The organism is Collinsella sp. CLA-ER-H3 (assembly GCF_040092425.1).
Taxonomy (GTDB): domain Bacteria; phylum Actinomycetota; class Coriobacteriia; order Coriobacteriales; family Coriobacteriaceae; genus Collinsella.
This window is the reverse complement of sequence record NZ_JBBNLP010000003.1, coordinates 230686-288356: the sequence shown is the minus strand read 5'-3', so window position 1 is coordinate 288356 and position 57671 is coordinate 230686. Positions and strand designations below refer to the sequence as shown.

Annotated in this window: 44 protein-coding genes and 6 tRNA genes (1 of these 50 running past the window's edge); 32 read left to right on the top strand and 18 right to left on the bottom strand. The window is 58.7% G+C overall.

The features are described from left to right. Positions 1 to 173 precede the first annotated feature (173 nt). Positions 174 to 248 (bottom strand) — tRNA-Gly (locus AAAX32_RS04065). Positions 249 to 545: 297 nt separating this feature from the next. Here AAAX32_RS04065 and AAAX32_RS04060 point away from each other — a divergent pair. Further along, on the top strand, positions 546 to 3977 hold the full coding sequence (locus AAAX32_RS04060; protein WP_349100073.1) for a SpaA isopeptide-forming pilin-related protein: 3432 nt from the start codon (positions 546 to 548) through the stop codon (positions 3975 to 3977). Positions 3978 to 4043: 66 nt separating this feature from the next. Here the strand turns inward: AAAX32_RS04060 and AAAX32_RS04055 are convergent, their stop codons facing one another. Beyond that, positions 4044 to 4262: a hypothetical protein gene (locus AAAX32_RS04055; protein ID WP_022094153.1), complete on the bottom strand. Its 219-nt coding sequence runs from the start codon at positions 4260 to 4262 to the stop codon at positions 4044 to 4046. A gap of 21 nt (positions 4263 to 4283) precedes the next feature. Beyond that, entirely contained in the window at positions 4284 to 7457 is a 3174-nt protein-coding gene (locus AAAX32_RS04050; protein WP_349100072.1) for a hypothetical protein, read from the bottom strand. A gap of 198 nt (positions 7458 to 7655) precedes the next feature. Between AAAX32_RS04050 and AAAX32_RS04045 the strand changes: the two genes are divergently transcribed. Together AAAX32_RS04045 and AAAX32_RS04040 are read left to right on the top strand one after the other, a co-directional pair. After that, positions 7656 to 8678: a WYL domain-containing protein gene (locus AAAX32_RS04045; protein ID WP_349100071.1), complete on the top strand. Its 1023-nt coding sequence runs from the start codon at positions 7656 to 7658 to the stop codon at positions 8676 to 8678. After that, entirely contained in the window at positions 8665 to 9582 is a 918-nt protein-coding gene (locus AAAX32_RS04040) for a WYL domain-containing protein (RefSeq protein WP_349100070.1), read from the top strand. Before AAAX32_RS04045 ends, AAAX32_RS04040 begins: the two co-directional genes overlap by 14 nt. Here the strand turns inward: AAAX32_RS04040 and AAAX32_RS04035 are convergent. After that, positions 9579 to 12473, bottom strand: coding sequence for a helicase C-terminal domain-containing protein (locus AAAX32_RS04035; RefSeq protein ID WP_349100069.1), 2895 nt, complete (start codon positions 12471 to 12473; stop codon positions 9579 to 9581). The two genes, AAAX32_RS04040 and AAAX32_RS04035, sit on opposite strands and share 4 nt — an antisense overlap. Continuing rightward, entirely contained in the window at positions 12467 to 13432 is a 966-nt protein-coding gene (locus tag AAAX32_RS04030) for a D-alanine--D-alanine ligase (protein ID WP_349100067.1), read from the bottom strand. The genes AAAX32_RS04035 and AAAX32_RS04030 overlap by 7 nt, the downstream gene beginning before the upstream one ends. Before the next feature lie 85 nt (positions 13433 to 13517). On the opposite strand from AAAX32_RS04030, the gene rlmN reads away from it, so the two are divergent. Continuing rightward, a complete protein-coding gene (gene rlmN / locus AAAX32_RS04025; protein ID WP_349100066.1) occupies positions 13518 to 14570 on the top strand; it encodes a 23S rRNA (adenine(2503)-C(2))-methyltransferase RlmN in 1053 nt (350 codons plus the stop codon). A gap of 198 nt (positions 14571 to 14768) precedes the next feature. On the opposite strand, the gene AAAX32_RS04020 is transcribed toward rlmN, so the two are convergent. The 9 genes from AAAX32_RS04020 to rpmH form a co-directional block, all read right to left on the bottom strand. Then, complete coding sequence (locus AAAX32_RS04020) at positions 14769 to 15023, bottom strand: hypothetical protein (protein ID WP_349100065.1); 255 nt, start codon at positions 15021 to 15023, stop codon at positions 14769 to 14771. Continuing rightward, positions 15013 to 15918, bottom strand: a complete 906-nt coding sequence (locus AAAX32_RS04015; protein WP_250787716.1) for a ParB/RepB/Spo0J family partition protein — start codon at positions 15916 to 15918, stop codon at positions 15013 to 15015. The genes AAAX32_RS04020 and AAAX32_RS04015 overlap by 11 nt, the downstream gene beginning before the upstream one ends. Next, on the bottom strand, positions 15911 to 16711 hold the full coding sequence (locus tag AAAX32_RS04010) for an AAA family ATPase (RefSeq protein WP_117584022.1): 801 nt from the start codon (positions 16709 to 16711) through the stop codon (positions 15911 to 15913). The genes AAAX32_RS04015 and AAAX32_RS04010 overlap by 8 nt, the downstream gene beginning before the upstream one ends. 133 nt (positions 16712 to 16844) lie before the next feature. Further along, positions 16845 to 17582, bottom strand: a complete 738-nt coding sequence (gene rsmG / locus AAAX32_RS04005) for a 16S rRNA (guanine(527)-N(7))-methyltransferase RsmG (RefSeq protein ID WP_349100064.1) — start codon at positions 17580 to 17582, stop codon at positions 16845 to 16847. Positions 17583 to 17678: 96 nt separating this feature from the next. Further along, on the bottom strand, positions 17679 to 18248 hold the full coding sequence (locus AAAX32_RS04000; RefSeq protein ID WP_349100063.1) for a R3H domain-containing nucleic acid-binding protein: 570 nt from the start codon (positions 18246 to 18248) through the stop codon (positions 17679 to 17681). 45 nt (positions 18249 to 18293) lie between these two features. Continuing rightward, complete coding sequence (locus tag AAAX32_RS03995) at positions 18294 to 19064, bottom strand: YidC/Oxa1 family membrane protein insertase (protein WP_349100062.1); 771 nt, start codon at positions 19062 to 19064, stop codon at positions 18294 to 18296. 29 nt (positions 19065 to 19093) lie between these two features. Further along, positions 19094 to 19318 (bottom strand): membrane protein insertion efficiency factor YidD, encoded by a 225-nt coding sequence (gene yidD / locus AAAX32_RS03990; protein WP_349100061.1) that lies wholly within the window; start codon positions 19316 to 19318, stop codon positions 19094 to 19096. Continuing rightward, positions 19315 to 19653 (bottom strand): ribonuclease P protein component, encoded by a 339-nt coding sequence (rnpA, locus tag AAAX32_RS03985; RefSeq protein WP_006236191.1) that lies wholly within the window; start codon positions 19651 to 19653, stop codon positions 19315 to 19317. Before rnpA ends, yidD begins: the two co-directional genes overlap by 4 nt. A gap of 20 nt (positions 19654 to 19673) precedes the next feature. Beyond that, positions 19674 to 19808 (bottom strand): 50S ribosomal protein L34, encoded by a 135-nt coding sequence (rpmH, locus tag AAAX32_RS03980; RefSeq protein WP_019127408.1) that lies wholly within the window; start codon positions 19806 to 19808, stop codon positions 19674 to 19676. 345 nt (positions 19809 to 20153) lie between these two features. On the opposite strand from rpmH, the gene AAAX32_RS03975 reads away from it, so the two are divergent. The 16 genes from AAAX32_RS03975 to AAAX32_RS03900 all read left to right on the top strand — a co-directional run bounded on the left by AAAX32_RS03975 (position 20154) and on the right by AAAX32_RS03900 (position 41211). After that, entirely contained in the window at positions 20154 to 21506 is a 1353-nt protein-coding gene (locus AAAX32_RS03975; protein ID WP_349100060.1) for an ATP-binding protein, read from the top strand. Positions 21507 to 21521: 15 nt separating this feature from the next. Next, entirely contained in the window at positions 21522 to 23246 is a 1725-nt protein-coding gene (locus tag AAAX32_RS03970; RefSeq protein WP_349100059.1) for a DnaA/Hda family protein, read from the top strand. A 238-nt stretch (positions 23247 to 23484) separates the two neighbouring features. Continuing rightward, entirely contained in the window at positions 23485 to 24588 is a 1104-nt protein-coding gene (dnaN, locus tag AAAX32_RS03965) for a DNA polymerase III subunit beta (RefSeq protein ID WP_349100058.1), read from the top strand. 8 nt (positions 24589 to 24596) lie between these two features. Beyond that, positions 24597 to 25703 carry a DNA replication and repair protein RecF gene (gene recF, locus AAAX32_RS03960; protein ID WP_349100057.1) on the top strand — a complete coding sequence of 369 codons (1107 nt, stop codon included), beginning with the start codon at positions 24597 to 24599 and terminating at the stop codon, positions 25701 to 25703. Continuing rightward, positions 25690 to 26253 carry a DciA family protein gene (locus AAAX32_RS03955; protein ID WP_349100056.1) on the top strand — a complete coding sequence of 188 codons (564 nt, stop codon included), beginning with the start codon at positions 25690 to 25692 and terminating at the stop codon, positions 26251 to 26253. Before recF ends, AAAX32_RS03955 begins: the two co-directional genes overlap by 14 nt. A gap of 105 nt (positions 26254 to 26358) precedes the next feature. After that, complete coding sequence (gene gyrB / locus AAAX32_RS03950) at positions 26359 to 28389, top strand: DNA topoisomerase (ATP-hydrolyzing) subunit B (RefSeq protein WP_349100055.1); 2031 nt, start codon at positions 26359 to 26361, stop codon at positions 28387 to 28389. Positions 28390 to 28597: 208 nt separating this feature from the next. Then, positions 28598 to 31309, top strand: coding sequence for a DNA gyrase subunit A (gyrA, locus tag AAAX32_RS03945; protein WP_349100079.1), 2712 nt, complete (start codon positions 28598 to 28600; stop codon positions 31307 to 31309). A 295-nt stretch (positions 31310 to 31604) separates the two neighbouring features. Next, positions 31605 to 31681, top strand: a tRNA-Ile gene (locus tag AAAX32_RS03940). Positions 31682 to 31748: 67 nt separating this feature from the next. Beyond that, a tRNA-Ala gene (locus tag AAAX32_RS03935) sits at positions 31749 to 31824 on the top strand. Between the two features lie 4 nt (positions 31825 to 31828). After that, positions 31829 to 31905 (top strand) — tRNA-Ile (locus tag AAAX32_RS03930). A gap of 185 nt (positions 31906 to 32090) precedes the next feature. Further along, the gene (locus tag AAAX32_RS03925) at positions 32091 to 32591 is read left to right on the top strand and encodes a bifunctional nuclease family protein (RefSeq protein WP_117769724.1); all 501 of its coding nucleotides are present in this window, start codon (positions 32091 to 32093) and stop codon (positions 32589 to 32591) included. A 30-nt stretch (positions 32592 to 32621) separates the two neighbouring features. Next, on the top strand, positions 32622 to 32978 hold the full coding sequence (locus AAAX32_RS03920) for a hypothetical protein (protein ID WP_349100054.1): 357 nt from the start codon (positions 32622 to 32624) through the stop codon (positions 32976 to 32978). 30 nt (positions 32979 to 33008) lie between these two features. Then, positions 33009 to 33458: a hypothetical protein gene (locus tag AAAX32_RS03915; protein WP_089572580.1), complete on the top strand. Its 450-nt coding sequence runs from the start codon at positions 33009 to 33011 to the stop codon at positions 33456 to 33458. Between the two features lie 117 nt (positions 33459 to 33575). Beyond that, positions 33576 to 35414, top strand: a complete 1839-nt coding sequence (typA, locus tag AAAX32_RS03910) for a translational GTPase TypA (protein WP_055287536.1) — start codon at positions 33576 to 33578, stop codon at positions 35412 to 35414. A 423-nt stretch (positions 35415 to 35837) separates the two neighbouring features. Next, a complete protein-coding gene (locus tag AAAX32_RS03905) occupies positions 35838 to 39566 on the top strand; it encodes an FctA domain-containing protein (protein WP_349100053.1) in 3729 nt (1242 codons plus the stop codon). Continuing rightward, positions 39520 to 41211, top strand: a complete 1692-nt coding sequence (locus tag AAAX32_RS03900; protein ID WP_349100052.1) for a SpaA isopeptide-forming pilin-related protein — start codon at positions 39520 to 39522, stop codon at positions 41209 to 41211. Before AAAX32_RS03905 ends, AAAX32_RS03900 begins: the two co-directional genes overlap by 47 nt. A gap of 191 nt (positions 41212 to 41402) precedes the next feature. Here the strand turns inward: AAAX32_RS03900 and AAAX32_RS03895 are convergent, their stop codons facing one another. The 4 genes from AAAX32_RS03895 to AAAX32_RS03880 all read right to left on the bottom strand — a co-directional run bounded on the left by AAAX32_RS03895 (position 41403) and on the right by AAAX32_RS03880 (position 43943). Then, positions 41403 to 42548 carry a polymer-forming cytoskeletal protein gene (locus AAAX32_RS03895; RefSeq protein ID WP_349100051.1) on the bottom strand — a complete coding sequence of 382 codons (1146 nt, stop codon included), beginning with the start codon at positions 42546 to 42548 and terminating at the stop codon, positions 41403 to 41405. 106 nt (positions 42549 to 42654) lie between these two features. Continuing rightward, complete coding sequence (locus tag AAAX32_RS03890; protein WP_229065363.1) at positions 42655 to 43344, bottom strand: TRIC cation channel family protein; 690 nt, start codon at positions 43342 to 43344, stop codon at positions 42655 to 42657. A gap of 369 nt (positions 43345 to 43713) precedes the next feature. Further along, a tRNA-Ser gene (locus AAAX32_RS03885) sits at positions 43714 to 43804 on the bottom strand. Between the two features lie 48 nt (positions 43805 to 43852). Continuing rightward, positions 43853 to 43943 (bottom strand) — tRNA-Ser (locus AAAX32_RS03880). A 504-nt stretch (positions 43944 to 44447) separates the two neighbouring features. Between AAAX32_RS03880 and rpsF the strand changes: the two genes are divergently transcribed. From rpsF to carB, 12 genes are all read left to right on the top strand, one after another. After that, positions 44448 to 44741, top strand: a complete 294-nt coding sequence (rpsF, locus tag AAAX32_RS03875) for a 30S ribosomal protein S6 (protein WP_006235831.1) — start codon at positions 44448 to 44450, stop codon at positions 44739 to 44741. Positions 44742 to 44789: 48 nt separating this feature from the next. Then, the gene (gene ssb, locus AAAX32_RS03870; RefSeq protein WP_006235830.1) at positions 44790 to 45242 is read left to right on the top strand and encodes a single-stranded DNA-binding protein; all 453 of its coding nucleotides are present in this window, start codon (positions 44790 to 44792) and stop codon (positions 45240 to 45242) included. Between the two features lie 72 nt (positions 45243 to 45314). After that, the gene (gene rpsR, locus AAAX32_RS03865; protein ID WP_006235829.1) at positions 45315 to 45581 is read left to right on the top strand and encodes a 30S ribosomal protein S18; all 267 of its coding nucleotides are present in this window, start codon (positions 45315 to 45317) and stop codon (positions 45579 to 45581) included. Between the two features lie 15 nt (positions 45582 to 45596). Then, a complete protein-coding gene (gene rplI, locus AAAX32_RS03860) occupies positions 45597 to 46136 on the top strand; it encodes a 50S ribosomal protein L9 (RefSeq protein ID WP_022094073.1) in 540 nt (179 codons plus the stop codon). 218 nt (positions 46137 to 46354) lie between these two features. Further along, positions 46355 to 47752, top strand: a complete 1398-nt coding sequence (gene dnaB / locus AAAX32_RS03855; RefSeq protein ID WP_349100050.1) for a replicative DNA helicase — start codon at positions 46355 to 46357, stop codon at positions 47750 to 47752. A gap of 93 nt (positions 47753 to 47845) precedes the next feature. Continuing rightward, positions 47846 to 49132: an adenylosuccinate synthase gene (locus AAAX32_RS03850; RefSeq protein WP_349100049.1), complete on the top strand. Its 1287-nt coding sequence runs from the start codon at positions 47846 to 47848 to the stop codon at positions 49130 to 49132. Positions 49133 to 49250: 118 nt separating this feature from the next. Further along, the gene (gene purD, locus AAAX32_RS03845; RefSeq protein ID WP_055251354.1) at positions 49251 to 50555 is read left to right on the top strand and encodes a phosphoribosylamine--glycine ligase; all 1305 of its coding nucleotides are present in this window, start codon (positions 49251 to 49253) and stop codon (positions 50553 to 50555) included. Positions 50556 to 50576: 21 nt separating this feature from the next. After that, complete coding sequence (locus AAAX32_RS03840; RefSeq protein ID WP_227790603.1) at positions 50577 to 51272, top strand: NUDIX hydrolase; 696 nt, start codon at positions 50577 to 50579, stop codon at positions 51270 to 51272. Positions 51273 to 51354: 82 nt separating this feature from the next. Further along, on the top strand, positions 51355 to 53127 hold the full coding sequence (locus AAAX32_RS03835; protein WP_349100048.1) for an ABC transporter ATP-binding protein: 1773 nt from the start codon (positions 51355 to 51357) through the stop codon (positions 53125 to 53127). A gap of 19 nt (positions 53128 to 53146) precedes the next feature. Next, positions 53147 to 54112, top strand: a complete 966-nt coding sequence (locus tag AAAX32_RS03830; protein WP_349100047.1) for a hypothetical protein — start codon at positions 53147 to 53149, stop codon at positions 54110 to 54112. 206 nt (positions 54113 to 54318) lie between these two features. Continuing rightward, on the top strand, positions 54319 to 55758 hold the full coding sequence (gene carA / locus AAAX32_RS03825; RefSeq protein WP_349100046.1) for a glutamine-hydrolyzing carbamoyl-phosphate synthase small subunit: 1440 nt from the start codon (positions 54319 to 54321) through the stop codon (positions 55756 to 55758). 1 nt (position 55759) lies between these two features. Beyond that, positions 55760 to 57671, top strand: partial view of a carbamoyl-phosphate synthase large subunit gene (gene carB, locus AAAX32_RS03820; protein ID WP_349100045.1) — the 5' portion only. Its footprint extends 1403 nt past the window's final position; 1912 of the gene's 3315 nt are visible here — the first part of the coding sequence; the start codon lies at positions 55760 to 55762; its stop codon lies beyond the right edge, outside the window.

Sequence of the window (57671 nt, the reverse complement as noted above, 5' to 3'; positions counted from 1 at the left end):
GTCCGCGTATTTGCTTCGCAAATCCGCACCGGCTGCGGTCGCCTATCGGCGACCTTGCCTGCTCGCTATAAACGCTTCGCGTTTATTTAACGCTCGCACCCTGTCGGGTTCGAGTCCCGGCACTTTATTGAAAAAGGCACGGTAACGAAACGTTACCGTGCCTGAAATTCGAATGGAGCGGGCAACGGGACTCGAACCCGCGAGTGTCAGCTTGGGAAGCTGATGCCTTACCACTTGGCGATGCCCGCATATGTGGGGGATAGTATAACGCGGTTGTCTTGTTCGATACAAGGGTGGCGATGCTTGTTTTAGCTGTGGAGATTCGTTTGAAAATCGCGTCAATTGTGGAGATGAGGACCTTTGGCCTCCTGTTCTCCCAATCTTCTACCTGCGCTTTTGCTTGATTGTTGTATTTGAGCTCAATTTGTCAGGAAATGGGCAAGCTTTTGGTCAGGCTCCGGTACTTACCCGCATGAACCTCGGGGGTAGCCTCATCCTACGCGTCGCAGCCTCCCCGTGCGGCGCACGAGGGATAAGGAGCAGCCATGTCCAACGCACCCACGCACTCTGTCCACAGCGCAATCGCAGCAGGATCGCTGCTCCTAGTCCTCTTTTTACTGATCGGCTGCCTGGCACCGGGAACTGCATTTGCCGTCGACGGCTACGATCAGCTCGGCTTCCGCACTATTAGCGATGATTGTGGGCCCTTCTTCATCGGCAAGTATGAAGCTCAAGACGCCTCGATTGCCTACTGCATGAACCAGGAGCGTCCCGGCCCCACCAAGCCGGGCGGCCCATGGCTCAACTTTGATCAAGGCTGGATGTGGCTCGACGACGAGTTCGCGGCAATCGTTTGTCACGGATATCCTACCGCCACGTCGTTTGGCGGTTACCATCTTTCACCCGATCGCGCCCGCGCCGCCACCCAGCTTGCCGTATGGATGCTCAACGGCACTACCCATGTCGACGGCACTTACTCCTACACGACCGCTCAGGGCAAAACCAAGAGTGGGCACTTTACCGCCGACAATGAAGTCGTGGCGGCTGCGCGGTGGCTCCACGACAGCGCAAAATCAGGAAGCATCAAAGCCGCTCCGCACCGCGCGCGGCGCTATCTAGGAACCGTATCGGGCGGCAGCAAACGTCAAGACATGCTCTATGTACTGCCGGCGGTCTCTGTTTCCTTCCAAAAGCAGTCTGCTAACACCGTTATTACCAGCGGAAACAATACCTATCAGTTTACCGGGGCAACATTCGATATTTTTGAGAGCGCCAGCGGCGCGCGTGTCGGCACCATCAAGATGGACAGCAACGGTCGGGCGCAAGCAACACTTCTGCCCAACACGGCATACTACCTAGTTGAAACGAAGGCGCCGGCCGGCTATGTCCCCCGTCGTGATCGCATCGCCTTTACCACGGGGAATGACGGTGGACAGGTCGCCATTGATGAACAGCCCGGCACCATCAACCTGCGTATCGTAAAACTCGATGCCGCGACGAATGCCGGCCCCCAGGTGGGATCTTCACTCGCAGGAGCAGAGTTCACGTGTGTGTCACAATCAACCCCAGGATGGGCGCAAATCCTCACGACCGACGAAAGCGGTCGGGCCACCCTCGCCGATGTCCCCTTAGGAACCTTTACCATCTACGAATCAAAAGCCCCCGAGGGCTACCTGCCATCCAACGACAGCTGGACCTATACCGTCGGAGCCGACCAGCTCGGCGATTCAGGCGTGGTCGAGATCGAATCTCGCATTTCCGATATCCCCATTGCGTTTGACCTTGAGATTTCCAAATTCAAGGATTACGGCAATAGCGACCAATCCGGCCTGGAGCAGCCGGCGGGTGGTGTTGTCTTTGAGGTTGTCAGCAACAGCTCTCAGCAGGTTGTTGGCACACTGACCACAAACATCTATGGCTTTGCCTCCACCAAAGACCAGCCCGAAGCATGGTTCGGCACAGGCAAGCGACCCGCCGGTGTCCACGGAGCCGTCCCATACGACCGTGCCGGCTACACGATTCGCGAGGTTCCGGAAACCGTCCCCGAGGGTTTTAAACGTGCAGGGGAATGGACCGTCGGGGCCAATCAGATTTCCAACGGCGCCGAGCTTCAATATATCGTGGACAACCACGCTCTGTCGACGCATCTCCAGATTGTAAAACGCGATGCCCAAACAGGCGCTTCTGTTCCCCTAGCCGGATTCACCTTCCAACTCCTCGACATCAATCACGAACCTGTCTCACAAACTTGCTGGTATCCAGCACATAACGTAATGGACACCTTTACGACTGACGCGACCGGGACCGTCACACTGCCCGAATCGCTCGTGCCGGGCACCTATTATGTACGCGAAACCTCGGCCAAAGAGCCCTATCTTGTCGACGAAGAGATCGAGGTAAACATACCCGCCGACATGAACCTAACGCCCGTTGCAATCGCCTCGTATTATGACCACGCCGCGACCGGAAACATCAGGATCGTTAAAACCGATGCCGTAGACGGCAGCAGCCTCGCGGGCGCCATCTTTGAGATCCGTGCCTCGGGTGATATCGTGCGCCCCGACGGTAGCATTGCCGCGCTCGACGGTGAGACTGTCGCGACCGTCACGACGGATGAAACTGGAGAAGCACGCGCGGACGACCTCCCGCTGGGATCTGGCACCGCACGCTACGAGGTTGTCGAGACTCAAGCGCCGGCAGGCTTCTTGCTCGATCGGACAACCCATATTGTCGACCTTACTTATGCCGACCAGAAAACACCCGTTGTAGAAGCACGGCTTAACGTATCCGACGATTACACCAAGGTTGATATCTCCAAGGTCGATGCAAGCGGAGAGCAGGAAGTGAAAGGCGCACAACTCACCTTATATGGTCCCGATAAAACCGAAATAGACTCCTGGACCTCATCCGACAAGCCGCACCGCGTCGAACATCTTGCACCCGGCACCTACTCGTTGCGCGAAATGATTTCTCCGCGGACCTATGACCTTGCCGAGGAGATAACGTTTGAAATAAAGGATACGGGAGAAGTCCAATCCGTCGCGATGAAGGATGCGCCCATCGAGATCAAGGGGCAGGTCGACAAGCGTCAGGAACTTGTCCAACCTATCGAAAAGGGCCTGTTGGCTAACGGCGATGGTAAAAACCGCGCCACGACGCAAACCAATAGTGATGGGCTTTTCTCCTATACCATCGATGCTCGAAACGATTCCGCTACTTGGGTTGATGAGTTTACGATTACCGATGATCTTGAGTGCGCCAAAGACGGCACAGCGAGATTCATCTCAATCGAAACCCCCGTCGCCATCGGCGACCTCAACGGTCTGTGCAACGTATGGTATCGCACGACGCCGTTGGACTCGACAGACGTCGATGAGCCGGCAAACGCGACACTTGACGATGGGCACGAAAATCCTTGGCTTGAGTCCGACGAAGTAAAAGAGAGCCTGGGTGAGGACTGTCGCCTCGTCGATTACGACGGTTGGCACCTCTGGAAGGCGGATATCTCGACCACGGAATCCACCACACTCGAGGCGAAAGAACTCGACCTTGCATCCAATACCGTCGTAACGGGCATTCGAATTGAATACGGTGCGGTAGCCGCCGACTTTACGACTCGAAGCGATGCGGATTCTTGGACCCGCGATGATCTCAAAGATGAGCACGACGACCTTGACGATGCCAAAGCAATCCTTGGCACAGACGCTCGGGGCGCAGTCGTACACATGCAGGCAACGTCGGCTTATACGCCCCAAACCGCACTCACCAACAGCGCGCGCGTCGATCTTTGCCGCAACGGCGGCGGCGATAAACTTGAGTCACATGACGAGGACAGCGTCATTCAACGCTGTACCCTACCGCAGGACCTACCGGCAACAGGATCAGTTCCCATCGCCGCTTGCATCACCGCGCTCCTGACCTCGGGTGCCGCAGCCCTATGGTTCGCTCGCCTTAGGTCGATCCCAAAGAAGCGCTAGCGCGATGAAAAAGCGGGCGAGCCAGTCCCCTGGCTCGCCCGCTTTCAATCATTTAAATCGCCGCATCTACTCTGCAGACGAAGATCCACCATCAACGATTGCCTGCTCGGACTCAGGAATCCCATCGGCACCCGTACTCTGTTCTTGCTCCACCTCTTCGCTGATTGCGGAGGCGGGGGTCGAGCCCTTTGCACCCACGATGTAGGCAGCCCCAAATCCTAACGCAATGGCAATCAAGGTCAAAATCACGTAGACAGGCCAATGGCGCTTAATATACGAAAACACGTTGACTCCTTAGAGCTCCGTCTACGAACGGCGGATAACCTCGGTCACGACCTCGGATACCGTGGCAATGTTCGTCGGGTTGACATTGTGGGGCAGGTCGTCCTCGGTACGAGCGCAAGCCAGACGCGTGCCGTCCACGCCGGCGATGGTAAGGGCTCGGCGGCTCGCCTCGAGCGCAGCATAGGCATCGGTCTTGGCATAGGGCATCTCGAGCGCGCCACAATCGACATGGAACGACTTGCAGACCTTGCTGACCAGGTTCATGATGCGGCGATCGCCCTTGAGCAGTTGTTGTTCGCCCTCGACCGTCACCACCGAAAGCCTACCGGCGCCGACGGATTCAAGATTGATAAAGAATACGCCGCGGAGCTTATCGCGATGCGAAGCCAAGAAGGCCTTCATGCCAGCGCCATCACAATCCGAGGCACCCGTTGCCACAAACCAGATATCGTGACCGAGCAGCTCATCATCGCCCATAGAGGCGACAGCCGAGAGCATATCTTCGGAAGAAGCGCCATCGGAAGACGTAGCGCCACCCTTCCAGCCATCGTTATCGTCCTCGAAGTTATCCCACGAACCGATACCGCGACCGGACTTCTTGGCATCGTAATCGTCTTCGACGCCCAGCCAGTCACTCATGCTGTCCTGCTCGTTTTTCTTTTTACGGCCGAACAGACCACCCAGGCCGCGCTTACGAGACTTGGGTGCCGCCGGGGCGGGAGCCGAAATGGTCTCGATCGGCTGCGCGCCCGACGCAACGGGCATAGGAGGCGCAACGGGTGCCGATGTGGGTTCGGGGCCCTGGACAGTAGCAAAGGGATCGTTGACCTGTGCGGAGGAGTCGGGAAGGTCGAACAGCGACGTGCGAGACGCAACGTTTGCCTGCTTCATAGACGGCAGCGACGGATCGGGGACCGAAGCCAGCGGAGACGAGGAAGGTGCAGGCGACGGTGCCGACGCCGGATCGGGAACATTCATCTGCGGGCGCGGCGATGCCTGGGAGGAAATCTGGGCCATAAGGGAATCGACCGTTTCGTCCTGGGTGGGAGCAACATTGGCAACCGTGGCACCGGAACCACTCGGGGTCGGCATGGTGAAAATCTGCGTGGAATAAGGCCTCGACTCATCCGTCTCGGGAGTCTCGGAAACCGCAGGCACTTCCTCCTGCTCGACCTCGGTCGAATCATCTTGCTCGGCTGCCGCGTATTGCTCTTCGTCAGAGTTGGCCTCGACGGGCTCGTCCTCGGCGGCATCTTGGATTTCGGCAGCATCAACAGGCTCGTCATCGTCTGCCGCGTCGCCCTGCTCATCGGAAACAGGAAGGGGCTCGGCAATCGCGGTGCCCTGTTTTTCAAACGTTATCGTGGAATCGAACTGCGCGGCATCAAACGACACGGTGCTATCGACGTGCTGCTGAGCCTCGAAAGACGTCGTCGCTTCAACAACATCCGCGGACGCCGGTTGCTGGGACTCAAAGGACGTTGTAGCTTCGGCGGCTTCGACGGGCGCGGACTGCATAGCCTCGTTCTGCTCGAACTCTTGCGCCGCGAGCTCACGTGCCGCCTCGGCTGCCTGCTGCTGAGCGATAGCCTCCTGCTCGGCAGCCTCGCGTGCGGCAGCGCGCTTCTCCTCGAAATCGTCGACAAATTTCCTGCCCTTTGCAAACGCACCCTTAAAGAAGTTGGAAGCGCTGGCGCCAATCGACGAGAACGCGGATGCAATGTCGGCATGCGGCGTTGCCGCGGGAATCTCGGCCGAGAAATCAGTATCGCTCTCGTAAGACACGCGCCTCGGTTGTTCAACGTAATCGTCGTCAGACTCGTCCGCAACGTCTTGCGCCGGTGCGGCGGGAGCCAAAATGTCCAGTCCTGCCGCGGGATCGAACGCGGACACCGCCTCGGGCTCGGCAACGGTAACCGCGGCAGACTCATCATCCGCAGCCACGACGGGGGCAGGCTCGGGCTCAAACGTCGGCTCCTCGCCCTCTTCGTAATCGAGCGTACAGGACTCGGGAAGCATGCCGAGCGCTCGGATGGCATCCGAACCAAAGCGGATATTGCCGGCGGCATTGCGATAGAGCTTGGGCTTGGGCTCGGCGACTTCGACCACCGCGGGCTCCTCCGCCGGCTCGACGGTGGACGTTTCTTCGGTGGACACTTCGGCCTGGGCAGTCTGGCCTTGAGCCTCAGGCGCGATAACGCCGATCAGCGTCTCGTCGGCAGAGGCACCCTCAAAACCATCGATCTGTCCATCAAAAGCCTCTTCCTGTTCGGGTACATCGTCAGGCGCCACCGGCTGGCCAAACTCGTCCTCGTCGTAGGAAGGTTCCTCATATTCAATGGTGTTGCCGTAGTCGTTTTGCTGTTGGGCCGCGGCATACTCGGCCGCCGCGCGCGCCATTTCCTCGGCGCGACGCTTCTGCTCGCCAAAATAGGTGTCGAATGGAATGTCGTCGGGGAACTCGTTTTCGCCCTGATAGGGGGCAACGTTGTCCATGACACCGAGCATGGCGGCAACAGAGGACTTGTTGCACACTGCGCCAGACGTGTAGGGAAGCACAAAACGGTTGGAGATGATATTGGCGGCGTTGGCCAGTGCCACAAGGGAGGCCAGAATCGCGACAACCCACAGCAGCACCTTGAGCACGCCGGGAAGCGGCAGGATACGCAGGATGGCGACAGCCGCGGGCGCGATCGTGGCGACAGGCAGGAGCTTGGCGATGAGCGCGCGATACGGAGCGTAGGGCTCGCGAGCAAGGAGCTCGGCGCGGGGGGAATCATAGTGGGCCACCACGACGACCGGGCGGTTGCGCGGAGACGCAAGCGGGCCCGAGGCCTTGTGATAGGCGATGACATTTTGGCTCACACCGGTCTTTCCCAGGCGCGAAACCAAAGGATGCCCCGTGCGCTCGAGCACGTAGAGCACGGCACCGACAATGGACAGCAGGGTGCCGACCAAGCCGATACCGCCGCCGATGCCCATCAGCAGGGCGCCGGCAAACGCCAGAATACCGGTAACGGCAAACGCCAACCTGCTGGGCGCGGGAGCATTAAATTCCTGCACCTCGGGGTCAAATCCGTGGTTGCGGAAAATCTGAGCGATATCCTCGGCAGCCAGGCGCTCTTCTTCACTGCACGCCGGCGTAATGCCGGTGTTCTGCAGCAGGTGGTTAATATAGTTCTGGGTGTTCGCCATGTGCGCTCCACATCCATAATCCGACAAATAGGCCCAATGCATGCACATTAGAACCGTATATAGTCGAAAGTATACCCCGAGCGAGCGCAAACGACCGAATTCGGGCCATCTTAACGCCGCGAGCGGACAAGGATATAGCCTAATCTCCATATCGGACTAAAATCATGGCATCAAACGACCTTCTCATGCGAGGATTCTATGACGGCAAGCGACGCGACCGCGACAATTAAAAAGGGGGCACCCGAGCCCGGTTTCGATAAAACGGCTCAGCGCATCCTCAACCTTTTCTTTGTACTCAACAGTTCTCCCGAACCGCTGACGACCGAGCAAATCGTCCTGGATTCCGATTTGGGATACGGCTCGGGCAATATCGACTCAGACAAGCGCAAGTTCCGCCGCGATCGCGACAAGCTGCTCGAACGCGGCATCGTTATCAGGGAGGTTCGTGCTGCCGGAGCGCAGGAAACCGAGGAGAGCGCGTGGACGATCGACCGCGAGCACACGTTTGCCGCGGGCGGTCTCATCACCGCAGACGATGCCGACATCCTGCTCAATGCCATCGACCAGACACTCGCGGCAGGCTCATCCACCTTTGCCGCGCCGCTTGCCGACATTCGCTCCAAGATTGCCTACCTCACCGGCGTGTCGACGACAGGAGAGGCACCGATCCGCCGCTCTCCCGCCGTCGATGCGGTATGGAGTGCCTTTGCCGAGCGTTGCGCGCTGCGCTTTTTGTACCAAAACGGACGCGGCGAGCAACGCGAGCGGACCGTTTGCGTCTACGGCATGTTCGAGCGCGAGGGTGCGGCATACTTCTGCGGCCTCGACAATGCCACCGACAATATCAGGACATTCCGCTGCGACCGCATCATTCGCGCCTGGAGACCTTCGAAAGCCTACGCCATCCCTGCGGATTTCAACCTCAACGATTACTTATTCTTTGAGTTCGATTTTGCCGACCGCCCACCCGTTGCGGCTACGTTCTCGTTCGCGCGTGAAGCGCAGGCCGATATGATCAGCGGTCTCACACGCGGACGAGGCGAACTCACGCGCACCGAAGCAGAGTGGACCTGGACCGTTGACGTGCGCGACTTTGAAGCCGCAGCCTCGTTTTGCATGGCTCATGCCATGGATGGCATGAGGCCCGTCGCCCCCGATGCTCTCAAGCAGGCGTGGAATCGCCTCATCGAAAGGACGGTGCACGAGCATGCCCGTGCGTAAACTCACCAGCGAGCAAAGACTCTCGCGCGCCATCGACATCATGGAGGCCCTCTACGCCGGCGGCGAGAATGGCATGACACGAGACGAGCTTTGCAGCCGCTTTGATATCACGGGGGCATCACTCGACGAGATCCTCGAGATCGTCTCGACGCTTGCGGACCGAGAATCGGGCGCACGTATTATCTGTGAACGCCGCGGCGAGTGCGTGGTCCTCACCGGTGATGCGGGGCGCGTGCTGCCGCTACGCCTGAGTGCCGCCGAGGGCGCTGTGCTCAACCATGAACTTGAATCATTGGGGATCGAACCCCAGGCGGCGGCTCGAATACGGCGAGCTCTTCTTCCCAAAGAGCTCGGTTACAACCAGCGCGTCTTTGACACCGTCGCCCACGGATCGCACTGGCAGCAGCTGAGCTGCGCCATTCGGGACGGCGTTCGCTGCCGCATCTCGTATCGCTCGATGGATGACACACAAGCGCGCGAGCGTTTGGTCGACCCCTTGCGCATCACAACAAACGGCGATCAAACGTATCTGATTGCCTGGGATGTCGCGGTCGATGAACAGCGTACCTATCGTATGGATAAAATCGAGGGCTTGGTCTTGACCGACGACTCCGTCGTGCGCCACGCACCGGAGCCCGCGACCCTCCACGACTCCCTCGCCCAGGCGGAGCGGAGCGCGAAGCTTCTCATGCCGCGCGCCTTGGCGGAGCGCCTAGACTGGCCCGGCATTATGTCGATTGAACCCAATGGGGCGGACAGCTCAACAGTGAATGTGCGCTACGGCTCCGAGCGCTGGCTGTTAAGCCAGGTAATCGCAGCGGGCGGGGCCATCCGCATCCTGGATGACCCCGCCCTGTCAGAGCGTCTGTGCGATATGGCAAAATCCCTCGTCTGTCCGCTTTAGCGGCGCCGCTCGTGGCGCGCGCGCCACAGCTGTAGATAGTGCCCGATTTGTGCCGACTCGATGCGTTGATAGGAACTCGTGGGCAGCGACGTTAAGAATTTCTTGCCGTAGCCCTTCGTCACCAGGCGCGGGTCGGCCAAGATGAGTACGCCACAATCGGTCGATGAGCGAATGAGGCGACCGGCGGCCTGCTTGACCTCGAGCACGGCCTCGGGCAGCGAATAGCGCGCCCAAGCGCGGTCTTCACGCAGATTGCGCTCGCATGAGAGCGGGTCTGTGGGGCTCGAGAACGGCAGCTTGGGGATGATGACACAGCGCAGCGTCTCGCCGCTGGCGTCAAACCCTTCCCAAAAGGCCTTAAGCGCAAAGAGTGATGAGGTCGGTTCGTTGATAAAGCGATCGCGCAGACGGCGAGGAGACGAGTTGCGCTGCTGGCAGTTGAGCTCCAGACCCGCACGAGCCATCTTGGGCTCGACGCGAGCGTACAGTTCCTCCATGTCACGCCTGTTGGTGAACAGCGTGAGCACCGAGCCGCCCATAGCAAGATGAGCGTCGACCAGCACACGCTCGAGCGCCGAAAGGTAGCTCTCACGATCGCGCGGATCGGGGATATCCCCAGCCACGACCACGGCCATATTCGAATCGAAGTCGTAGCTCGAATCCAAGTGCAGTGACGATGATGTTGAGGCACCGATGCGATCGAGGCCGACGGCATGGTTAAAGTGCTCAAAGCTCTTGGAAACCGTCATGGTCGCCGATGCAAAGATAGCCGTGTGGACCTCGGGCAGCCACTCGGTTGCCAAGGCCTCACCAATATCGATGCGCTCCGCGGTCATCGACTCGCCGCCGGCGCGCAATCTGCGATTGACCTGCAGCGAGTACACGTAGTGTTCATCGGTACCGTCAATGATGAGCTTGAGGTTCTCGACCAGCTCGTGTAGGCGGCGCGAGATATCACCCAGGTCGACAACAACCTCGGGCTTGTCGGCGGCAACTGCTTGTACCAGCGCGTCGACGCTCTTGTCAGCTTGTTCCAACGCGTCGATGGCAGTGTAGGCCGACTGTAAGAAATCATGCCAGTCGTCAGATTCGCGCAGCTCGGGGCCAATCCATAGGTTCGCATTGTCATAGCCCCCGCGCGCACGGCGGCCAAGCTCGCGAACGCCGTCAAACACATCGGCAATCGCCATACTCGCACGCACAACCGTCGACGTCGCCTTGGCGGTAAGACCCAGGTAAAGCGTAGAGCCCTCCGAGGTTGCCAAATCGCGGGAAACCTGGCTCAGCGCACCGGTGCTCGAGCCACCCAGGCGCTCAAACAGAACGCGCGATTCATCCGCCGACACCACGCGCGCCCATTGACGGCGCGCCTCGCGCTCGATGGAGTGGGCCTCATCGATCACCCAGTGACGAATCGGAGGCAAGATTCTGCCCTCGGCCGCAACATTGCGGAACAGCAGGGAATGGTTGGTGACCACCACATCGGCATGCGCCGCGCGACGGCGAGCGCCATGGACCAGGCATTTATCGGGGAAAAACGGGCATAGGCGACGGGCGCACTCGCGCGACGCCGTCGTAAAGTCGGGACGGTTGACGCTGCGCCAGCGAATGCCGAGCGAGTCGAGGTCGCCATCGGCCGACTGACACACGTACGCCATGATGACCGCGACTGCCGTAAGCGTGTCAGCAGGATCACGCTTAGTCGTAATTTCGACTTGGCCGCGACTCATACGCTCAAGCTTGCGCAAGCATGGATAGTGGTCATAGCCCTTGAGGGCGCAAAACGATAGGCCTCCGTCCAGCTGCTCGGCAAGTTTGGGCAGCTCATGATACATGAGCTGGTCGGCAAGATTATTCGATTTAGTCGCGATACCAACCGTGATGTTGTTGCGGCGCGCGGCCTCGGCAAAAGGCACCAGGTAAGCCATCGATTTGCCGACGCCCGTGCCCGCCTCAATCACGCGATGCGTTCCCGTAACGAGTGCGTCACGGACCTCGAGCGCCATCGCGATCTGTTCATCGCGCGGCTCGTACGTGGGATACATGCGATTAACCAGGCCGCCCGGGGCATAGTCCGCCTCGATTTCCTCGCGGCTCGGCATCTTAAGGACCGGTAGCTCGTCCGCATCAACGCGATCATCGGCCCGATCGGCCTTGAGTACGTCGGCGCGGGCGGCGCTGAGAGAGAAGATGGAACCGGGGTTCTGCCCCGCCAAGAACGAGAAGATAGGACGATAGGACCAGGGTACGTCGGGGTGCATGTCGGCCAGGCGCGCCATTAAGCCCTGGGGCAAGTCGGCGAGCGCCACGAGCAAGACGCGCCACACACCACACAGGGCGTCGACATCGGCGTTGGCTCGGTGCGACACCGAGTCGCAGCCAAACAGGTCGGCCATGAAAGACAGCTTATGCGATGCCAGGCGCGGAAGCGCGATGCGCGACAGTGCCAGCGAATCAATCCAGATGTCGCTGACGTTGACACCGCCCTTGACCGACTCGATAAACGAGCGGTCGAAGGTGGCGTTATGCGCAATCACCGGGCAGCCGCCGACAAAATCGGCGAGAGCAGCCACGGCATCGACGGCCGATGGGGCATCCACCACATCGGCGTCTGTAATGCTCGTGAGTTCGGTAATCTCGGCGGGAATCAGCTGCTTGGGATGCACGAAGGTATCAAACCGATCGACAACCTCGCGGCCGGAAAGGCGGGCCGCCGATATCTCGATAAGCTCGTTGTCCTGCACCGAAAGACCCGTGGTCTCGGTATCGAGGACGATAACATCTTCCTCGATGAGGCCAAACGATTGCGTTTTGGCGCGCTCGGCAAGCGTGGCATAGGAATCGATGACAAACTGCGGCGTTCCTGACGAAACCGCGTCCTCGATTAGCATGCAACGCCCGCTCGACGAAGTCCCATACGGATCAGACTGTCACAGACCTGCGGGAACGTCATGTCATCGGTGTGGCGAATCTCATCCGGATACAGCGACGTATCGGTCATACCGGGAATGGTATTGGTCTCGAGGATAACGGGGCCGTCCTCGCTCACGATAAAATCGCTGCGCGAGATACCCAGGCAACCGAGCGCCCTATGGGCGGCACAGGCAAGCTCCTGGGCGCGAGCGTAGTTCTCGGGCGAAATCTGCGCCGGAATGCGATGGATGTCCGTGGGGTCCACATACTTCACGTCCAGATCGTAGAACTCGCAGTCCTCGGGCTTACGAATCTCGACAATCGGCAGAGCGCGCACGTCGTCCTCACCGTACACGCCAACGGTGATTTCAGTTCCCTCGATGCACTTCTCGACCAGCACTTTGTCGCCGTACTCGAACGCCTTGGCGATTGCCGCGGGCAGCTCGGAGGGTTCATGGACCAGGGAAATGCCATAGCTGGAACCGTTTACGGCCGGCTTCACAAAGCAGCGCTCGCCACAAACCTCGACGATGTGATCGATATCGACTTCATCGCCCACTTCGAGCGCAAGGCCGGGGGCAATGGGAATGCCCGCCTTGGCGTATAGGAGCTTCGAGACCTCCTTGTCGGCACCGCAGGCGCTCGCGAGCACACCCGACGCCGTGTAGGGGATACCCAGGGTCTCCATGGCACCCTGCATGGCACCATCCTCGCCGCCGGCACCGTGCATGGCGATAAACGCCACGTCAAAGCCGCCGGTCGCCATGGTTACCATAAAATCATCGGCAGCTGTGTCGAGCAGCTCCACCGAAGTGTAGCCGGCCTCCTTCAAGGCCACCACGACGTTCTTTCCCGAATTGAGCGAGATCTCGCGCTCGGCGGAATGACCGCCCGCCAAGACCGCTACGTGCATGTTCTCTAGGCTTTTACCCGGCATGGGCAGACTCCTCCTCTATAATTTCTGCAGCTGATACCATATTGTAGCGATACCCTCTACGTTTCCCCAAAATCGAAAGGCTTCCATGAATCCCAGGACTAAATCTCAGGACATTCGCGACTTGAGCCAAAACGATATTCGCGAGCTTGTGGCCGAACTCGGCCAGCCCGCCTTCCGCGCGAAGCAGCTCATCGAATGGGTCTTTGAGAAGAACGTTTGTTCGTTTGACGATATGACCAACCTTCCTAAGACTTTCCGCGAGCAGCTTAAAGAGGCTTTTGCCTTTGACACGCCGACTGAACTCACCAAACAGGTTTCCAAAGACGGCTCTCGCAAGTATCTGCTCGAGTACCACGACGGCATTTCCGTCGAGACTGTCGGTATGCCCCGTCGTAACAAGCTTTCCGTCTGCGTTTCTACTCAGGCTGGCTGTGGCATGGGTTGTGCATTTTGTGCCACCGGCCTTAACGGCCTCAAGCGCTCGCTGACAGCCCAGGAGATCGTCGACCAGGTGTTGCACGTCTCGAATGATTTTGGTGAGCGTGCAACAAGCGTCGTTTTCATGGGCCAGGGCGAGCCCTTTGCTAACTATGACGAGGTTCTCAAGGCACTGCGCATCCTTAACGATCCCGACGGTATCGGTATTGGAGCCCGTCACCTTACTGTCTCTACCAGCGGTGTTATTCCTGGCATCCGCAAGTTTGCCGACATTCCCGAGCAGTTTACGCTCGCTGTGTCGTTGCACTCTGCCATCCAGTCGACGCGCAATAAGCTCATGCCCGGCGTTAAGAAGTACACGCTCCTGCGCCTTCATGAGGCGCTGCAGCTCTACACTCAGAAGACTGGACGCCGTCCGACCTATGAGTACGCCATGATCGAAGGCGTCAACGATACGAATCCCGAAATGCAGGCGCTCTGCGACTTCTGCGAGGGAACGCTGTGCCACGTTAACCTAATTCAGCTTAACGACATCGAGGGCAGCCCGCTCAAGCCGTCTCCGATTCATAAGGTTGAGGATCTTCAGCGCCGCCTTGAGTCTCGTGGCATCGAGACCACGATCCGTAATTCGCGCGGCAATGATATTGATGCCGCCTGCGGTCAGCTGAAGCAACGTTTCAAGGTCCAGAAGAACGCATAGGGGAGTCTGCACCCCATAACGTTTCATGTGAAACATCCGACAGCCCTGGTTGTAGATAATGCAACCAGGGCTGTTTCATTTGTTTTCATCCTAAAGGACTTGATATACGTAACCTTAGTTTTATAGCCAAAATAAAGGGTCCTTGTCTCATGAATCAGACAAGGACCCTTTCAAAATAGGCACGTAATTGTTAGGTACCTAATAACCAACATTTTCCCACTGATGGTTAACCCAGTCTTGGTTAATCTTAGGATTCTTAGTCACCTGAGCAGTACGCATGGCGACATCTTCGGTCATCACATCCATTTTCTTCTTAGATGTATCGACGATATCCTGAGCTCCGCGCAACAGTCGACCTCGAAGTTCATCATCTGTCGCAAGCTTATAACCAGCAAAGGCACCAGCGACAACGGTGGTTGCCAACGCAACGACCGCGAGAACCTTATTCTTCATCCTGATCCTCCTGCCCAAATTGAATCATTTCACCAAGGATACGGGAGAGCTCCTCCTCGTCTTTGAACTCGATTTCGATTTTGTTCTTACCACGCGAGCTCTTCACGCGTACATTCGTGTTGAAAACTTGACGAAGTACTCGAGCGGCCTTTTTGAATGACTGAGGCGTTGCTGGCCTCGGGGTCCTTGGTGTCTCTCCGGCAGAAAACAACGGAGCAAGATTTTCTGTCGCTCTAACGGAAAGACCTTCTGCGACTACTTTCTCAGCAAGTCGAATCCTGGCATCTTCATAAGGAACTGCAAGAATCGCCCTTGCATGACCTGCAGTAAGCTTGCCCTCGAAAATCATCTGCTGTACGACTTCCGGAAGATCTAGCAAACGAAGTGAATTTGTAATTGCGGAACGAGACTTACTGACAGCCTTTGATAACGCCTCTTGTGTCATGCCGCTGGCATCAATGAGCTGACGATAACCCTTCGCCTCTTCGACGGGATTCAAATCAGAACGCTGAAGATTCTCGATAAGTGCAAGAGCGAGCATTTCCTCATCATTAACTTCTTTAATGATAACAGGCAGTTCCTCAAGACCAGCAAGCTTTGACGCCTGGTAACGACGCTCACCCGCAATAATCTCATAGCCATTTCCATGCTTGCGAACCAACAACGGCTGCAAAACGCCATGTTCTTGGATCGACTCGCTCAACTCGCGAAGTTCAGTTTCGTTAAAGTGAATTCGCGGCTGATTAGGGTTGGGAACAATATCCTCAATAGGCAGTTTTGTTTCAGATGCAGCATTTGAAGCCGATGCAGCCGAACCACCGGTCTCATACTCGGCCTCTGAGACCAAAGCATTGAGTCCACGTCCCAATCCGCCACGTTTCTTTGCACTAGGCACGCTTGATCACCTCTTTTGCAAGGTTCATATACGCTTTTGCACCCTTATTTTGAGGTGCATAGGTAATTACTGGTTCTCCAAAAGACGGAGCTTCGGAGATTTTTACGGTACGTGGAATTAGGGTCTTAAACGCCTTATCACCAAAGTACGACTGAACTTCCTCAACAACCTGATTCGACAGAGAAGTACGTGAGTCATACATGGTCATAAGGACGCCATAGGTGTCTAAGCCCTTATTCAGACGTGATTTGACCATCTTCATTGACTCAAGCAGCTTTGTAACGCCCTCAAGTGCGTAATACTCGCACTGGATCGGAATCAAAACGCTATCTGCTGCGGTCAAAGCATTGATGGTAAGCAGGCCAAGCGAAGGAGGACAGTCGATGAATATAAAATCGAACTCATCTTGAATCGGCTCAAGCAAATCTTTGAGGCGGGTTTCACGAGCAATTGCGCTTACGAGCTCAATTTCGGCACCCGCAAGCTGAATTGTCGCCGGAATAACGAATACCTTTTTGCAATTTGTATCAAGAACAAGCGATTCTGCCGGCACGTCATTCAGCAATGCATCATAGATGCACCGATCAAGGTCTTCTTTTTCAATTCCAAACCCGCTAGTGCTGTTTCCCTGCGGATCAAAATCGACAATCAGTGTCTTGCGTCCCTGTTCACCCAGTGCTGCAGCAAGGTTTACAGCCGTCGTCGACTTACCGACGCCGCCTTTTTGATTGATGATTGCAATGATACGCGTGTCTTTTGCGCTCTTCGAACGCTTAACGTCGCGAAATCCCACGGTCCCTCCTGGTGTGTTTAAAGCTGTCTAACGGAGGATGTTTCACGTGAAACATTCCGATTCAATATCAACCGCCATGTTTCACGTGAAACATTACGAGTCGATACTATCCATTATGTTTCACGTGAAACATCTAGGCAAGCGGATTCTTCTTTGCCATGCCATTAGCACGAGGCAATGAAACGGATGCTGGATGACTTTTCTTAAGAACAATAAATTCCCTGTGACCAAGACCCTCGGGTAAATCAATTGCATCATTCAGAAGCGGAATGAAGCCACAGATCTTAGCTGCTGACATGCCGGAAGCAAGCTCCTCATCCGATGGATTACCCTTGGTGATAACAAATAGCCCACCATCCTTGAGGTAAGGAGCAGCATACTCAACAAGAATTGGTAGAGGGGCCAATGCGCGGGCGGTTACAACAGAGAACTGCTTCTTATGGCTTCGAGCATATTCTTCAAGGCGATCATGGACTGCATGACCATATTTCAATCCAAGAGCATGAACAAAAGAATTGACAGCATCAACCTTCTTGCCAACAGAGTCAATATAAGTAGCCTTACGATGCGTGGCTATCGTTAATGGAATACCAGGGAAGCCAGCACCCGTTCCCATATCAAGCAAAGATCCCTCAGGAGCCTTATTGACATAAGGAAGCAAAACAAGTGAGTCGAGGATATGAAGTACCGCAGCATCTTCAACGTTAAGAATACGAGTGAGATTGGTTGTCTTATTTGTTTCCAGAACCAAATCCAAATGCTGGATACATTTCCTCAGCTCAGCATCAGTTACGCTCAAGGAATACTCTTTGCAATAGGAAGTTAGACGGCTGAGCATCTCGTCAGTCTGCTGATCAGTAAGTACAAACAACAGAAGCTCCTTTCTGACAAAAATCAGTGTATCGAGAACTTTTGACAAAAAAAGGGGACGTGGAAACCACGCCCCCTTAGCATAAGCTCGAGTAGATTATCGAGCAACAATCACCACATGGCGATCAGGGTCAGAACCCTCAGAATGGGTATCGACAGCATCATTGCCACGAAGTGCAATATGAACCAGTCGGCGCTCATAGGCATTCATGGGCGAAAGCGAAACACTCTTATGGGTACGGATGGCACGCTCGGCGGCCGACTGAGCCATTGAGGCAACCTTGTCCTGACGACGGCTCTTGTAGCCCTCAACGTCAACCACAACCGGATACCTAAAGCCGAGCTTGCGGCTCACCAGCAAAGAGAACATGACCTGAAGAGCATCAAGGGTACGACCATGACGACCAATGAGAACAGCAAGATCGGGAGCCGTAACATCCAAAATCAGCTCGCCCTCGTCGCCCTCGTACTCATCAATAGGAGAGTTGGCGGCATCGAAGTGCGAAAGGATGGAACGCAGAATGGAAATCGCAACATCGGCAATGGTGTCGAGCTCCTCATCGGTCAGCTCTTCACCGGCCTTGTAGCGCTGTGCAATCTCGGGATAATCGCCCGCAATCTGCGGGGCAACCTCCTCAAGCATATCCTCGATGATCTCTTCAGACATAACGTACTCCAAAAGTTAGGTACCTAAATAAGATTGATATCCCGACTACTTCTTCTTGTGCGGACGCGGCTTCTTCTCGCGACGGGTAACCTCGACCTGCAGCGGAGCGTTCTTGAGGCGCTCCTCCTCATCGGCCTTGGCCTTGTCGATAACCTTCTGCGTCACGAAGATCTGCTGGATAACCTGCCAGGCAGAAGACACATCGTAGTACAGCAGAACGCCGACGGGCAGGCTCCAGCCCATCCAAAGCATCATGACGGTCATGACGACAGCCATCATGCGCATGCTCTGGGCCTGCTGGCCGGTCTGGTTGCGCGACATATAGAGCTGCGGAATCAGGGTCAGGACGGCGAACAGGATCAGGCAAACCAGCGCAGGCAGTGCAACCATAAAGCCATCGGCAAAAGAGGCGCTCGGCGTGGTGGTCAGATCGGGCAGGATGTTAAAGAACGAGAACGTGCCCTCGTTAAAGTACTGCGGCAGGTTGCGCAGAAGCGTGAACAGGGCGATAAGGATGGGCATCTGAATCAGAAGCGGCAGGCAGCCGGCCAGCGGATTGAACTTGTTCTCGCTGTAGAACTTCTGCATCTCCTCGGCCTGACGCTGGGGGTCGTCGGCGTAGCGCTCCTGGATCTCGAGCATCTTGGGCTGCAGCACCTGCATGCGAGCCGTCGACTTGGTCGACTTGAGCATGAGCGGCGTCAGCAGCAGACGGATGATGACCACCAGGATGATGATGGACAGGCCCCAGTCGACCGCAAAGGTCTGGATGAGCTTGAGCAGCTCGAAAAGGATGTTAACGATCCAATCCCACATGTAAGTTTTCCTCCGATAGCGAGTGCCCGCTAAGGCACAGGGTCATAACCGCCGGCGTGCAGGGGATTGCAGCGAGCGATGCGCCTCACGGCAAGCCAGCAGCCTCTCAAAACACCGTACTTCTCAATCGCCTGAACGGCGTATTGCGAGCACGTTGGGTAATAAATGCAGGCGTCAGGTAATAAGGGCGAAACAACCTGTTGATATATGCGAATAGGAGCGATGGCAACACGTCGCAAAACGTGATTGCTCATCGCTCCTCCCCGGCAACGCCGGCGCGTTTCATAAGCGAACGCAACGCCTTGTCCATCTCCTGCGGCGAGGAAACCCTCGTCTTGGGAGTCGCGAACAAGATGATGTCATAACCCGCAACGGGAAATCCACAGCTGCGGGCGGCCTCGCGCATCACACGCTTAGATCGGTTGCGCACGACAGCACAACCGAGTCGTTTAGCACCAACGAAGGCGACCCTTCCGGAGTCGCCTTCGCCAACCGATTCACATATGGTCATTCGAATCAGAGGGTGATTGAAACGACGCCCCTGACTGAACACATGCTCGAAATCTTGCCGAGACTTAATAGTCTTCATGCGAGATGTGTGTATCGCTGCTAGACAGTGAGACGCTTGCGGCCCTTGGCGCGACGACGGGCGAGCACGGCACGACCACCCTTAGTGGCCATACGGGCACGGAAGCCATGGGTCTTGGCACGCTTACGCTTATTAGGCTGATACGTACGCTTCATCTTAAGTTCCTCCTGCTGCATTTCGAGTGTCCGCGGGGACGCGGACGCAGATATAGACACGTGAGCTTGAAGATTGTAGGGAAATCGATGTTCAAATGTCAAGAAATCAAAGGTAAAAGGTTGCAAAGAGTACACGGTTCCCCCATAAGCAGAACCGGCATTTGAGGCTGCAGGCAACTTTTCACGAAATTTCATCGAGTTTTCAACAGGTCATGTTGGAAATGTTGAGAACTTTTCGTCCGTTTTCCAAAGTTTTCAACAGGTTTTGAAAACTTGTCGAAAGATGAGAAACATTGAGCGGTGAGCTACTATTTGTTCAAAACCTTTTGAAAGATTGCGAGCGGCATGTCTGACGACTTCTACACCATGGTCGATTCCGGTGATCCGGCACCCGACAACGAGCACATCACCGGCGTGCGCGAAAAACGCAACGAAAGCGAGCAGGTCACCGCACAAGCACCGAAGGCCATGTATGCAGCGCGCATCGCGGTCTACGATGACATGCTGTCGACACCGCGTGTCATCGTCATCGAACCGCAAGACGTCCGCACCTACTTGGAAGAGACAACCAACACCGTCTACCAGTGCATGAAAGAGCAGGGAGGACGCATCTCGCTGATGGTTATCCGCGAGATTGTCGAAAACTTTATCCACGCGCATTTTGCAGAGCCCATCATCTCAATTCTCGACGGTGGCGATACCATCCGCTTTGCCGATCAGGGCCCGGGCATCGACGACAAAGAGCGTGCCTTCGATTTTGGCGTAACCAGTGCAAACAGCAAGATGAAACGGTATATCCGCGGCACCGGAGCCGGGTTTCCCATGGTACAGGAGTACTTGGAAAACGCCGGCGGCGCCGTCTCCATCGAGGACAACATGGGCAACGGCACCGTCGTGACGGTAAGTCTGAACCCCAAGCGCGTGCAGGAAATCGAGCGTGCTGGCGGGCGCGGGGCAGCCGTGCGACCCGAAGCAGAGCAGCAGGCATATCCCATGCCGGGCGCCTTCACGCAGCAACCCGCAACGATGCAACAGGTGCAACAGCAAATGGCCCCCATGCAGCAGCCTGGCATGGCCCCCATGCAAGAGCCCCAGGTACCCTCGGGCGCGATTCCGCAGAACATACCCGATGTAAAGCCAGCGATGGGCCAGGATGTGGGAACCTTGCAGCAGATGGCGGGTGCATCGACTGCACAGCAGATATCCTATCAACCGAACCCACAAGGGTATCCGGCTCAATACGCGCCGCAAACGGGATATGCACAGGCATACCCCCAGCAATACCCGCTGGGATACCAGCAGCCATACCAACAGACACCACAGGCGCAGTACAACCCATGGGCCCAGCAGATGCCTCCGCAGCCTTACCAACAGTGGCCGCAAAGTTTTCAACAGCAGCCGCTGCCCATGCAGAGTTCTCAACAACCAGCAGCTCAAATGATGTATCCTAATGCGGCGAATCAATATGCACAGCCGCAGCAAGACGTATTTGTGAGCGAGCGCGGCGAAGCGGCACTGGGCTATCTGGCTCAAAACCAAGAGTGTGGCGCAACCGACCTGGCACGAGCGTTTGGAAACTCAGCGCCCACGTGGTCGCGAACGCTCAACGACTTGGCACAGGCCGGCTTGATAATCAAACATGGCCAGAAATATCATCTGACCGAGATAGGCAGCGCTCGCGTGCGAGCCCAAAGTTAAGGAACGGGAGAAACAGTGGACGAGGAAGCAAGCATCATCCTGGGGGATGCCATCGCCTTTTGTCAGCGCGACGGCCAAGATGCACGCCTCATCAATATGCTGGGACAATCGCGCGCCGTGAGTTTAACCGAGGACACTCTGACGATTGAGGCCCCTTCACGCTTTGCCATCGCTCAGCTCAAAAAGCATCAGCCGACCATCGAGGCGTACCTAGAAGAGATCGCCTTTGCACCGATTGCGCTCAATATCGTGGCACCGCAAGGCGCCTCGGCAAATACGACCCCGGTCACTCACCCGGTAGCGACCGACACCGCAGCGGCAACGCCGGAGCCCGAGCCTCGACGCGACGATGTTTCCCGTGAAACCATGGCACCGCAGCCGACTGCTTCGGTCGCACCGGCGGTAGAGCCAGCCCCCTCGCCCATCCCGACCGCCACGCATATGCCCGTCGCACACGAGGCGACATCCGGCGAGGAATCGGGCGTTGCAATCAAAAACACGTTGTCCGCCGACGATTTCCGCCGCATGATGACCCAAATGAACGGCAGACCACCGGCGAAAAGCGCAAGTTCGTCCGCAGCGCCGGCAGCATCTTCGACGGCGACCCCGGCGGCAGTCGAGAAAAACGCGGACGGGGCACCCCTCGCAGCGAATTCGAAATTCACGTTTGAAAACTTCGTCTTCGGACCGGAGAACAGCCTCGCCTACCGATCGGCGCTCAAATTCGCCATGCTTGCAGACACGCCCGGTACCTGCACGTCGCTGTTCATCTACGGCAAATCGGGCCTGGGCAAGACGCACTTGCTACTCGCCATCAAAAATGAGCTGGCAGAGAAATCGCCCGAGATCAAGGTGAAGTACGCCAACTCGCAGGCATATCTGGACGACTTGATGACGGAATTCGACCGCCAAAAGAAGAGCAACGCCCCCATTATGCAGGCGTACCACGGCGTCGACGTGCTTATCATCGATGACATCCAGAACATCATTGGCAAGCGCGCGAGCGTGGATTACTTCTTCCAGTTGATGGACGAATTTATCCGTAACAACAAGAAGGTCGTGATCGCCGCCGACCGCGCCCCCAAGGACCTTAATATGGACGAGCGCCTGACCAGTCGCTTTAATGCCGGTCTGCTGTGCCTGGTGGCGGAGCCCAGCTACGAGATGAAGTACAAGATTTTGCAGCGTTATTACGAGAACACGATCGCCGCCGCACCCGAGGCAGGCAACGACTCGCTGCTGGCGGCCTACGGGGGCGACGGCGGACATCTGACCGACGCGCACTTTAAACACATGGCCGAGGTCTCGGGCACCAACATCCGCGAGCTCGAGAGCTTTTGCGAGCGTTGTGCCGGCGAAGCGGGCGATCGCGAGCGCGAGGGCGGGGAGCTCACCTTTGACGACATCGACGCCATCGCCAACCAGTACTTCGACACATCGGCCAAGAAGATCAATGTGCAGACGGTCCAGTCCGTCATCGAAGAGCAATACGGCGTGACGCACGAGGAACTCATCGGGCCTCGCCGCAACGCCAATATCGCCAAGGCGCGCCATATCGCTATCTACCTGGCGATCGAGATGTGCGAGATGACGACGACGGCCGTGGGCGCCGAGTTTGGCAACCGCAACCACTCGACCGTCAGCACGAGCTATAAAAAGGTTCAGAAGATGATTCAGGAAGACCGGACTGTTACCGAAGACCTCAAGTCACTGCGCGATAAAATTACACTGCGCTCGTAGGTAAATGGACACACCTGTTGAAAACTTGTCGAAACGGCGGTTATAAGGTGTCAAAAACTCGAGCCGCGGTGATGAAAAGTTTTGCGCAGGTTTTGAACGTGGAAAACACACCCGGTTGCACACAGGTTCCTGTCGATTCTCTTTTTAGGGCTGACCCGCACTTTTAGGAGTAATCAACAGTTTCGTCAGTACTATTACTATTATTAAGATATTTATATCTATAGAAAGGTATTAAAAGATGAAGTTCACCGTCAGCCAGAGCTCGCTTACGCAAGCCATCGGCGTCGTTATGAAAGGCGTCGCTTCGGCATCCACCCTTCCCATTCTGTCGGGCGTGCTCGTTAAGGCGCAAGACGGCATCTTGGAATTCCAGACCTCCAACTACACCATCTCGATTCGTCACCGCATTGCGGCTCATGTCGAAGAGGAGGGCGAGATGGTGATTCCCTGCAAGATGCTCTCCAACATCACCAAGACCCTTCCCGATGCCCCGGTCACCTTTGAGCTGTCCGAGCGCCAGGTTTCGATTGGCTGCGAGAAGAGCTCTTTCCGCCTCAACACGCTCGATGCCAACGACTTTCCCGAGTTCCCGGCATACGCCATCGAGAGCGCCGTCGAGCTGCCGACCGATATCCTGTCCGAAATGGTGGGTCGCGTATGGCGCGTCACCTCGACCGACAAGGCCCGTCCCATCCTGGGTGGCGTGCACATGAAGGTCGAGAACAACACCGTGCGCCTGGTCGCGACCGACTCCTTCCGACTGGCCGTGTGCGATACACAGGTCGAGACCTCGACCCTCGAAGGTTCCTTTGAGCTCAACGTGCCCGCCGACGCCTTCAACGACGCGCTGAGCATCATGGCCAGCCAGGCGACCATCATGATCGGCGCCACCGACACCCAGGTTGTCTTTGAGGCCGGCAACACCACCTACGTGTCGCGCCGCATCGAGGGCGTATATCCCAATTACAAGCAGCTCATCCCCGATTCGTGCGTGACGAGCGTCAAGATCGACGTAGCCGCCTTTAACGCCGCCCTTAAACGTGTGGCCGTTATCGCGAGCGCCAACCCCGCCGTCAAGTTTGAGATTGACGTCGAGAACGGCCAGATGGGCCTGTCCTCCATTTCCAACGACCAGGACCTGGCGCAGGAGACGATCGATGTCGAGGCCGAGGGCGAGTCGGGCACCATCGCCTTCAACTACCACTACATCTTCGGCTGCCTCAATGCCCTGTCCAAGGAGAAAGAGATCACGCTGGAGCTCAAGAGCTATTCGCAGGCTGGCATCTTCAAGTCCTACGACAAGATCAATTACCTGTACCTGGTCATGCCGGTACGCATCTAGCATCGCTCATGACCATGTTCGCACGCGATCTTTCCGTTGCGCGCTATCGCAGCTTCGACAGTTACCGCCTTGCCCTGAGCGACGGTGTGACAGTGCTCGCAGGCCCCAACGCGGCGGGAAAGACCAACCTCATAGAGGCGCTGCAGCTGCTGACGAGTGGCGCCTCGTTTAGGCATCCGACCGCAGCCGAGCTCGTGCACGACGGCACAGGCTCATGCAAGGTCGAGCTGAGGCTCGAAGGTGATGGGCGCGTGCTGGACATGGGACTGAGCGTGGAAGATGGCAAGCGTTCATTTGGCCGCAACGGCAAGCGCTGCGCTGCGTCCGGCGTGCGCGGGGTGCTGCCGAGCGTTTTGTTTTGTCCGGACCACCTGGATATGGTCAAGCGGGGTGCCAGCGTACGCCGCGCCGCACTTGATGACTTTGGCGTTCAGCTGAGTGCGCGCTATGCCGATCTGGCTAGTGCCTACGGGCGCTGCGTGACCCAGCGCAATGCCCTGCTCAAGGAGGCCTGGTGCTGCCGCGAGATGCTCGGCGCCTGGAATGAATCTATCGCCCGCGCCGGTTCGGCCCTGCTCGTGCATCGTCTGGCACTGCTCGACCGGCTGTCGGGCCATGTGCGCGACGCCTATGGCCGCGTGGCATCCGGCGAGCCCGCCGATGTGTCCTATGTGTCCACGCTTGGCGACCTGCCTCGCACCGTGGATCGCGACGAGCTCAGGGGCTGGGCGTATGAGCGCATGCTCTTGGCGCTCGATGAGCGTGCCGACGAGGAGATTCGCCGCGGCGTGACGCTTGTGGGTCCGCATCGCGATGAGATTGAGTTTTCCGTCGCGGGCCGATCGGCCCGTTCATTTGCCAGCCAGGGCCAGCAGCGAACGCTGGTGCTTGCCTGGAAGGTGGCAGAGGTGGCCGTGGCGCGCGATATCCTGGGCACCGCACCGCTGCTGCTTTTGGACGACGTGATGAGCGAGCTCGACGCCGGGCGCCGAGGCGCTTTCCTGCAGCTGATCGGTGATGATATCCAGACAGTCATAACCACCACCAATCTGGGGTATTTTACCGATGACCTGCTTGATCGAGCCAAGGTGGTGAGCATGGGTGAGACGTGCTAATTACGACCGCGAGAACGGAACGGTTGCCTTTGGCGGCTTTTTGGATGCCGAGCGTCAGCGTATCCTGGCGGCCGCGACACCTGAGCGCCGCGCGCAGATGGAGGCTGCGGAGGAGTCTCGTGCGGTCTATCGCGCCTGGAATGCGGTGTGCTCGGGCACGCGCGAGGGACGCCATGTGACGGGGCTGCGTTACCTGCCCGAGTCCAACGAACTGCTGGTGTACCTCGATTCACCCTCATGGACGCAGGAGATGACACTGTTGCGCGAGATTATCCGCGCGCGCATGGAGCGCGCCGGCGCGCACGTCGACGGCCTGGTGTTCAAGACGACCGCCCCCGGCCACACACCGCCCGCTGCAAAAGAGCGCCTGCGTCCGGCCGTGGCCGAGCGTCCGCCGGCTCCGCATGCCGACCTAAGCGGTGCCGAGCGTGCCGAGATTGAGCGCCAAGTGGCACCCATCGAAGACCAAAAACTGCGCGAGGCCCTCGAGAATGCCATGAGAGCCAGTGCCGAGTGGGACAAGGGCGTGCAGGGCAAAAAAGAGCCTTAAATCGCATCTGGTGGCCTTGTAGAGCCAAATACCCTCGTTCCCGAGGGTATTTTTTTACGATAAACTAGTAAGGCTGTACACATTTTCTTAACTGAAGGAGGACGTGTGGCAAACGAAAACGATTACGATGGCGGCGAGATTAAGATTCTCGAAGGTCTCGAGGCCGTTCGTAAGCGCCCGGGCATGTACATTGGCTCGACGAGCGCCAGCGGTCTTCATCACCTGGTGTGGGAGATCGTTGACAACTCCGTCGACGAGGCCATGGCCGGTTTCTGCACCGAGATTCAGGTGACGGTCCACGCCGACAACTCCATCACGGTCGTCGACAACGGGCGCGGCATCCCCGTCGACGAGCATCCTATCAAAAAGATCCCGACGCTCGAGGTCGTCATGACGATCCTGCACGCCGGCGGTAAGTTCGATAACTCGGCCTACAAGGTCTCGGGCGGACTGCACGGCGTGGGCATCTCCGTTGTCAACGCCCTGTCCAAGCGTGTGGTCGTACAGGTATGCCGCGATGGCAACATCTACGAGATGGAGTTCTCGCGCGGCAAGACCGTCAAGAAGATGGAGGTCGTGGGCACTTCGGAGACGACGGGTACCACTGTCACCTTCTGGCCCGACGACGAGATCTTCGAGACCTGCATCTACGATTTCGACACGCTGCACAACCGTCTGCAGGAGACGGCATTCCTCAACAAGAACCTCAAGATCGTGCTGACCGACGAGCGCGAGGCGACTCCCCATGTGGAGGAGTTTTGCTATGCCGGCGGCATCATCGACTTCGTCAAGTTCCTCAACGAGGGCAAGGATGTCCCCGAGGCCTTTAAGGAGCCCATCTATATTGAGGGCAAATCAGATCCGGATGCGCCCGTGACCAAGATGGGCGAGGTCGAGGTGTCCTTGCAATGGAATAGCGGCTACGGCGAGAACGTCATGTCGTTTGCCAACGACATCTACACCCCCGAGGGCGGCATGCACCTCGAGGGCTTCCGTACCGCACTCACCCGCGTGATTAACGATTACGCTCGCAAGCAGAACCTGCTCAAGGAAAAAGACGCCAACCTGACCGGCGATGATGTCCGCGAGGGCCTGTCGGCCGTTATCTCGGTCAAACTGCCCGATCCGCAGTTTGAGGGCCAGACCAAGGCCAAGCTCGGCAGCTCCTATATGCGCGCGCTGACGCTCAAGATTGTGACCGACGGCCTTGCCGATTACCTCGAGGAGCATCCCAAGCCCGCTCGTGAGATCGTCAAGAAGGCCCAACAGGCCTGCAAGGCGCGCAACGCCGCCCGCAAGGCGCGCGAGGCGACCCGCCGCAAGAGCCTGCTCGAGACGGCGTCGCTGCCCGGCAAGCTCGCCGACTGCTCGGTGCGCGATGCCGAGTTGACTGAGCTCTTTATCGTAGAGGGCGACTCGGCAGGCGGCTCGGCCAAGGACGGCCGCCGCCGAGACATCCAGGCGATCCTGCCCCTGCGCGGCAAGATTCTGAACGTCGAGCGCGTAGGCGATCATCGTGCGTTCTCGAGCGACACCATCCAGTCGCTCATCACTGCGATCGGCTGCGGCGTCACGACGAGCGCCGGCGACGGCGGCGACTTTGATATCACCAAGGCGCGCTACCACAAGATCATCATCATGACCGATGCAGACGTCGACGGTGCGCATATCCGCATCCTGCTGCTGACGTTCTTCTACAAGTACATGCGCCCGTTGATTGATGCCGGCTACGTTTACGTCGCTTGCCCGCCCATCTTTGGCATCAAGGTGCGCAACAAGATTCACTACGTGTATCCCAACGGCCGCCAGCCCGAAGACGAGATCCTGCGCGACACCATCCAGAGCCTGGGGCTGAACCCTGACGACAACGACGAGGACGGTAAGGCCAAGGACGGCAAGATCACTAAGAAGCGCAAAGGCTACACCGTTCAGCGCTACAAGGGCCTGGGCGAAATGGACCCCAAGCAACTTGCCTCGACGACGATGGACCCCAAGACCCGCATTCTGCAGCGCGTGTCGATCGAGGACGCCGTGGTGGCGGACCGCGCCGTGCGCGAACTGATGGGCTCCGAGGTCGGCTATCGCCGCGAGTACATCGAGAAGCACGCGCATGACGCACGATTCCTAGACGCCTAGCTTTCCCAGGCACCCCATCTTGCCCTTCAGGATTTCGGGCGCCGCACGCAAGGCGTGCGCCCTCATCCTTCAGGGCAACCTGGGGCACCTGGAAAACCTAGGAGGGTTATCCGGTGTTCCCGGTAATCCGTCTCCGTGGTGGGGAACTAATGGACCACGCAAACCATGAGGAGGTAACGTGGCAGACGATATCAACAACAACGAGGGTATGGACGAGGCCGGCGATGCCGGCATGCCCGATGATCTGAAGCGCCTGCTTGCCCGTGCTGAGCAGGGCGAGGACGGCGACCCGGACGCCTATAACCCCGATGCCGATGATGATGAGGAAGAAGACGACGACGGTGAGCTCGAGGAGAGCTTTGGCGAAGTCGACCGTGGCGCCTCGGCCGGCGAGGATATCAACGGCGGCCAGCTCCAGATTTCGGAGTTTGGCCACGAGATGAAGCAGTCGTTTATCGAGTACTCGATGTCGGTCATCACGGCGCGCGCCCTGCCGGACGTGCGCGATGGCTTAAAGCCGGTGCACCGTCGCATCCTGTACGCAATGAACGAGAGCGGCATCTACCCCAACCGTCCGCACAAGAAGTCGGCCTGGACGGTCGGCGAAGTTATCGGTAAGTACCATCCGCACGGTGACTTCGCGGTCTACGAGGCCATGGTCCGCCTGGCACAGTGGTTCTCCATGCGCACGCCGCTCATTGACGGTCATGGCAACTTCGGCAATATCGACGGCGACGGCGCCGCCGCCATGCGTTACACCGAGAGCCGCCTGGCAAAGCCCGCCATGGAACTGCTACGCGACCTGCAAAAGGATACCGTTGACTGGCAGCCCAACTACGACGAGTCGCTCGCCGAGCCCGTGGCACTGCCCGCGCGTTTCCCCAACCTGCTGGTCAACGGCAGCCAGGGCATCGCCGTCGGCATGGCCACCAACATCGCCCCGCATAACCTCACCGAGGCGATCGAGGCCACGTGCTACCTGATCGACAACCCCGACGCCACCGTCGACGAGCTCATGCAGATCATGCCCGGTCCGGACTTCCCCACCGGCGCCATCATCATGGGCAGTGCCGGCATTAAGCAGAGCTACGAGACCGGCCGCGGCTCCATCACCGTGCGCGCCAAGGCTCATGTGGAGTCCACCAAGACCGGCCGTAGCCGCCTGGTCTTTACTGAGATTCCCTACATGGTCAACAAGGGCACCCTACAGGAGAAGATCGCCCAGCTCGTCAACGACAAGCGCATCGAGGGTATCTCGGATATGCGCGATGAGTCCAACCAGAAGGGTATCCGTCTGGTCATCGAGCTCAAGAAGGGCGTCATCCCGCAGGTCGTGCTCAATAACCTGTACAAGTACACCTCGCTGCAGACGACCTTTGGCGCCAACAACCTGGCGCTTGTCAACGGCGTTCCCAAATGCCTGAGCCTGCGCGAGATGCTGCAGCACTACATCGACCACCAGGTCGACGTCGTCACCCGCCGCACCCGCTTTGACCTCAAGAAGGCCCAGGCGCGTGCCCATATCCTCGAGGGCTACCTGATGGCTCTCGACCATATCGACGAGGTCATCAGCATCATCCGCTCCTCGCAGACCGATTCCGAGGCCAGCAGTCGCCTGATCGAGCGCTTTGGCTTTACGCCCGAGCAGACTACGGCCATCCTCGAGATGAAGCTCCGCCGCCTGACCGGCCTGGAGCGCGACAAGATTCAGGAAGAGCTGGACGGCTTGCGCCGTGCTATCGCCTACTACGAGGACCTGTTGGCGCACGAGGAGAAAATCCTGGGCGTCATCAAGGAAGAGATGCGCGAGATTTCCAAGAAGTTCGGCGACAAGCGCCGCACCGAGATCAGCCATGTCGAGAAGGACCTGGACGTCGAAGACCTGATTGCCGACGAGGACATGGTCGTGACCATCACCCACACCGGCTACGTCAAGCGCATCCCGGTGGCCGCCTATCGCGCCCAAAAGCGCGGCGGCAAGGGCGTGTCGGGCGTCAATCTCAAAGAGGACGACGTTATCGACGAGATGTTTATCGCATCCACGCACGAGTACGTGCTGTTCTTCTCGAGCAAGGGCAAAGTCTATCGTCTGAAGGTGCACGAGCTGCCGGTTGGCACGCGCCAGGCGCGCGGCACCGCGATCGTCAACCTGCTGCCTTTCGAGGAGGGCGAGAAGATCGCGAGCGTCATCAGCTGCCGCGAGTTCCCCGCCGACGAGTACCTGATGTTTGCCACCAAGAGCGGCATGGTCAAGAAGACCGTGATGAGCGCCTACGACCGTAGCCGCCGCGATGGCCTGATCGCCATCAACCTGAGGGACGACGACGCGCTGCTCGCTGTGCGTCGCGTGCGCGAGGGTGACAAGATCATCATGGCAACCACCGCGGGCAAGGCGATTATGTTCCCCGAGGACCAGGTGCGTGCTACCGGTCGCGATACCAGCGGCGTCCGCGGTATTGGCATGAAGGAAGGCGTGAGCGTTCTTGGTATGGAGATTACCAACGGTAACGGCGACCTGTTCGTCATTACCGAGCGCGGCTACGGCAAACGCACGCCGGTCTCGGATTACCCGGAGCAGAACCGCGGCGGTCAGGGTGTCTACACCATCCAGATGACCGAGCGCAAGGGTAATCTCGCAGCCATGAAGACGGTGGGCCCGCAGCATGAGCTGTTCATCGTGACGGAGGGCGCGACGGTCATTCGCGTCAAGACCGACGAGATCAGCCAAACCGGTCGAGCCACCCAGGGCGTCAAGATGATGACTGTCGACGACAACGACCGCATCTGCGCCGTAGCCCGCATGACTGCCGCCAAAGAGAAGCCCGAAGGCGAAGGTGCCGAGGCCGCAGCCGACGCCGAAGAGGCCCCAGTCGACCTAGGCGACGGCAACGACATGCCAGAAGATCTCCTCGACGAGTAAGAGGAACTAGCTGGTAGAAAATATCAGACCCCATATATCGGCGGTCGGCGCACCTGCGCGCCGACCGCTTTTTTGACAATCTTGGACCCCGTGCCCGCCGAGTGGGTGAGATGGGTTAGGTTTGTCGCGAGTTCCGCACGCAAAGAAGGCCACTTAATGTGGCCTTCGTCTTGCGCAGGACTGTCCGAGCAGCAAACCTAACCCATCTCACCCACTCGGTGGGCACCCTTCAAAGTTTTTCAAAAAAGTTGTTGACGCGCGCGTAACGACTCGTCTAATATATCCCTTGCGCGATGGACCTGTAGCTCAGTTGGTTAGAGCGTCCGGCTGATAACCGGGAGGTCACAAGTTCGAATCTTGTCAGGTCCACCACTTTCTTTCGCAATAAACACCCCAGCGAGAGCCGAGTCGCCGCTGGGGTGTTTATTACTTTCTCCGTGGGGGTTTAGCTCAGCTGGGAGAGCGCGGGCTTTGCAAGCCTGAGGTCAGGGGTTCGATCCCCCTAACCTCCACCATGATGGACCTGTAGCTCAGTTGGTTAGAGCGTCCGGCTGATAACCGGGAGGTCACAAGTTCGAATCTTGTCAGGTCCACCATCAAAACGTTAAGAGCCCTGGGGCATTGCCTCGGGGCTTTTTTCTTATCCAACTAAAAGTAGTCAAAATAGCCCCGTCCCAAATTAACTACTTTGATTTTGTGTGCTGGGCGAAAGATTGGGTAGTATAGCTATTCAATGCGGCGACCCTGCCGTGTGTTAACCGCTACGTACCGGAGGTGTTCCATGGTTCGTGTCGACATAGAGACCATCGTCATGGCCGCCGGTCCCGTGCCATCGCTTATCGTGCTTCGTGAGCGCTGCGGCAAGTCGGATTCGACGGCGCCCCTGCGTTCGCTTTCCATTCAGACCGGCTCGTTTGAGGCCGCGGCCATTAGCCGTGGCATCGATAGCGGTCGCGCCGAGCGCCCGATTACGCATGACCTGCTGCTTGACACCGTCGATGCCCTGGGAGCCAAGCTCGAGCGCATCGAGATCGTTCGCGCCGAGCCGCCGGTGTTCTATGCGACGATTGTCGTGCTGGTCGATGGTGACGAGCGCAAGATTGACGCCCGCCCCAGTGACGCCATTGCCCTTGCCGTGCGCAGTAATGCCCCCATGTTCGTGGAGGACGACATCATGAATCGCCTGGGTACCGTTTCTGCCCATGCCGAGGAAGTTGACGACGAGCAGGAGTTCGAGAAGTTCGACGAGTTCGTCCATACGCTCTCCCCCGATGATTTCTAAATGTCTGGCACGCGAGCGGAGAGGTCATTGATGGGTACCCGCGTATCGGCTGAAGCGGCCGCCATCGCGCGTGAAGCCCAGATGCGCTCGGAGGCATCCGAGGCGGCTCGCATCGCCTATGTGACGCAGGCCCGCACGCTTCGCGAGCGCCGCGGCTCCTATATCAAGATGGTTATCATCTCCGCCCTTGTCGCGGTAATCTGTTCTCGTCTTCGTGGTACAGTTGGTGCGCTTGGGTTTTCGATTTCAACAGGCTTGGTAATCTGGGGTGTGGTCGATGCGGTCATGCTGACCAACCAGATCAAGGTGCTCGACAAGCGCGCGATGGATATGACGCGCGCCCGCGACGCTGCCGCCAAGATCGCTGCCGAGGCACAAGAACTGTAACGACGCCGGATTCGATGGGAAGGTCTAGAGATGGCACAGGATATGCAGGACGCCGGTAACGTCTCCGCCGAGCTCGACGCCATGGTGTGTGACCTGATTGGTGCGTTCTTGGACGACCTTGCCGCCGGCGAGAATCCGGGCGTAGTTGTGGCGATCGAGGACGCTGCTTCCAATCGCTATCTGGCCGCGCTCGACGAGGATGGCGAGGAGGCATGCCTGGAGGCTGCCACCAACTTTATCTCCGAGCACAAGATGGGTCTTAAGGACGAGGGCCTGGGCCGCATCGCCCGCTATGCCATCGGCTATACCGGCTGCGTCGAGATTGACGGCGGCTATCACGATGCTCTGCTCGTGAGCTTCTTTGAGACGACGCTCGAGAGCGGCTTTTCGGCATATGTGCTGTATGAGGGCATGGGCGCCGGCGATGGTTTTATGTGGAGCGACCCTGAACCTGCAGGTGAGGAAACCCCTCTCATCTAAAATCGCTAAAATAAACGAGTTTTCGGTAAAAGGCTCAATATTCCCGCTGAGCGTTGTATCGCTGGGTGGGTCGCATACGCGTGCCGTTTGTATATGGATAGAAGATAGGGGAACTACATGCGCGTAGACAATCTGAGGAACATCGCCATCATCGCCCACGTCGACCACGGCAAGACGACGATGGTTGATAAGCTCCTGCGTGCCACGGACGCCTTCCGTGCCAACCAGCAGGTCGAGGACCGCGTCCTGGACTCTAACGACCAGGAGCGCGAGCGCGGCATCACGATTCTCGCCAAGAACATCTCTATCGAGTACAAGGACGTCAAGATCAACGTCATCGACACCCCGGGCCACGCCGACTTTGGCGGCGAGGTCGAGCGCGTGCTGCGTATGGCCGACGGCGCCCTGCTGCTGGTCGACGCCTTTGAGGGCCCCATGCCCCAGACCCGCTTCGTGCTGCGTCACGCTATCGACACCGGCCTCAAGATCATGATCGTCATCAACAAGATCGATCGTCCGGGCGCCAACCCCGAGAAGGCCTACAACGACTGCCTGGACCTCATGGCCGACCTGGGCGCCACCGACGACCAGCTTGAGTTCGCCATGGAGCACGTGGTCTACGCCAGCGCCATGAACGGCTTTGCCCGTCTTGACCCCAACGACGGCAACATGGACATGTACCCGCTGCTCGATATGATTATCGACGACATGCCCGCGCCCGAGGTTGACGAGAACGCCCCGCTGGCCATGCAGTGCGTGACCATCGACCACTCCAACTTCGTCGGCCGCATCGGTATCGGCCGCGTGTACTCTGGCGCCATCCACCAGGGCGACCAGATCCTGGTTGTCAAGAACGACGGCTCCAGCGCTACCGCCACCGTCAAGCAGCTCTTTACCTTCGACTACCTGGGCCGTACCGAGTGCCAGGAAGTCGGCGCCGGCGACATCGCCGCTGTCGTGGGTATCGACCGCACCGATATCGGCGATGTCTACACCGATCCCGAGAACCCTGTCGAGCTCGAGCCCATCGAGATCGACCCGCCGACCCTGTCCATCGTCTTTGAGGCTTCGACCTCCCCGCTTGTCGGCCGCGACGGCGACATCGTGGGCGCCCGTCAGCTCAAGGAGCGCCTGTTCAACGAGGCCGAGAACAACGTGACCATGAAGATCGAGGAACTCGAGGACAAGAGCGGCGTCGAGGTCTCGGGCCGCGGCATTCTGCACCTGTCCGTTCTGATGGAGTCCATGCGCCGCGAGGGCTTTGAGTTCCAGGTCGGCCGTCCCCGCGTTCTGTTTAAGAAGGACGAGAACGGCAACAAGATGGAGCCCGTCGAGCAGGCCGTCGTCGAGTGCCCGGACGAGTACTCGGGCAAGGTCGTTGAGGTCTTCGGCACCTCCGGCGGCATCATGACGAGCATGGATACCTCGGGCATCGTGACGCACCTCGAGTTTAAGATTCCGACCCGCGGCATCATGGGTCTTAAGAACCGCATCATGAACGTCACCCACGGCGAGGGCGTGTTCTACCACACCTTCCTGGAGTACGGCCCCTATGCCGGCGAGATCGGCAACCGCCAGAACGGCGCAATGATCTCTATGACCACCGAGAAGGCCGTTGCCTATGCCCTGGGTACGCTGCAGGAGCGCGGTCAGCTGTTTGTTGAGCCAGGCACCGAGTGCTACGAGGGCATGATCGTGGGCGAGCGCAGCAAGGCTGGCGACATGGTCGTCAATATCGCCCGTACCAAGAACCTGGGCAACCAGCGCTCCTCGACCTCCGATATCTCCGTTCAGCTGGTGCCGCCCCGCACCTTCTCGCTGGAGGAGGCGCTGGAGTACATCGCCGACGACGAGCTGGTCGAGATCACTCCCAAGAACATCCGCCTGCGCAAGCGTCTGCTCAACGCCACCGACCGCAAGAAGGCTGCCGTTCGCGCCGGCCAGGTCAACAAATAAGCGCTGGGCTTTATAGCGACTAACAAGAAAGGGCGTCGACCGCAATGGTCGGCGCCCTTTTTGGTGCAAGGGGACAGGTTACTTTGCACCACGGTGGAGGAGGTTATCCCCCGAGCGGCTTTCCAGCCAAAGTAAAGTTGTTTAAACATATACATAATTCCACAGGATATAACCGCTTTGATACAAAACCGTTAACAGATAAATATCAACTGGTATTACATTAAAAGACCTCTTTACCAGCGGTTTACATGACTGTTATCTATATTGTATTTTATGCATTGTGGCATAGACGAACCGTCTTAGAAGTTGCCCCCCAATGGGTTCTTGCAATGCGCTAGGTAGGTTCTCGTAGATGTTGGGGCTTGTGTTCGATCCGACGATTCGCCGTATTCCACACTGTGTTGTAGGAATTAAGGGACAACTATGGACGCACACCGCTCGCGGTCGCTTGGTATGGCGGCCCTGATCTTCATTTTGATTAGCCTCACCGCCGCAGTTTTTCACGGCGCATCCCCCGTGCGCGCCGATGACGTTGCGAAGCCCGATCCGATTGCGATCGATGGGGATACGGCGACGGTTGATGTCAGGCTGTATACCGATGAGCACCACACTCAAAAGCTCGAGGATCCCGTAACGTCCACTTCGACGCTCTATGGAGCTTTCTCGGCACAATTCAAAGGCGGCAAGGCGCCTACGCCCGAGAAGAACATCGCTGTCTATAAGCTGCCCGACACCATTGTCGTTTACGACAACGACGGCGGCGACCTCATGGAGGGTCCGGAAGCCACTGCCGCCAAGGCTGGCACGTGGAAGATTAAGGACAATAAGGTCATCTTTGCGTTTGACAAAAACTGGCTTGCGTCAAACCCTGCGGAGATTTATGTCGGAGCCAATTTCTCGTTCGAGCTTGCAGGCAAGGGCACCGGCTCAGGCAGCAGCGCATCTGTCGTGTTCCCTGGTGTGGGAACGATCAAAATCCCTACCAAGGACGGCAAAGTCACGGGGACGAAGTCGGGGACCTTCTCCCAGGGCGCAGATGGCGTGGCCAAGGTTACCTGGACTGTTACGCTTACCGTAGAGTCGTATGCTACGGACGTTAGCTTCACTGATACGCTGGGCGACAACTTCGACTTTGTGAACGACAGTTTCAAGCTCGACGGCAAGAAGCTTGACTCCCAGCCGATGATCGACGGCCAGGTCGTAACCCTCGACAGCCTGGGCAACCTTTCCCAGGGCAACCACACGATCACGTACGATACGGTGCTGAAGAGCGGCGTTGCCGCGAACGGCGGCGATTTGATCAAAGCTGAGAATACGGCAACGTGGAATTGGGCTGGCTCAAGCGACAGCGATAACAGAACAGCTACGGCTGAGCCTGTTACATTCGGCTATGACATGATCAAGAAGTCCAATGGCTCAGGCACGCCGTCGGACATCAAGTGGACGGTCAAGCTCAACCAAGGCAAGCTCAAGGCCGACATGAGCGGCTACATGTTCACTGATAATCTGGACGGAAAACAGACGTATACGGGCAACTTTACGGTTTACAAAGGCGACTCGGAGGCGAGCGGAGTCAAGATTTGTGAAAGAAAACTTGAACCTAAGGATAATTCCTTTTCCTATACGTTCCCGAACAACCTTGAGGATAAGTACGCCACCTACTGCATCGTTTATCACACCAAGATGAACGACACGAGCTCGTACGACACTGTGCACAACAGCGCGGCCATCGAGCGCGGAGGCTCCGTTTCCGGTAGCGATGATGGCAGTTTCACGCCGCAGCTGACGGGTGTTGTGCCGATCGCCAAGAGGCTCGTGAGATACGATGAGGCGGCGACGACGGGCAGGGCGACGTGGGAGACGAAGGTCGCGCTGAAGGCGATCGTCAATGCGGCCCATCCAGGCGAGGTGACGGTGAAGGACACGTTTCAGTCGGCATGGTCGCAGAAGCTTGGTGTCGACGAAAACTCCATTACCATTAAAATCGGCAATACCAAGCTGGTTCCGGGCACCGACTGGAGACCAACGACCAGCTATCCGGGTAATGAAACAAAGAAAAACTACGACCTCAAAATCATCGTTACCGACAACGTGAAAGCCGCTCTCGAGAACGAGGACTACGCCGTTATCACCTACGACACCACATCAGAAGCGCTGTCGGGCTGGTACTCAAACTTCGCAGCGGTCGAAGCACCGGGCCTGAGACTACAGTGGCCGTTCACCGAACCCGTCAAGTACGTTGTCAACCAAGAAACGGCGCCCGCGGTCGAGAAGCCGGAAACGGAGTCGAAGGTGTCTTGGGTTGAGAACTTCGATTGGCATACCGTTGACGGCTCGGATGAGAAGGGCGCCTGGATCGTCGACTGGACGGTGTATGCAAACCGCCAAAAGGGTAATAAGGGCGCAAATGGCGAGTTCGAATACTATGGAGCTGGAAAGCTGGGCGGGAAACCGCTGAATATCGTTGATAGCCTTCCGGATGGTATGAGCTATGTTGCGAATTCCGCAAAGTATACGCTCGTGCAGAACCCCTATGATAAACATACGGGGCTTCATCGCGGAGGCGAGGCCAAGGAGGCCGTTACGGGTCGGACGCTCGCCGCCGACAACGTCAGCCGCAACGGCAATACGGTCACCTTCTCCATCCCCACGACTGAGCTTGAAAGCTATGCCGGCTACGCAAAGCTCACGTACAAGACGGCGGTCAAGCGCGGTGGGCTCGATACCTCCACAAACGAGGTGAAGTTCACCAACAAGGCCAGCGCCGAGTCGGGAAGCAAGAAGTTCGAATCCGGCAGTGGCACCGTCACCATCAAGAACAACGTTATCAAAAAGACTGGTGAACAGGTCAGTAGTAGCAACCGCATTAAGTACACCGTTCTTGTTAACGAGTCTGCCGTTGCCCTTAAAAACGGCACCGACTTCCTTGAGCTCGTCGATACCATGGATGCCAAGTGCACGCTGGTGCCGTCGACGCTTAAGGTCTATGAGTGGGTGTATGGTGCCTGGTCACCGCTGGCTGATAAGGACTATTCGTCGAAGGTGGAGCAGGTCAAGGATGAAACTGGCTCGCGTACGAAGTTGACGCTTAAGGTACCCGACAAGAAATACCTCCAGGTCGAGTATGAGGTTATCCCGACCGGAAACCCTGGCAACAAGGTTCCTCTATCCAATACCGCCATGCTTACGGGTGTGAAGGACGGTTCTGCGACTGATGATCAAACATGGGAAATTAAAAAAGCTTCTGCCAGCGCAGGTGGCAACGGCTACGGCATCACGATGACCAAGTATGACGCCCAGCAGGTCGGTGCGACGCTCGAGCGTGCGGAGTTTACGCTCTACAGCGTGAATATGGACCAGGTTGCAACGGTGGGTATCGAGAATGCAAGGACTAAGTTTGAAGCCGCCCCCACCGACGCCAACGGCAAAATCTCGTTTGGCGCAGAAGACAAGGCGATGGTAAATTGCGTGCTTTACCAGCTCGTGGAGACGAAAGCGCCTGACGGCTATGCCGCGGCGGCGCCCACGTGGATCATGCTTAAGGGTAATGCTGACGATGAGGAGTATCAAACTGAGCTCAATAAAGCGAAGAGCATCGTCAAAGACTCCGAAATCATCGGCGATGACAAAAAGGACGAGATCTGGATCTACGACAATCGCCTAACGGGCTCTGCGGTTATTAAAGCAAAGAAAGTGCTTGAAGGTGGCACTTTCAAGGCGGGGCAGTTCTCGTTCGTGCTCAAGGACGCCGAGGGCAAGGTGCTCCAGACGGTGACCAATAATGACAAGGGAAATGTCTCCTTTGACGTCAAGTACAACAAGGCGGGAACCTATACCTACACCATCTCCGAGGTCGAGCCCGAGGGCGCCGTCGACCATGTTAAAGATCACATCACCTATGACAGGACCGTGTACAACGTCACGGTTAAGGTAACTAATGGCACGGACCAGCTCGACGCCCTAGTTACCTATAACGATGGCTCTCAGAATCCGCCGACCTTTACCAACAAGTACTCGACTACGCTACCTGAGGCGGGCGGGGCTGGCTTGACTATGACATATCTTGCCGGCGCTTCGCTGTTGTGTTTTGCCGCGACGTGGATGCATGCTCGTCGCCACCGTGGTCATGATCGAGATGGTCGCCGTGAGTAAACTGCACCGCCGCTTGTTGACCGTCATGATGGTGGCCATGACGACTATCCTCGCTTTTGCCGCGTCGCCCGAGACGGCCCGTGCTGCCGATGCCGGAGCCATCACGATTGGCGGCGACGTCGCGACGCAATACGATGCATACCAGCTCTTTTCGGCAACTGTTACCGATAAAGCCGGCTTCGATCAAAAGGTCGCGACGGACTTGGCGTGGGCGAGCGATGCAGCTCGTCAGGCTGTCCTTCCCGTTCTTTATGATGCGGGGTTTGATAGCTCGGCATCGACGGCGCAAGAGGCTGCCGAGTGGCTGAATGCCGACGGACATATGTCGACCGCTCTGGCGGCAAGGCTCGCCTGTGCGATTTGCAATGCAGGTGCCGCTTCTGTTCCCCTCAACGCGGGTATGGCGGCCGAGCTGCCCTGTGGCTACTGGCTCATCGTCGCCGACGACGACGCCATCGACCAGGACGAGGCCGGCACCGCGCCGATCATGGCCCTGGTGGGCGGCAGCGCCGTCACCGTCAAGCCCAAGGCCGCGACCCCCAAGGTGTCCAAGCACGTGCTGGAGGACAGCGCCGCCGCCTGGCAGAAGGCCGCCGACGCCACGGTCGCCGACGACCTGTACTGGCGCCTCTCTGCCACGGTCCCGGCGGGCCTCACGGCCTACGACACCTATACGGTTCGGTTCGTCGACACCATGAGCGCGGGGCTCGACCCCTCCAAGGTCGCCGCGAGCATGCGCGTGTACGTGGCGGCGGGCGCGGACGGCGGCTTCGACGCGGTCCAGACCGACAAGGACGGCCGCGTCGGCACCGAGCCCGCGAAGGGCTGGACCGACATCACGGCCCAGTGCGCCACCAAGGTGGCGGTCGACGGTAAGACCTTCACCGTGCGCACCGGCGACCTCGTCGCCGCGCTCGGCGGGGTCGACGCCTTCACCGCGGGCGCCCGCGTGGTTGCTGTCTACGATGCGCCGTTGGGGGCCAGCTGCAATAGGGGCGCTACCAAGGGCAACCCCAACGAGGTCTGCCTGCGCTACCCGCGCTCTCCTCTCGCCGACCAGTCCGGCGACGCCGGCTTCACCCGCACGCCGAGCGATGACGCGTGCGCCTACACCTGGGGACTCAGTCTGATCAAGCGCTCAAGCTCGGACGATAAACCGCTCGCGGGCGCCAAGCTGCGCATCATCGATGACCGCGGGCGCATCCTAACGACCGACGGCTCGTGGTCGACGGATGCCGCCGCGTGCGTCACCACGGGCGCGGACGGCCATGTGGAATTGAGCGGTGTGGACGCGGGTGTCTACACCGTCGAAGAGGTCGCGGCTCCCAAGGGATACACCGCCTTTGAGGGCAAGCGAACGGTAACGGTTACGTCCGAGGGATTGGACGTTAAACAGGTTGCAGCCGCGAAGCCCAAGGTGACCGTGTCGGCCGAAAGCCCTCTGCGGGTTGATACCGCTGATGCCGGGACGGGTTCGATTGAACTGTCGGTGCTCAACACTCCAAGCAAAGAAGCAAGTCGAGGCTTTATGCCCTCGATGGGAGATAGAACGTTGGTGCTGGTGGCGGCTTTGGCTGCCATCGGAGTGGCGGCTATTGTTGTCGCGCTCGTCATCAAGCGGGGAGGCGGTCGTCGTGAAAAATAATTGCCCCCCTGCTTAATGGCGTGCTGCCTCCGTAGCGAGTGACGCACAGGCCTACCGACCTGATGATCATTGGTTTTGAAAAAGTTACTAGAGAACCCTCCAAGAAAAGCGGGGCACCCGGTCGACATGACCGAGTGCCCCGCTTCGTTTGTTGGTGCAAAGTAACCTGGCACCTTTGTGGTGGTTGGTGGCTAAGCGGTGGGGAGTCCTGGCATGTTAGCCGGCTGCTGCGGCTTGAGGTGGGCGTTGCGCCAGATGATCTGGATAACGTAGCCGAGCATAAAGACAAAGGCTACGCCGCTGATGAAGTCACCTACGAGGGGAAGCCCCGTGAGGGCGCCTGCGATTACGCCGCCCACGGCTGCCATGGCGTAGCGGTTTTGGTTGTGTCCGACCATGCGGGAGATCGCGCACCCCGCAAAGGCACTCGACACCAACGCGATGCCGATAACGCCGCACAAGAGGGCTCCGGCAAGCGACAGACCAGCGATAGAGATAATTAGCAGTAGGACGGCGGGGACGATAGCAATCGTGCCCAGAAGACCGCTCACCCACAGGGGTATGGGGCGCTGGTGGAGCATGCCGGCGGCGCTGGCGGTCGCGCGCGGAAAGACGAGCTCGAGCAGCAGAGCGACAAAGCAGGTCGAGAGTGCCGCGGCGACGATACCGCCGATGACATCGTTAACGGTGGAAGTATCCTCGTTCTCGGTGCGGTCGATCTTGAGCGCGCCTACCTCGGCTCCTGCGGCACGCTCGGGGTCCTCGGAGACGTGCGCGTTCACGGTGCCGGTGATGTGGGCGTTCTTGCCCAGGATGAGCTTGTCGGCCCAAACCTCGACATCGCCCTCGACGGTGCCATCGATGGTCACCGTGTCGCCCGCAAGCGCTGCCGACTTGGTAGAGCCGCGCAGGGCAACCGTCTCGCCTATCGCGTAAAAACAGTTGGCGGTGCTGTCGGAATTGAGCACAACGTGCTGACCGACGACCGTGACGCTGCCATCAACCGTGGTCTTGGCGATATCGATAGTGCGTGCCGCCAAGCGGACGGCGCCGCCCACCGTGCAGTCGCGGATGGAGAGGCTCTCGCCTGCTGCAATTATGTCGCGGCCGATGGACGCATCGTCCAAGTTGAGGGCCTGACCTGCCCAGTACAGGTCACCTTCGACGCCGGACGAATTGGCGTCATTGTCGGTCGCAAGTACGTTGCCTGCGGTGTCCGTGCCGGCGAACGACGCCGTGGGAAGCGCGGTGACCGCTAGAGTGATGAGCGCGAATAAGATCGTGATGCGGCCCCACGCTTTACGGCGCTGGGTCGACGGGAATTGATTACAGGGCATAGTGAATCCTTCGTCAGATGCTCGACATGCACCTAACAGGGTACCCAACGCGTGGGCGCTCTAAAAGAACCTCTCGGTTGCATTTCGAAGGATGAGCCCGCGCCACCTACTTTTTGCGGTGCAAAAAGCGTGCGATGTCATCCTCGGTGGGGCTTTTGATATCAAAGCGCAGCGACAGCCAGCGTAGTCCCATGGTCACCACGACGCAAACGACCAGTGCGACGACATTGCTGACCAAGCCGCTCATGACAAGGCAAACATAGCTTGCCGATCCGGCGATGGCCGCGATGGCATAGAAGTTGGTGCGTTGGAAGATACCCGGCACCACACCCATAAAACCATCTCGCAGCATGCCGCCGCCCACCGCGGTAAAAAAGCCCATCATGATGCACACCGCCGGCGCAAAGCCGTAGACCAGCGCCTTGTCTGCGCCGGTTGCCGCATAAATACCCACCGAGATGATATCGAGCAGGGGAATGAGCTTTTCGGGCTTGTCGACGATTGCCGGGAAGATGTAGATGATGGCCGCGGTGGCGATGGAGAGCGGGAGCGCCATCGGTTGGTTGAGGATGTAGACGTTGCCCACCTGCAGCGTCATATCGCGCAAAAGACCGCCGCCCAGTCCACAGACCACGGCGAGCGCGACGGCGCCCACCAGGTCGAGTTTGTGCTCGCGTGCGACCAACACGCCCGAGATCGATGCCGCGACGACGGCGAACATCTCGAGCCAAAACGGGATGGCAACCATGGCATCCGAGGCGTGTGCGGTAACGATCATAGCGGCGGCAACGGGCAAGATGGGGTCCTTTGAGTTACGGGTTTAGACAATGCCCGTACATAGTACATGTTCGGCGCCGATTGCGCCCCTATTGCTCGGCAAACGGTCGGGACTGGGTACGGTCATAGGTTCCATGTTTGGGGATCCGGGTTGATGCTGAACGCGATGGGGGCGTGGTCGAATAGGAGGGATGTCCAAATTTTGAGCTCCGCTCAAAATTTATCCGGTCGGCTTGCGCCGACCGCGCTGCGCTAAAAACGCGCCACGGGCGCGTTTTCTTTACGCTCCGGGCCCTGGCGGGTTCGAATCCCTCCTCCTCCGCCGTGTTTGCTTGTTGGGGACTCAAAACAAAAAAGCTCCCATTCTCGGGAGCTTTCTCAACCAAAATGGCGGAGGAGGAGGGATTCGAACCCTCGTGACCTTATACAGGCCAAACGGTTTTCGAGACCGCCGCATTCAACCACTCTGCCACCCCTCCGCGTGGGGTAAAAACAAAGCAGGCTCGAAGGCCTGCTTTGGAATTAACTGGCGGAGAGTCAGGGATTTGAACCCTGGAGACGCTTTTGACGCCTACACGATTTCCAATCGTGCTCCTTCGGCCACTCGGACAACTCTCCGTTAAATGCGAAAGTCAGTATACACGAGGAATCGCAAAGTGCAAACAGAAAAGTTGGCATTTTTTAAAACGCTTGGCCGCGTTTGGCGTTGCAGCGGGGTTTGAGATGCCAAAAAACGGCTTCCGACCAGCGTAGTTGATCAACTCAATTGTTCAAAAGGGGTATTTATAAGCGATTTGGCAATGAATTTAAAAATCTTTGGGTGGTGCTGTGGGCCACTGGTATGCATTTTGTGACCACGACCATGCGCCCGTTGACCTGCGACTTGGCTCAGCTTGTCCTCACGGCACCGTATCTTGTCCACAGATCCGTCAAGCTTTTGGTCAGCATTTGGTTGGAATGCGCATGAAACGTCGTGCGAGTATGGGCATATGTGGAGGTCATGAGGTTGTAGCTGCATATTCTTGCAACCTAGGAGGTTGAAAGATATTATTACCAAGTCTTTTCCTGCTTCAGGCGCACCTTCACGACCTGAAGCCACATTTGCCCAGAGGAGGTGACAATATGAAGGCTTATGAACTGCTGTTCTTTGTTGACCCGTCGCTCGACCCCGAGACTCGTCTCGCTGTTATGAAGCGTATCGATACCACGATCGCTGAGGGCGCTGGCAAGGTCGACTCCGTTGACGAGTGGGGCAAGCGCAAGCTCGCCTACGAGATCAACGACCTCACCGATGGTGACTACACCCTCATCAACTTCCACGCAGATCCTACCCAGATCGCCGAGCTTGATCGCGTCCTGCGCATCACCGACGCTGTGGTCCGCCACATGATCGTCCGTCGCGACGACCAGGAGTAAGACTGTCGTTTTGGACTGGGCTTGTGCCCCAAGAGGAAGTAGTGAGTTATGAGCATCAATCGAGTGAACATCACCGGTAACCTCACCCGCGATCCCGAGCTGCGCGCCACAGCCGGCGGAACCCAGGTTCTGTCCTTTGGCGTCGCCGTGAACGATCGTCGCCGCAACGCGCAGACTGGCGAGTGGGAGGACTATCCCAACTTTGTCGACTGCACCATGTTCGGCACCCGCGCCGAGGCCGTGAGCCGTTTCCTGGCAAAGGGAAACAAGGTCGCGATCGAGGGCAAGCTGCGCTACAGCTCTTGGGAGCGCGACGGCCAGCGCCGGAGCAAACTTGAGGTCATCGTCGATGAGATCGAGTTTATGAGCTCCCGTGGTGGCCAGGGTGGCTACGACCAGGGCGGTTACGCCCCCGCAGCTCCCGCGCCTGCAGCACGTCCTGCCGCGCCGGTGGCTACGCCGCCCGCGGTCGACGTCTACGATGAGGACATCCCGTTCTAAGGGTTGTTCACCTATTTTTGAGTGAGAGGCGGCTTCGGTTCGCCGAAGTTGCCAAATGAAAGGTATTTTGACATGGCTAATGATTTTTCTGCACGTCAGCCGCGTCGTAAGTACTGCCAGTTCTGCAAGGAGAACACTGAGTTCATCGACTATAAGGACACTCAGCTTCTCCGTAAGTACATGACCGACCGTGGCAAGATCAAGCCCCGTCGCGTCACTGGCGCTTGCACGCAGCATCAGCATGACATCGCCAACGCCATCAAGCGCGCCCGCGAGATGGCTCTCCTGCCGTACACCGTCCCCGTGGTTTCCTCTCGTGGCAACCGCGACCGCGGCTAAGAAGGGAGACGCATCATGAAGGTTATTCTTCTCGATGAGATCAAGGGCAAGGGCGGCGAGGGTGACGTCGTAGAGGTCGCTCAGGGTTACGCTGAGAACTTCCTGTTCCCCAAGAAGCTCGCTGTTGCCGCCACCAAGGGCAACCTCAAGCAGCTTGACGAGCGTCGCAACAACATCGCCAAGCGCGAGGCCGTCCGTCTGGCTACCGCCAACGAGACCAAGGCTGCCTTCGAGGGCAAGACGGTCACCGTTGACGTCAAGGTCGGCGACGAGGGCATCCTCTTTGGCTCCGTTACCGCCGCTATGATCGCTGATGCCATCAAGGCTCAGCTCGGTATGGACATCGACCGCAAGCGCGTCGAGCTCGGTAAGCCCATCAAGGTTGCCGGTGCCCACACCGTTGCCATCTCGCTGTACCGCGAGATCAAGGCCGAGGTTGTCGTTCTCGTCGGCGTTACCGCCGAGGAGCTCGCTGCCGAGGCTGAGGTCGAGGAGGCCGCTGAGGTCGCCGAGGCCGAGACCGCCGAGGTCGAGACTGAGGCTGCTGCCGAGTAGCATTTGCTGCAACGCAACAATCTTGTTCTAAGAAGGGCGCTCTGGGAAACCAGGGTGCCCTTTTGTTTTTTGCGCTGAGTGAGTGTCATGGTGAACGTTGCGTCGAAGTCCTATATACAGGACCGTTCATCCGTTTGGTTCGGTGATGATTGGCGGCGCGCGGCGCGTTTTGGGACCGTGGCTGATACTATGGATGCTCGCAAGCGATATGAATGAGGATGCTCATGGCATATGACGATAGGGAGACCGGGCTGACGGTTGAGGACCGCGGCTCAAAGTTGGGTCTTCCCCAAAACCAAGATGCAGAGGCCAATGTACTGGCCGCTATGCTGCTATCGCCCGAGGTGGTCGAAGAAGCCCAGGTCGAGCTGCAGCCCGATGACTTCTACCGGCCCATTCATAAGACCATCTATACCGCGATGGTCGATATGTACAACAGCCGCATTCCCATCGACTCCATCTCGCTGATCGATTACCTACGAAGCGTCAACAAGCTCGATGCCGTGGGCGGCGAAGCGTATATTTTGGAGTTGATGGGTCAGACCCTGTCGCTCGTCAACTGGCAGCACCATGCCGCCATCGTTCGCCGCGATTCGATGCTGCGTGAGCTGATCGGCGCCACCAACGAGATCAACGCGCTGGCCTATAACGCTCCCACCGATACCAAAGAGGTCGTGGAGCTAGCCGAGAGCAAGCTGCTCAAGGTCACGGCGCGCGAGGTCAAGTCGAGCTACAAGACGCTGACCGAGTTTATGGTCGAGGCCTATAACGAGGCCGAGGAAGTGTGCCAGGCCGGTGGCCAGGCTGCGGGCGTGCCCACGGGCTTCCCGTCGCTCGACCGCATACTCATGGGTTTTCGCGAGGGCCAGCTCATCATCATCGGCGCCCGCCCTGCTGTGGGTAAGACGTCGTTCGCTCTGAATCTGGCGCTCAACGCTGCCGCTGCCGGTTATACCGTCGGCTTCTTCTCGCTGGAGATGTCGGGCAAGGAAATTGCCCAGCGCCTGATTTGCGCCTACGCCATGATCTCGATCAGTGACTTCCGCATGGGCCGCATTAGCCCCGAGCAGTGGGCCAATATCAACGAGGCCACGCAGACCTTATCCAAGCTCGATATTCTGATTGACGATACGCCCGGCACCACAGTGACCGAGATTCGTGCCAAGAGCCGCCGCATGCTCCATAACAAGGAGAAGGCCATCATCATCCTGGACTACCTGCAGCTGGTGAGTCCTCCGCCGGGACGCCGCTCCGAGAGCCGTACCGTCGAGGTCTCCGAGATGTCGCGTGGTCTGAAGATCATGGCCAAGGAGCTCAAGATCCCGCTCATCGCGCTGTCGCAGCTCTCGCGTCAGGTCGAATCCCGTACCGGCAAGCGCCCGCAGCTTTCCGACCTTCGTGAATCGGGCTCCATCGAGCAAGACGCCGATATCGTTATGTTCTTGGACCGCTCCGCCGACGAGGCCGAAGCCTCGCGCGACGATCGACCCGACGAGGGCGTTACGCGTATCGTCGTGGCCAAGAACCGTTCGGGCCCGATCGGCGACGTCGACCTGATGTTCCTGCCGGCATCCACCAAGTTCTATGAGCTTGATGGGGCACATGCCGAGGAGTAGGACAGGCGCCCGTTGCACGGGTATACTAGGAATGTTTTGTGCTTCTGCGTGCCGGCGTGGCGCGTAGACAGTCCATGAATGTAAGGAGTAAACATGCCGTCAACCGTTTTGGTCGGTGCCCAGTGGGGCGATGAGGGCAAGGGTAAGATCTGCGACCTGGTCGCCGGCGACTTCGATGCCGTCGTGCGTTACTCGGGCGGCAACAACGCCGGCCACACCATCGTCGTCAACGGCAAGAAGTACGGCCTGCACCAGGTGCCCTCCGGCATCATGTATTCCGACCACGTGTCGGTGATCGGTAACGGCTGTGTCGTCAACCCCAAGGTTGTCCTTGAGGAGATCGACATGTTCGAGGCCGACGGCATCACCACCAAGAACCTCAAGATTAGCGGCAACGCGCATGTCATCATGCCGTACCACATCGATCTGGATGGCGCCTTTGAGCAGAAGCTCGGCAAGAAGAACATCGGTACCACCAAGCGCGGCATCGGTCCGTGCTATCAGGACAAGATGGCCCGCATTGGCCTGCGCATGCAGGACATGCTGGACGAGGCACTGTTCCGCGACAAGCTGGAGACCGCTCTTGCCCGCGTGAACCCCGAGCTCGAGCTCATCTACAACCTGCCCACCTACACCGTGGACCAGATTTGCGACGAGTACCTGCCCATGGCCGAGCGCCTGCGTCCCTACATCACCGAGACGAGCCTGCTGCTCAACAACATGATCGATGAGGGCAAGGACCTGCTGTTTGAGGGCGCCCAGGCAACGCTGCTCGACATCGATCACGGCACCTATCCGTACGTGACGTCTTCCAACTGCACCGCCGGCGGCGCCATCACCGGCTCCGGCGTGGGCATGAAGAACGTCGACCGCGTGCTGGGCGTCATGAAGGCCTATATCACCCGCGTCGGTTCGGGCCCCATGCCCACCGAGCTTTCCTATGAGTCCGAGGCCGGCCACACGCTGACCGAGGGGGGCTACGAGTACGGCGTGACCACCGGTCGCCGTCGTCGCTGCGGCTGGTTCGATGGCCCTATCGCCAACTATGCCTCGCGCGTCAACGGCCTCACCGATATCGCCCTGACCAAGCTCGACGTGCTTTCGGCCTTCGACACCATCAAGGTGTGCGTGGCCTACGACGTCGACGGCGAGCGCTACACCAGCGTGCCCGAGCATCAGGTGCGCTTTGAGCATGCCAAGCCCATCTACGAGGAACTCCCCGGCTGGAAGTGCGATATCACCGGTTGTCGCAGCTTTGATGAGCTGCCGCAAGAGGCTCAGGACTACGTGGCGTTTATCGAGGATCTGGCACACACCCGCGTGACGTTCATTGGCGTTGGCGCTGGTCGCGAGCAGATCATCAACCGATTCTGGAAGTAATCGGGACTATTTGGTTATTGCGATATACCCCTTTGCAGCCCGGACGGGCGGCCGAGGGGTATATTTGCTTGCAAAGGGCTCGCGCGGAGCGGGCCATTCATCCATAGAGGAGGCACCCTTGAAGGCGGACACTCAAACCATCGACATCCTGTTGTTGGGCAGCGGCGGCCGTGAGCATGCTTTGGCAGCTAAGCTCGCAGCATCACCGCGCGCCGGCAAGCTCTACATCGCGCCGGGCAACGGCGGCACCGCGAGCTGTGGCGAGAACGTTGTTCTCGACGATTGCGATCCTGCGGCCGTGGCGGCGTTTGCGCAGAGCCACGGATGCGGACTCGTGGTAATTGGCCCCGAGGCTCCGCTCGTGGCGGGCGTGGCCGACGCCGTGCGCGCGGCGGGTATTCCCTGCTTTGGCCCGGGTGCCGAGGGTGCCCAGATGGAGGGTTCCAAGCTGTTCTCCAAGCAGCTCATGGAGCGCGCGGGCATTCCGACGGCAGCCTATGGTTCGTTTACCGACGAGGCTTCGGCTCTCGCCTACGTGCGCGAGCAGGGCGCTCCGCTGGTCGTGAAGGCCGACGGCCTTGCCGCGGGCAAGGGCGTTATCGTGGCGACCGAACTTGAGCAGGCCGAGGAGGCCGTGCGCGAGTGCTTTGGCGGCACCTTTGGCGATGCCGGCAACACCGTGGTTATCGAGGAGATGCTCGTTGGTCCCGAGTGCTCGCTGCTCGCCTTTACCGACGGCAAGACCGTGCGCCCCATGGCCACCTCGCAGGACCACAAGCGCGCCCTCGAGGGCGACAAGGGCCCCAACACCGGCGGCATGGGCGTCTACAGCCCGGTGCCCATCGTGACCGACGAGGAGCACGCCACCATGGTGAAGGTCATGGAGCAGACCGTTGCCGAGCTCGCTGCCGAGGGCATCGACTACCGCGGCTGCCTGTATGGCGGCTTTATGCTCACGCCTGCCGGCCCCAAGGTGCTGGAGTTCAATGCCCGCTTTGGCGACCCCGAGACGCAGGTCGTGCTGCCGCGCCTTAAGAACGACCTGGTTGAGGTCATGCTCGCCTGCGCCAACTGCGAGCTCGATCAGATTGAGCTCGACTGGCGTGACGAGTGGGCTGTGGCAGTTGTCCTGACGAGCGCGGGCTATCCCGGCAGCTACGAGAAGGGCAAGGTCATCACCGGTATCGCCGATGCCGAGGTCATGGAGAACGTGACCGTGTACCACGCGGGCACTGCCGTGGTGGACGGCCAGCTCGTGACCAATGGTGGCCGCGTGCTTGCCGTGACCGCTCTGGGTGACACGTTCGAGAACGCTCGCAACCTTGCCTACGAGGCCTGCGAGAAGATTGATTTTGAAGGCAAGACCCTGCGCCACGACATCGGCCTGCGCGCGCTGCGCGGCCGCGACGCCTGGGATGCCTAAAATCCGAGAGGAATGAGACGGATGGACGAGAAGAACGAAGAGCTCGTGGATGCGCAGATCGTTGAAGAGGACAGCCGCATGTATGGGCACGCCGAGGGCGAGCCTGGCGGCGAGGTCGCTGACGAGCCGGCGCTGGTGCTGGGCGACGACGACCCGCACGATGCCGAGCTGCACGAGAAGATTCTTTCGGAGGAGTGCGCCTGGAAGGGCAAGATCCTCGACGTCCACCGTCTTGAGGTTGAGCTGCCCAACGGTCGCCGCAGCGCCCGCGATATCGTTCGCCATCCGGGTGCGGCGGCCGTTGTGGCGCTGACCGAGAGCGGCAAGATCGTACTGGTGCGTCAGTACCGCACCGCTATCGACCGCGTGACGGTCGAGATTCCCGCCGGCAAGCTCGATCCAGGCGAGGACCCGCTCGATTGCGCCAAACGCGAGCTGCATGAGGAGACGGGCTTTAGGGCTGGTCGCATTCGCTTTTTGACGTCGATTGTCACGTCCTGCGGTTTTTGCGATGAGATCATCCACATCTACTTGGCTACCAAGCTCGAGTTTGATGCGCCCAACCCCGATGATGACGAGTTTGTCAACGTGGACCTGGTGCCGCTGCACGAGCTGATCGACGCCGTGCTCGACGGCAAGATCGAAGACGCCAAGACCGTCGTGGGCGCCTTGGCCTGCGATAGCATCGCGCATCGCCTTGGGGGCACGGAGCTTTAACGAGTGGGGATAGCCCTGGGACAAGTACTACTGATTGCTTTGTCCCAGGGCCTTACGTTGCTGATATTTCTTTGAGGATCACATGCTGAAGAGGTTTCTTTCGTATTACAAGCCCCAGATGGGGCTTTTTGTTGCTGATACTGTTTGCGCTCTGGTGCTTGCTGCCATTGACCTTGCGTTTCCTATTATTCTGCGCAATTTGACCGGTGGGCTGTTTACCCAGGGCCAGGCTGCCATTATGCAGGCGCTCGGTATGATCGCGGTGGGGCTGGTGCTGATGTATGCCGTTCGCTGCGCCTGCCGCTACTTTGTGAGCTACTGGGGCCACGTGATGGGTGCGCGCATGGAGTCCAAGATGCGCGAGGACCTGTTTGACCAGTACGAGCGCTTTAGCTTTGCGTACTTCGACCGCAACAGTTCGGGCGACATGATGAGCCGCGTGGTCAACGATCTGTTCGATATCTGCGAGGCGGCGCACCACGTGCCCGAGTGGATCATCATCTGCGGCATCGAGATTATTGGCTCGTTTGCGATCCTCTTTACCATCGCCCCGGTGCTGGCGCTCGCCATGGCCGTGGTGACGGCGGCTTTTGCGGTCATCATGTTTTGGCAGAACATGCGTATGCGCGAGGTCTTTAGCGACAACCGCAAAAAGATCAGCGGCATCAATGCGCAGCTGCAGGATTCGCTGGCGGGTATGCGCGTGGTCAAGAGCTTTGCCAATGAGGAGACCGAACGCTTCAAGTTCCGCACCTCCAACAATCGCTATCTTTCGTCCAAGGAGAACATGTATCACGCCATGGGCGTCTATACTGCGACGTATGGCCTGCTCTCGGGTGTGCTCTATGTGATCGTGGTACTGCTGGGCGGCTGGCTGGTCGCCCAGGGACAGCTGCAGGCGGTCGATATGGCGACCTTTGCACTCTATATTTCGCTGTTCTGCACGCCGCTCGAGACACTCGTCAATTCGGCCGAAACGTATCAGAAGGCTATCGCCGGCTTTAAGCGTATGGACGAGGTGCTCTCGACCGCGCCGGATATCCAGGACAAGCCGGGCGCCACGGATCTGCAGGTGACTGCCGGCGCCGTGGATTATCACGACGTGTGCTTTAACTACGAGGACGTTGAGCTGGGCGAGGGTGATGCCGACGAGCGTCCCGTTATCGACCATATGAATCTGTCCATCAAGCCCGGGCAGACCATCGCTTTGGTTGGCCCTTCGGGCGGTGGCAAGTCCACGACCTGTTCGCTGCTGCCGCGCTTTTATGACGTGGCTGCCGGATCCATTAGCATCGACGGCCAGGACGTGCGCGATGTGACGCAGCAGAGCCTGCGCCGCGCCATCGGCCTGGTGCAGCAGGATGTCTACCTGTTTGACGGAACAATCGGCGAGAACATCGCCTACGGCAAGCCGGGCGCTACGGCAGAAGAGATCGCCGAGGCCGCCCGTCGCGCCAACATCGATGCCTTTATCGAGTCGCTTCCACAGGGCTATGACACGGTCGTGGGCGAGCGCGGCAGCCGTCTTTCGGGCGGCCAAAAGCAGCGCGTTGCCATTGCGCGTGTGTTTCTCAAGAACCCCAAGATCCTGATTTTGGACGAGGCGACGAGTGCTTTGGATAACGAGAGCGAGGAGGCGGTGCAGGAGTCACTCGAAGAGCTGGCACGCGGCCGCACCACGATTATCATCGCCCATCGTCTTTCGACCATTAAGCATGCCGATGAGATTGCGACCGTTGAGCATGGTCGCGTTGTGGAGCGTGGCACGCACGAGGAGCTTCTCGCCCGTGGCGGCACCTATGCCCGTTACTATCGAATGCAGTTCGAAGGTGCGCGTGCGCACGAGCTCGACTGATTGATACGACAGGAAGTTTATGGCTGACAAGAACCCTTTGACTCCGGAAGAAGTGACGGAGTTATTCTCCGAAATCGATGCATCCGGTGTCTTGGATCCCACGCTTGCCAAAAAGCGAACCGAGCGCATGCGTGAGAAGGAGGCTGCGGCCAAGCGCGGTGATAAAGCGACGCTAGCGCAGCTGCGCAGCGAGGACCGCGCGAGCCAGGCAAAACATATCGACCCGCTGTCCGAGGACGATCCTTCGGGCTCGCAGGTGAGCCATACCATTACGAAGACCGCGATGGCCGTGGTCATCGGTATTCTGGTGCTGATCGTGGGCATGCAGATCGGCTACGGCGTGATGCGCCGTCTGAATACCGCCAACCTGTCCGAGAGCGTTTCGGTGGATACCGTCTCGACCGCGCTCAAGGGTGGACTCGAATGGGGCAACGGCTTTACGCAGTTCCCGCTTGATTTTTCTGTCGACGAGGCCGATGAGCGCACGGGCACGGTTGAGGTGACGGTGTTGGACACGTCGTCTGCCAATGAGCTCGAGCTGCTGTCCAACGGGCAGATCCAGGCCGCGGCGCTTGCGACCAACGCCCTGCTCAACGACAAGATTGACCGCGTGGTGTATAACGTTCACGCCTATATCGACGAGGATAGCAACATTCAGCACGATTCCTTTTTTGGCATGTTCCCCGCGCGGGGTCATCAGAGCGCCATTTTGACGTTTGTGTGGACCAAGAGCTCATCAAACGCCACGAGTATCGACTGGAAGATGCGCATCGTAAGCATGGACGACACCATTGCCGAGCGCATTCAAAAACAGGTGAACTCGGTTTCGTCGCTGATCGAGGACCCGGTGGTGAGCCAGACCAAGATTGACGAGGAAAAGGCCGAACGTGACCTGGAGCATCGTCTGCATGGCCGCGAGATTTTCCGCGGCGGCAAGCCCGATCGTTCACCGTCCGATCTGCTGGAACAGGACAAGAAAAAATAAGACGCCATCATCCCGTGTGAGCCACAAGCCCCGCGGGATGATTTTTAATCCCCGTCCCAGAAAAATCATTATGCATAGAAAGTCATAATTATCATTTCGTAAACATTTCGATGAAATTAACGCCATGAGGCATGCTTGCGGTTACAATACCGCGAGGCCTAACTACACACCTTTAAGCCGGTCCTGTGAGACCGGGAAGGAGAATTATGGCGAACAACCATACCGCGGGCGCTGCCGCCCGCACCTTCGCGCCCAGCGAGCTTTGCCAGCGTATGCTGGCCAAAACCAGCAAGGGCACCTGCGGTCCCTGTATCCTGTATCTTGAGGATGGGACCATTTTTTATGGACGTGCATGCGGCGCCGAGGGCACCGCGACCGGCGAAGTCTGCTTCAACACCTCGCTTGAGGGCTACTTTGAGGTCATGACCGACCCGAGTTATGCCGGCCAAATTGTAACCATGACCTATCCGCAGATCGGCAATTACGGTATCGACGAGACCGATGTCCAGTCGGTCTTCCCCGGCGACGCCGTGCGCCCTGCGAGCGCTCCGGCTATGCGCGGCATGATCGTTCGCGACATGTGCGCCACGCCTTCTAACTGGCGCTCGGCCGTCAGCGTGCCGGAGTACCTGCGCGCTCACGGCATCGTCGCTATCGAGGGTGTCGACACCCGCGCTCTGGTGCGCCATCTGCGCGACAATGGTTCCAAGATGGGCATTATCTCGACAGAGATCTTCGAAGTCGACGAGCTCGCCGAGCGTCTGGACGCAGCGCCCACGCTGGTGGGCGAGAACCTGGTCAAGACCGTGAGCTGTCCCGCGCCTCACGAGTTTGTGGCCGCCGACCTGCCTGCCACGCATGGCTTTGCGCTTGCGGCTGCCGCTCCTGCCCGTCACAAAGTGGTCGCCTACGACTGCGGTGTGAAGCGCGGTATTCTGGAGGGCCTGGTCCGTGCCGGCTGCGACCTCACCGTCGTGCCGTGGGATACGCCCGCGAGTGAGGTGCTCGACATGAATCCTGATGGCGTCTTTTTGTCCAACGGCCCCGGCGACCCCGATGCCGTGGTGGAGACCTACGAGCAGGTGCAGCAGCTGATCGGCAAGGTGCCGGTCTTTGGTATTTGCCTGGGTCACCAGATGATCAGCTTGGCCTGCGGCGCCCAAATGGAAAAGCTTAAATTCGGTCACCGTGGCGGTAACCAGCCGGTTATGAATCTGGTGAGCCGTCGCGTGGAGATCACCGCGCAAAACCACGGCTTTGGCCTGCTGTTCCCCAGTCTGGGCAAACTGATTCCGGAGCTTTCCGGCGGCGAAACCGAGCATGCGGCCGATGGCGACCTGCGCGCCTGGGTGCGTCGCGGCGTCGCGCCGGTCGTGATGAACGAGCGCTTTGGTCGCATTCGCCTGACACATGTGAACCTCAACGACGGCACCGCCGAGGGCATCCAGCTGCTCGACGCCCCGTGTTTCTCGGTCCAGTACCACCCCGAGGCTTCGCCCGGCCCCACCGATGCCCACTATCTCTTTACCGCCTTTACGCGACTCATGGACGGCGAGGAGAACTACCTGGACATCGACACCGCGAAGGACCGCCTCGCCGGCTGGAATTTCGCCGAGTCCGAGAACGCTGCGACCGAGGAGAACTAACATGCCTAAACGTACTGACATCAAGCGCATCCTCGTTATTGGTTCGGGCCCCATCGTTATTGGCCAGGCCTGCGAGTTCGACTACTCCGGCGCCCAGGCCTGCAAGGTGCTCAAGGAGGATGGCTTTGAGGTCATCCTGGTCAACTCCAATCCGGCGACCATCATGACCGACCCGGGCTTGGCCGACCGCACCTATGTTGAGCCTATCACCGCCGAGTTTATTGAGCGCGTGATCAAGAAAGAGCGCCCGGACGCGCTGCTGCCCACGCTGGGCGGCCAGACCGGTCTGAACGCCGCCGTCGAGCTGGCAAAGGACGGCACGCTCGACAAGTACGGCGTCGAGATGATCGGCTGCGACCTGGCCGCTATCGAGCGCGGCGAGGACCGCAAACTCTTTAACGAGGCCATGGCCGAGATCGGCCTGGAGGTCGCGCGCTCGGGCTATGCCTACAGCGTGGCCGACGCCGAGGCTATCGCCGAGCGCGTGGGATATCCCTGCGTACTGCGCCCGAGCTTTACCCTCGGTGGCGCCGGCGGCGGCATCGCGCATACCCACGAGGAGCTCGTCTCCATCGTGAGCCAGGGCCTTGAGCTCTCGCCTGCCCATGAGGTGCTGGTCGAGGAGTCCATCGAGGGTTGGAAAGAGTATGAGATGGAGGTCATGCGCGACCACGCCGGCAACGGCATCATCGTGTGCTCCATCGAGAACCTCGACCCCATGGGCGTGCACACCGGCGACTCCATCACCGTGGCGCCAGCGCAGACCCTCTCCGACCTTGAGTATCAGCGCATGCGTGTCGCGTCGCTCGCCATTCTGGAGAAGATCGGCGTCGAGACCGGCGGCTCCAACGTGCAGTTTGCCGTGAACCCCCAGACCGGCCGCCTGATCGTCATCGAGATGAACCCGCGCGTGAGCCGTTCGTCCGCACTGGCCTCCAAGGCCACGGGTTTCCCCATCGCCAAGGCCGCCGCGCGCCTGGCCGTGGGCTATACGCTCGACGAGATCGTCAACGATATCACCAAGGCAACGCCCGCCTGCTTTGAGCCCACAATCGACTACTGCGTCGTCAAGGTGCCGCGCTTTGCCTTCGAGAAGTTTAAGGGTACCGACCCCACGCTCACCACGCGCATGAAGGCCGTGGGCGAGATTATGGCGATCGGCCGCACCTTTGAGGAGGCCTTCGGCAAGGCCATGCGCTCACTGGAGGACGGTCACCAGGGCATCTGCGCCGGTGGCAAGGAGGGTGCCGACAAGCTGAGCGACGATGAGCTCGCTCAGGCCGTGGCAACCCCGACCGAGCACCGCATCTTCTTTGTGGTCGAGGCCCTGCGCCGTGGCTGGGACATCGCCCACATCCATGCCATCTGCGGTATCGATCCGTGGTACCTCAACCGTATCAACGACATGGTGCAGGTCCAGGAGAGCATCCGCGGCCTGCGTGTGGAGGATATCGACGCCGACGCGATGCGCCTGCTCAAGCAGTACGGCACGAGCGACGCCGAGATTGCCGCGCTGACCGGCTCGGACGAGCGCTTTGTGCGCGCCTATCGCAAGGGTCTGGGCGTGGTTCCGAGCATGAAGACGGTCGATACCTGCGCTGCGGAGTTCTCGAGTGCCACGGAGTACCACTACAAGACCTACGAGAACATCTACCGCACGAGCCCGGTCGCCAAAAAGTGCGTGGCCCCCGATGAGACCACGCCGGCAGATAAGCCCAAGGCGATGATCCTGGGCGCCGGCCCCAACCGCATTGGCCAGGGTATCGAGTTCGATTACTGCTGCGTGCACGCGAGCTACGCATTGGCGGCCCGCGGCTTCGAGACCATCATGGTCAACTGCAATCCCGAGACCGTTTCGACCGACTACGACACGTCCGACCGCCTGTACTTTGAGCCGCTCACCTACGAGGACG

Bases quoted from the DNA above. Each gene is read 5' to 3' on its own strand.
- AAAX32_RS03835 (WP_349100048.1), top strand. From the start codon at position 51,355: ATGCTGAAGAGGTTTCTTTCGTATTACAAGCCCCAGATGGGGCTTTTT.
- AAAX32_RS03915 (WP_089572580.1), top strand. From the start codon at position 33,009: ATGGCACAGGATATGCAGGACGCCGGTAACGTCTCCGCCGAGCTCGAC.
- AAAX32_RS04060 (WP_349100073.1), top strand. From the start codon at position 546: ATGTCCAACGCACCCACGCACTCTGTCCACAGCGCAATCGCAGCAGGA.
- AAAX32_RS03995 (WP_349100062.1), bottom strand. From the start codon at position 19,064: ATGTGGGATTGGATCGTTAACATCCTTTTCGAGCTGCTCAAGCTCATC.
- AAAX32_RS03925 (WP_117769724.1), top strand. From the start codon at position 32,091: ATGGTTCGTGTCGACATAGAGACCATCGTCATGGCCGCCGGTCCCGTG.
- typA (WP_055287536.1), top strand. From the start codon at position 33,576: ATGCGCGTAGACAATCTGAGGAACATCGCCATCATCGCCCACGTCGAC.
- rnpA (WP_006236191.1), bottom strand. From the start codon at position 19,653: ATGAAGACTATTAAGTCTCGGCAAGATTTCGAGCATGTGTTCAGTCAG.
- AAAX32_RS04050 (WP_349100072.1), bottom strand. From the start codon at position 7,457: ATGGCGAACACCCAGAACTATATTAACCACCTGCTGCAGAACACCGGC.
- ssb (WP_006235830.1), top strand. From the start codon at position 44,790: ATGAGCATCAATCGAGTGAACATCACCGGTAACCTCACCCGCGATCCC.
- rplI (WP_022094073.1), top strand. From the start codon at position 45,597: ATGAAGGTTATTCTTCTCGATGAGATCAAGGGCAAGGGCGGCGAGGGT.
- dnaN (WP_349100058.1), top strand. From the start codon at position 23,485: ATGAAGTTCACCGTCAGCCAGAGCTCGCTTACGCAAGCCATCGGCGTC.
- AAAX32_RS03850 (WP_349100049.1), top strand. From the start codon at position 47,846: ATGCCGTCAACCGTTTTGGTCGGTGCCCAGTGGGGCGATGAGGGCAAG.
- dnaB (WP_349100050.1), top strand. From the start codon at position 46,355: ATGCTCATGGCATATGACGATAGGGAGACCGGGCTGACGGTTGAGGAC.
- AAAX32_RS03905 (WP_349100053.1), top strand. From the start codon at position 35,838: ATGGACGCACACCGCTCGCGGTCGCTTGGTATGGCGGCCCTGATCTTC.
- AAAX32_RS03830 (WP_349100047.1), top strand. From the start codon at position 53,147: ATGGCTGACAAGAACCCTTTGACTCCGGAAGAAGTGACGGAGTTATTC.
- AAAX32_RS04000 (WP_349100063.1), bottom strand. From the start codon at position 18,248: ATGTCTGAAGAGATCATCGAGGATATGCTTGAGGAGGTTGCCCCGCAG.
- rpmH (WP_019127408.1), bottom strand. From the start codon at position 19,808: ATGAAGCGTACGTATCAGCCTAATAAGCGTAAGCGTGCCAAGACCCAT.
- AAAX32_RS03920 (WP_349100054.1), top strand. From the start codon at position 32,622: ATGGGTACCCGCGTATCGGCTGAAGCGGCCGCCATCGCGCGTGAAGCC.
- AAAX32_RS04040 (WP_349100070.1), top strand. From the start codon at position 8,665: ATGCCCGTGCGTAAACTCACCAGCGAGCAAAGACTCTCGCGCGCCATC.
- AAAX32_RS04030 (WP_349100067.1), bottom strand. From the start codon at position 13,432: ATGCCGGGTAAAAGCCTAGAGAACATGCACGTAGCGGTCTTGGCGGGC.
- AAAX32_RS04020 (WP_349100065.1), bottom strand. From the start codon at position 15,023: ATGAAGAATAAGGTTCTCGCGGTCGTTGCGTTGGCAACCACCGTTGTC.
- rpsR (WP_006235829.1), top strand. From the start codon at position 45,315: ATGGCTAATGATTTTTCTGCACGTCAGCCGCGTCGTAAGTACTGCCAG.
- AAAX32_RS04045 (WP_349100071.1), top strand. From the start codon at position 7,656: ATGACGGCAAGCGACGCGACCGCGACAATTAAAAAGGGGGCACCCGAG.
- AAAX32_RS03840 (WP_227790603.1), top strand. From the start codon at position 50,577: ATGGACGAGAAGAACGAAGAGCTCGTGGATGCGCAGATCGTTGAAGAG.
- carA (WP_349100046.1), top strand. From the start codon at position 54,319: ATGGCGAACAACCATACCGCGGGCGCTGCCGCCCGCACCTTCGCGCCC.
- AAAX32_RS03900 (WP_349100052.1), top strand. From the start codon at position 39,520: ATGCTCGTCGCCACCGTGGTCATGATCGAGATGGTCGCCGTGAGTAAA.
- AAAX32_RS03895 (WP_349100051.1), bottom strand. From the start codon at position 42,548: ATGCCCTGTAATCAATTCCCGTCGACCCAGCGCCGTAAAGCGTGGGGC.
- AAAX32_RS04035 (WP_349100069.1), bottom strand. From the start codon at position 12,473: ATGCTAATCGAGGACGCGGTTTCGTCAGGAACGCCGCAGTTTGTCATC.
- yidD (WP_349100061.1), bottom strand. From the start codon at position 19,318: ATGAGCAATCACGTTTTGCGACGTGTTGCCATCGCTCCTATTCGCATA.
- recF (WP_349100057.1), top strand. From the start codon at position 24,597: ATGACCATGTTCGCACGCGATCTTTCCGTTGCGCGCTATCGCAGCTTC.
- AAAX32_RS03975 (WP_349100060.1), top strand. From the start codon at position 20,154: ATGTCTGACGACTTCTACACCATGGTCGATTCCGGTGATCCGGCACCC.
- rpsF (WP_006235831.1), top strand. From the start codon at position 44,448: ATGAAGGCTTATGAACTGCTGTTCTTTGTTGACCCGTCGCTCGACCCC.
- gyrA (WP_349100079.1), top strand. From the start codon at position 28,598: ATGGACGAGGCCGGCGATGCCGGCATGCCCGATGATCTGAAGCGCCTG.
- rlmN (WP_349100066.1), top strand. From the start codon at position 13,518: ATGAATCCCAGGACTAAATCTCAGGACATTCGCGACTTGAGCCAAAAC.